We start from the raw sequence: 57,671 nt of genomic DNA on the forward strand, positions 1-57,671 counted from the left end.
CGCCGAACGCGAGGGGCTCGACCTCGACGCCGACCCGCGGCCGCGGATCGCCGTCGCCGCGTTCTGCGGGGTGATGCGGGTCACCGGGCGGCTCTGGGGGCAGGGCGAGGACGTCAGCGTGACCGCGATCCGGCAGATGACGGAGACCTACCTCGGCCAGATCGGCCCCGCCCTGGCCGAGGACTGGCGCCGCCCGGCGGCCGCCGACGGGGCCTGAGCGGCAGCGGCGGGGCGCCGCCGAGCCCCGGCACCGGAGGGCGGTCCGGAGCTTCCGCCGACGGGTTCCGGCCACCCCTCCGGCGACCCCAACGGCCCCTCTCGCAACGGAGCGTGACCGCGCGGGGCGCGGGGTACCCCGGTCGGCCGTGAGTCCGGTCACCCCTGACACCACTGGCTCCAGAGGTCTCCTAGTCTGGCTCCAGTGAACCTGCCCGGCCGCCCCGCCCACCCCGTCGCCGACGCCCCCGTGCGCCCGGCCGTCCTGCGCATGCTGCTCGCGCTCGGCGTCGTCTTCCTCATGCTGGCGACCACCGGCTGGACCGCCGTGCACCGCCCGGACACGGCGGTTCCGGTGCGGACCGCCGCGCTCGCCGCCTGGGCCACCGCGCGGGTCGAAGGCCGGCCGGTGCCGGCCGCCGACGCCCCCGTGCGGACGGTCGCCCGCTTCTTCGCCGGCCTCGACGCCGCCCAGCGGACCCGCCTCGCCGACGGCTACCCGCTCGTGGTCGGCAGCCTCGACGGGGTCCCCGCCGCGACCCGCTACCGGGCCAACCACAACGCGCTCACCCAGGCCGCGCGGCTGGAGGAGGCCCGGGGCAAGGACGTCGCCCTCACCCCGGCCGACCGGGCGGGCGCCATACGCCGGGCGCACCGCTTCGAGTCCCTTGCCGAGGACGGCCGGCAGATCCTCCTCTTCGACCCCTCCGGCGACGGCCTCGTCGCCGAGGTCTACGGCGACCTCGACACGGCCCGCCGGGTCTCGGTGATCGTCCCCGGGGTGGACACCGACGCCCTCACCTTCGAGCGCAGCCAGCGCCGGCTGACCGCCCCCGCCGGCATGGCGCAGTCCCTGTACGAGGCCGAGCGCGCGGCCGCGCCCGCGGCCCGTACGGCCGTCATCGCCTGGGCCGGCTACGTCGCCCCCGCCGGGGTCGGCGTGGACGCCGCGACCGGCCGGCTCGCGGTGCAGGGCGCCGCACGGCTGCAGTCCCTCGCCGCGGCCCTGCCCGGGGACGCGAGCGTGGCCCTGTTCTGCCACAGCTACGGCTCGGTGGTGTGCGGGGTCGCCGCCCACGCCCTGCCGCAGCGGGTGACCGACGTGGTGGTGGCGGGCAGCCCCGGCATGCGCGTCGGCAGCGCCGCGGAGCTGGACACCTCCGCGCGGGTGTGGGCCACGCGCGCCGAGGGCGACTGGATCGCCGACGTGCCGCACCTGGAGGTCGGCGGCGTCGGCCACGGGGCGGACCCGGTGTCGCCCGGGTTCGGCGCCCGGCTGCTGTCGGCCGACGGGGCCCACAGCCACACCGGCTATTTCGAGCCAGGCACCGCCTCGCTGGAGAACTTCGCCAAGATCGGAACCGGCGGTTTCGGTTCCGTCGCGTGCGCGAACGGCAGCACCGACTGCCGGGGCGGAATTTCCGGCACGGACGGTGACTGACGCTCCGCGAACCCGTAGCAAGTCGAAAAATCGGGCCGGATGACGAGGGGGACGCGCGGGGGCGCGTCCCTTTACCATGTGCCGCATGGGTGACGTACTGGCCGGAAATCATGCCGTCTGGGAGTTCGACGCCGACTCGGACTCGGTGCTCATCCGCTTCGCACGGGGGATACGGACTCCAAGACTCTGGCACGCGCTGGGCGAGCGCCGGATCCCCCTCGAAGCGCTGTCCGGGGTGACGGTGGGTACCGTCGCGGCCGGAGTCGGGCGCCGGGAGGCCGTGGTGCTGCGCGCCGTGCCGCGGCCCGGGGCCGATCCGCTGATGGAGGCTGCCGCCGGGCAGCTGAAGGAGTCCTGCGACCCGTACCGGCTGGTGGTGCCCGCCGACCGGGCGGACCAGGCCGCGGCCTTCGCGCAGGCGCTGCGCGAGCGGCTGGGCCCGGACGGGGTGCACGGTGTGGACGGCGTGCACGGTGTGGACGGCGGCGGGGCGGCGCCGGCGGAACGGTTCCTCGTCGCGGTTCCGCAGCCGCCGCTCACGCTCAAGGCGTATGACGCACGGGTGGCGTTCGACGGCTCGGCCCTGACCTTCCACTGGTCTCGGACGGGCGCCAGCAGCGCGAAGTGGCGGGCCGGGGACCAGAGGTTCGCGCTGGCCGCGCTGGCCGGAGTGGAGTGGGTCTCCCCCGACCGCCCGGGAGGCGGGTACCTGCGGCTGCTGCCGCGGGACCCCGCCGAGGGCCCCGCAGCCACGCCCGACCACGACCTCGCGGCGGCGGTGTTCGGCGTGGGCTACGGAGCGGTGCACGAGTCGCTGCCGTTCGCGGCGGCGGTGCTCGCCGCGCTGCGGGAGCGGACCCCGGTGGGGTCGGTGCCCCGGGCCCGGGTGTCGGGGGAACGGCTACGGCACCTGAGCGAGCTGCACAGCACGGGGCTGCTGACGGACGCGGAGTACGAAACCCTCCGCGCCCGCTTCACCGCCGGGGCGTAGCCGCCCCGGACCCGCGCAGCGGCCCCCCGCCCGGGTCAGGCTTCGCGGGCCGCCGACGTGAAGGTCATGTCCGGGTAGCGGGCGCCCGCCACCCGGGCCGCGAGGGGCTCCAGGAGGGCCAGGTCCGCCGCCGTCAGCGTGAGCCGGGTCGCGGCCGTGTTCTCCGCGAGCCGCTCCGGCTTGCGGGTCCCCGGGATCGGCACGACCGCCAGCCCGTGCACCGCCGCCCGCTGCTGCACCCACGCCAGCGCCACCTGCGCCGCCGTGACCCCGTGCGCGGCGGCGACCTCCCGGATGGGAGCCAGCAGGGCCGCGTTGGCCCGCGCGTTCTCCCCCGTGAAACGCGGCTGGCTGCGCCGGAAGTCACCGGCCGGCAGCTCGGCCGCCGCGTCCGCGAAGGCCCCCGTCAGGAACCCGCGGCCCAGGGGCGAGTACGGCACGAAGGCCACCCCCAGTTCCGCCGCCGCCCCGACCGCGCTGCGCTCCACGTCCCGGCTGAACAGCGACCACTCCGACTGCAGGGCCGCGATCGGGTGCACCGCGTACGCCTCGCGCAGCTCGGGGCCCGTGACCTCGCTGAGCCCCAGGTGGCGCACCTTGCCCTCCTGCACCAGCTCGGCCATCGCGCCCACCGATTCGGCGAAGGGCACGGCCGGGTCCCGCCGGTGCATGTAGTAGAGGTCGATGACGTCCACGCCGAGCCGCCGCAGGCTGCCCTCGACGGACTGCCGGACGTACGCGCGGTCGTTGCGCACGCCCCGGTAGGCCGGGTCGTCGCTCCGCTCGATGGCGAACTTCGTGGCCAGGGTGATCTCGTCCCGGTGGGCGGCCACGAAGGGTGCCAGGAACTCCTCGTTCGCGCCCCGCCCGTAGACGTCCGCCGTGTCGAAGAGGGTGACCCCGGCGGCCAGCGCCGCGTCCAGGGTCTCGCGGGCCGCCGTCTCGTCGGTGTCCCCGTAGAACTCGCTCATGCCCATGCAGCCGAGGCCCTGGATCCCGACGACCGGGCCGCCCTTGCCCAGCTCGGTGCGTGCGATGGTGGTCTGCTCCGTCATGACTGTGCCTTCCCCGTTCCCGCGTACAGTGCGATCTTGAAGTCCAGGACGTCCAGCGCGTCCGTCAGCTCCGCGACCCGCGCCAGCACCTCCCTGCGCGTCCGCTCCAGGAGCGCCCGGCGCTCGTCGACCGTGTGGTCCCCCTCGCGGACGAGTTCGGCGTACCGGACCATGTCCGCCACCGACATCCCGGTGGCCCGCAGCTTGCCCACGAAGGCCAGCCACTGGAGGTCCTTGTCGCTGAACCGCCGCTGCCCCGAATGGGAGCGGTCCACGTGCGGCATCAGGCCGATCCGCTCGTACCAGCGCAGCGTGTGCTGGGTCAGACCGGTCCGGGCCTCGACCTCGCTGATCGTGTACCGGGTCTCCGTCAGGTTCATGACCGCTACGCTAAAACCCTTGAGTGCACTCCAGGCAAGTGCGCCCAGTAGGCTCGGGCGCATGGAGAGCATGGAGGGCGTCAACCGCCTGGAGAGCCTGCGGGCCGTCGAGAACTGGCCGGTGCCGACCGCCGCGGCGGCCGTCGTGCGCGCCGACGGGAGCCTGGCCGGCTCCCACGGTCCGGTGGACCGGCGTTTCCCGCTGGCCTCGGTCACCAAGCCGCTCGCCGCGTACGCGGTCCTCGTCGCGTACGAGGAGGGGGCGGTCGAGCTGGACGAGCCCGCCGGCCCCGAGGGCTCGACGGTCCGTCACCTCCTCGCCCACACCAGCGGCCTGGCCTTCGACGAGCACCGCGCGACGGCCCCGCCCGGACAGCGCCGGCTGTACTCCAACGCCGGCTTCGAGGTGCTCGGCGACCACCTCGCGAAGGCCACCGGGATCCCCTTCGCCGACTACCTGCGCGAGGCCGTCTTCGAGCCGCTGGGCATGGACTCCTCGTCCCTGGAGGGCTCCCCCGCCAAGGACGGCGTCTCCACCGTCTCCGACCTGGTGCGCTTCGCCGCCGAACTCCAGGCGCCCCGGCTCCTGGACGTGCGCACGGTCGCCGACGCCACCGCGGTGGTCCACCCCGGGCTCAAGGGCGTCCTGCCGGGCTACGGGCACCAGTCGCCCAACGACTGGGGGCTCGGCCTGGAGATCCGCGACGGCAAGTCCCCGCACTGGACGGGGCTCACCTCCTCCCCGCGCACCTTCGGGCACTTCGGCCAGTCCGGCACCTTCCTGTGGGTGGACCCCGACGTCCGCGCCGCCTGCGTCGCGCTGACGGACCGCGCCTTCGGCCCCTGGGCCGTGGAGGCGTGGACCCCCTTCACCGACGCGGTCCTCGCGGAGCTCCGGTCACAGCACTAGGCGGGGAGTTCCCAGATCAGCAGCTCGCCCGGGGAGCCGGCCGTGACCTCCAGGCCCTTCTCGCCGGTGATCCGCGCCGAGTCCCCGGGCCCCAGCTCCGCCCCGTCGAGCCGCAGGTCCCCGTGCACCACGTGCAGGTAGACCCGCTCCGCGTCCGGCACGGGCAGCCGCTCGCCCGCGGCCGGCCGCCGCACGTGCAGCACCGCCCCGGCTGCCGGGACCTCGTACGGGGTGCCGTCCGCGAGGTGGCGCACGACCTCGTACGAGGGCTCGCCGCCGGCGGCCAGCGGCGCGAGCCACATCTGCACGAACCGCAGCGGCCGTTCGCCGTCGTTGCGCTCCACGTGCCGGGCCCCGGAGCCGGAGCCCAGCCGCTGGACGTCCCCGGGCCGCACGGCGGCGGTGTGGCCGGTGGTGCTGTCGCGGTGGGTGAGCTCGCCCTCCACCACCCAGGTCACGATCTCGGTGTGGCTGTGCGGGTGCTCGTCGAAGCCGGAGCCGGGGGCCAGCAGCTCCTCGTTGCAGGCGAGCACCGGGCCGAAGCGGATGTTGTCCGGGTCGTAGAAGGACCCGAAGGAGAAGGCGTGCCGGGTGGTGATCCCGGTGTCCGGATCCCCTCCCGCGTACCGGTCGGCGGCGCGGCGTACATCGATCATGGGAGCCACCGTAGCCGCCTCCCCGGGGCCCGGGCCCGGGACCCGGGTCCGCGCCGGGCCGTCGATAAGGCAGTCTTGTCCCGTGCCCCAACCCGAACGTGAGCATTCCCCCGAGACCCGGCCCGCGCATCCGGCCCATCCGCACGCGGCAACGCTGCGCCGGCTGGAGAAGTCCTCCGGCCGGCTCGCCGCCAACGCCATCGCGCGCATGGACGAGTCCCTGCCGTGGTACCGGGCGATGCCTCCGGAGAACCGGTCCTGGATCGGCCTGGTGGCCCAGGCCGGCATCGCCGCGTTCACCGAGTGGTTCCGGCACCCCGAGACCCCGCAGGCCATCTCCACCGACGTCTTCGGCACGGCCCCGCGGGAGCTGACCCGGGCGATCACCCTGCGCCAGACCGTGGAGATGGTCCGTACGACGATCGAGGTCATGGAGGCCGCGATCGACGAGGTGGCGGCCCCCGGCGACGAGTCGATCCTGCGCGAGGCGCTGCTGGTGTACGCCCGGGAGATCGCGTTCGCGACGGCCCAGGTGTACGCGCAGGCCGCCGAGGCGCGCGGGGCGTGGGACGCCCGGCTGGAATCCCTCGTCGTCAACGCGGTGCTGTCGGGCGAGGCGGACGAGGGCGCGCTGTCGCGGGCCGCGGCGCTGGGCTGGAACTCCCCGGAGCACGTGTGCGTGGTCCTGGGCACCGCTCCGGAGGGGGACAGCGAGCTGACGGTGGAGGCGATCCGCCGTGCGGCCCGCCACCACAAGCTCCAGGTGCTCACGGGGGTGCTGGGCGACCGGCTGGTGGTGATCGCGGGGGGCAGCGACAACCCGCTCCAGGTGGCGAAGTCCCTGATCGGGCCGTTCGCGGCCGGTCCGGTGGTGGCGGGGCCGGTGGTCCCGGACCTGCTGAACGCGACGAAGTCGGCGCAGGCGGCGGCCGCGGGGCTGAAGGCCTGCACGGCCTGGCAGGACGCTCCGCGTCCGGTGCTGGCGGACGATCTCCTGCCCGAGCGCGCGATCGCCTCGGATCCCTCGGCCAGGGAGCAGCTGGTGGAGGAGATCTACAGACCGCTGGAAGAAGCGGGCTCGGCGCTGCTGGAGACGCTGAGCGTCTACCTGGAGCAGGCGAGCAGCCTGGAGGGGGCCGCGCGGATGCTGTTCGTGCACCCCAACACGGTGCGCTACCGGCTCCGACGTGTGACCGACGTCACCGGCTGGTCACCCTCCGATGTCCGTTCGGCGTTCACGCTGCGGATCGCCCTGATCCTCGGGCGTCTGGCCGACGGAGATCAGCAGCCCTAAACTTTTGTTGGACATCAACAATTACCCCGACGGTTCTTCGTCCCTGTCCCCACGGGCGGCGGAGACCACCCACAAGAGAGAGTGTGAGGGTGCTCGTACTCGTCGCTCCCGGCCAAGGCGCTCAGACGCCCGGCTTCCTGACTCCCTGGCTCGAACTCCCCGGCGCCGCCGAACGCGTCGCGGGGTGGTCGGACGCCATCGGGCTGGACCTCGTCCACTACGGCACCAAGGCCGACGAGGACGAGATCCGCGACACGGCGGTGGCCCAGCCCCTGCTGGTCGCGGCCGGCCTGCTGTCCGCTTCCGCGCTGGACGCCTCGGCCTTCGGTGCCGTCGCCGGCCACAGCGTCGGTGAGATCACCGCGGCCGCGTTCGCCGGTGTGCTGGACGAGGGCGACGCGCTGTCGTTCGTCCGCACCCGCGGGCTGGCCATGGCCGAGGCCGCCGCCGTCACCGAGACGGGCATGGCCGCGGTCCTGGGCGGTGACCAGGACGTGGTCGTCGCGCACCTGCAGAACCTGGGCCTGACCCCGGCCAACATCAACGGTGCGGGCCAGATCGTGGCCGCCGGCACCGCGGAGCAGATCGCGGCCCTGGTCGCCGACAAGCCCGAGGGCTCGATGAAGGTCGTCGCCCTCAAGGTCGCGGGGGCCTTCCACACGCACCACATGGCGCCCGCCGTCGCCACGCTGGCGGAGACCGCCCAGGCCCTCGCCCCGGCCGACCCGGCGCTGAAGTACGTGTCCAACAAGGACGGACTCGTGGTCGAGTCGGGCGCCGACGTCGTCGCCCGCCTGGTCGGCCAGGTCGCGAACCCGGTGCGCTGGGACCTGTGCATGGGGACCTTCTCCAAGCTGGGCGTCACCGGGATCGTCGAGCTGAGCCCCGGCGGCACCCTGACGGGTCTGGCCAAGCGCGCGCTCAAGGGCGTGCCGAACGTGGCGCTGAAGACGCCGGACGACCTCGACAAGGCCGCGCAGCTCATCGCCGAGCTGACGGCCTGAGAGTAGGAGCCCACACAGCATGTCCAAGATCAAGCCGGCCAAGGGCTCCCCGTACGCCCGCATCCTCGGCGTCGGCGGCTACCGCCCGACCCGGGTGGTGCCCAACGAGGTCATCCTCGAGAAGATCGACTCCTCGGACGAGTGGATCCGCTCCCGCTCCGGCATCGCGACCCGGCACTGGGCCTCGCCCCAGGAGACCGTCGCCGCGATGTCGGTGGAGGCCTCCGGCAAGGCGCTCGCCGACGCCGGGGTCTCCCCCGAGCAGATCGGCGCGGTGATCGTCTCGACGGTCTCGCACTTCAAGCAGACCCCGGCCGTCGCGACCGAGATCGCGCACCGGATCGGCGCGGGCAAGCCCGCCGCCTTCGACATCTCCGCGGGCTGTGCCGGTTTCGGCTACGGCCTGACCCTCGCCAAGGGCATGGTGGTGGAAGGTTCCGCCGAGTACGTCCTGGTCATCGGGGTCGAGCGGCTGTCGGACCTGACGGACCTGGAGGACCGGGCGACGGCCTTCCTGTTCGGCGACGGCGCCGGCGCCGTGGTCGTCGGCCCCTCGGACGAGCCGGCCATCGGCCCCACGGTGTGGGGTTCGGAGGGCGACAAGTCCGAGACCATCAAGCAGACCGTGCCGTGGGACGAGTTCCGCAGCACGGACACCGCCCAGAAGTTCCCGGCCATCACCCAGGAGGGTCAGGCGGTCTTCCGCTGGGCCGTCTTCGAGATGGCCAAGGTGGCCCAGCAGGCGCTCGACGCCGCCGGGATCACCCCGGATGACCTGGACGTCTTCATTCCGCACCAGGCCAACATGCGGATCATCGACTCGATGGTGAAGACTCTCAAGCTGCCGGAGCACGTCACGGTCGCCCGTGACGTGGAAACCACCGGCAACACGTCGGCCGCCTCGATCCCGCTCGCCATGGAGCGGCTCCTGGCGACCGGAGCGGCGAAGAGCGGCGACACCGCGCTCGTCATCGGCTTCGGGGCGGGGCTCGTCTACGCCGCGACGGTCGTTACCCTCCCCTAGGGCCCGGATCACTTCCCGGACCTGAACCACCAGCTAGCTAGCTACAGAAGGAGCGCCACATGGCCGCCACGCAGGAAGAAATCGTCGAGGGTCTCGCGGAGATCGTCAACGAGATCGCGGGCATCCCGGTCGAGGACGTCGAGATCGGCAAGTCCTTCACCGACGACCTGGACGTCGACTCGCTGTCCATGGTCGAGGTCGTCGTCGCCGCCGAAGAGCGCTTCGACGTCAAGATCCCGGACGAGGACGTCAAGAACCTCAAGACGGTCGGCGACGCCGCTGACTACATCCTGAAGCACCAGGCCTGAGCCTGACGAGCGTTTGTCGCCACCCGGCGGTGGCGCCGTGACAATTCAGCACCCCCTGAGACGTGGAGAAAGAATTCCTGTGAGCCCGACCAATCGCACCGTGGTCGTCACCGGTATCGGCGCAACCACTCCGCTGGGTGGCGACAGCGCTTCGACCTGGGAAGGTCTGCTCGCCGGCCGGTCCGGCGTCTCGCCCCTGGAGGGCGAGCGCTTCGCCGAACTGCCGGTCCGTATCGCAGCCCAGGCCGCCGTGGACCCGAGCGAGGTACTCCCGCGCCCGCTGGCCCGCAAGCTCGACCGCTCGGCGCAGTTCGCCCTCATCGCCGCCCGTGAGGCCTGGGCCGACGCGGGTTACACCGCTCCGGCGGGCGAGGACGAGACGATCGTCCCCGAGCGTCTGGGCACCGTGATCGCCTCCGGTATCGGCGGTGTCACCACCCTGCTCGACCAGTACGACGTACTGAAGGAAAAGGGTGTGCGCCGGGTCTCCCCGCACACCGTCCCCATGCTCATGCCGAACGGCCCCTCGGCCAACGTCGGCCTGGAAGTCAACGCCCGCGCCGGTGTGCACACCCCCGTCAGCGCGTGCGCCTCGGGCGCGGAGGCCATCGGCTACGCCGTCGAGATGATCCGTACCGGCCGTGCCGACGTGGTCGTCGCCGGCGGCACCGAGGCGGCGATCCACCCGCTGCCGATCGCGGCGTTCGCCAACATGATGGCGATGTCCAAGAACAACGAGAGCCCGACCACGGCCTCCCGCCCCTACGACAAGGCCCGCGACGGCTTCGTCCTCGGCGAGGGCGCCGGCGTCGTGGTCCTGGAGTCCGCCGAGCACGCCGCCAAGCGCGGCGCCCGGGTCTACTGCGAGGTGCTGGGGCAGGGTCTGTCCGCGGACAGCCACCACATCGCGCAGCCGGAGCCGACGGGCCGCGGTGTCGCGGCCGCCCTGCGCAACCTGCTCGACAACACCGAGCTCGACCCGTCCGAGCTGGTCCACGTCAATGCGCACGCCACGTCCACCCCGCAGGGTGACACGGCCGAGCTGAAGGCGCTGCGCAAGGTCCTGGGCGACGACCTCGACCACGTCGCGATCTCCGCGACCAAGTCGATGACCGGTCACCTGCTGGGCGGCGCGGGCGGTATCGAGACCGTCGCGACCGTGCTGGCGCTGTACCACCGGATCGCCCCGCCGACGATCAACATCGACGACCTGGACGACGAGGCCGACGCGGACATCGTGCGCGGCGAGGCCCGCAAGCTGCCCGTCGACGGTCCGATCGCCGCGATCAACAACTCCTTCGGTTTCGGCGGCCACAACGTCTCCCTGGCGTTCCGCACGGTCTGAGGGTAGGGACCCGTACCACGAGGAAGGCCCCCTCCCGGCAGCAGTGCCGGGAGGGGGCCTTCCTCGTTCGCGTCCTCAGACCACCTGGTGGAGCCAGCGGACCGGGGCCCCCTCGCCGGCGTAGCGGAAGGGCTCCAGTTCGTCGTCCCAGGGCTTGCCGAGCAGCTTGGCGATCTCGGCCTCCAGGTCGGTCTCGCCGCGCGCGGAGCGGGCGAGGGCGGCGCGCAGCCGGTCCTCGGGGATCAGGATGTCGCCGTGCATGCCGGTGACGGCGTGGAAGATGCCGAGGTCCGGGGTGGAGCTGTAACGCTCGCCCTCGGCGGTCGGGCAGGGCTCGGCGGTCACCTCGAAGCGGAGCAGGTGCCAGCCGCGCAGGGCGGAGGCGAGCTTCGAGGCGGTTCCCGCCTCGGCCTGCCAGGAGAACTCGGCTCTCCAGGTGCCGGGGGAGGCGGGCTGCCGGATCCAGTCGAGGTTCACCCGCACCCCGAGCACGCCCGCAACAGCCCATTCCACATGCGGGCAGAGCGCGCGCGGTGCGGAATGCACGTACAGAACTCCACGTGTCGTCACCGGGACCTCCAGTGTGGGACGAGGTCGGGAATAAACTCCATAAAACGGACAGTATGTGACGTGATGTAATGTAACGGAAAATATTGGACATTGCGTAGCGGCACCTGCGGCCGAAACGCCACGGGAAAAAGCTACCGTGCGCCAGGGGTCATGGTGTGACGTACGGTCGCTCCGAAGCCCGTAAACACAGAGCATTCACTCAGCAGGACGCCCTCGGAAGGACGCGGGGCGACGAGGGAGGGACCACCCGATGCGCACCACCGCCGCGCGGCGCCGCGTTCGCCGGACCGTCACCGGCGCGGGCGTGGCGGCGGCCGTACTGGCCACGATGGTGACGGGGTGTGACGACGGCGGGCCGGCGGCGAAGGCGGGCGAGCGCGGGGCGCAGGCCAGGCCGCGCTGGAACCCGGCGCCGACGTCCGTGGCCGCCGTCGGGGACTCCATCACCCGCGGGTTCGACGCCTGTTCGGTACTGGCCGACTGCCCGGAGGTCTCCTGGGCCACCGGCAGCGACCCCGCCGTCAACTCCCTGGCCGCCCGGCTGCTGGGCGGGGCGGAGGTGCCCGCGCGCAGCTGGAACTACGCGGTGACGGGCTCGCGCATGGCGGACCTGCCCGGGCAGCTGGCCGAGGCGGCGGAGCACAAGCCGGGCCTGGTCACGGTGATGGTCGGCTCGAACGACGCCTGCCGGCCCACGGCTTCGTCGATGACCTCGGTGGCGGACTTCCGGGCCCAATTCGAACAGGCGTTGAAGGGGCTGCGGGCGGCCTCGCCGGACTCGCAGGTGTACGTGTCCTCCGTGCCCGACCTCCAACGGCTGTGGGAGCAGGGCAAGGACAGCCCGATGGTCCGGCAGATCTGGAAGCTGGGGATCTGCCAGTCGATGCTGGCCGAGCCCCTGGCCGCCGACGCCGGGGCGACGGCCCGGCGGGAGAAGGTACGGGCGCGCGTGGTCGAGTACAACGAGGTGCTGCGCCAGGTCTGCGCGCAGGACGCCCTGTGCCGCTACGACGGCGGGGCCGTCTTCCAGTACCCGTTCGGGGCGGAGCAGCTGAGCCACTGGGACTGGTTCCACCCCGGCCGGGACGGGCAGGCGCGGCTCGCGGAACTGGCCCACCGGCAGGTGACGGCGGCCGAGCCGCCGCGTTGACGGCGCGGGTACGGGAAGGGGCCGGGGGGCCGGGGGCGCCGCCCGGTGGTGGCGGGGGGTCAGGGGCCGCACCCGGCCCGGTGCTTACGCCGCGGCGGGGGTGATTTCCGGCCAATCCCCCGCCCCGGCGGGTCGCGGATGCGCCGCGGCTACAGGTCGAGGGTGGCCGTCAGCCGGGTGTCGGCGTGCGAACGGCTCGCGCGGACCTCGTAGGCGCCGCCGATCCGGCGCCAGCCGTTCGCCTCCTCGTCCCAGATCTCGAAGGTCCGGGCGGGCAGCTCGATCTCCACCTCGACGCTCTCCCCGGGCGCGGCGGAGACGGAGGCGAAGCCGGCCAGCCAGCTCGCCGGGCGCTCCACGGGGTCGCAGGCGGGGGCGAGGTAGACCTGGACGACCTCGCGGCCGGGCCGGGTGCCGGTGTTGGTGAGGCGGACCCGGACGGACTCGGCGGTGGCCTCCAGGGACTCGTAGGCCCAGTCGGTGTAGCCGAGCCCGTGCCCGAAGGGGTAGGCGGGGGTCACGCCGTGCGCCTCGTAGGCCCGGTAGCCGATGAACAGCCCCTCGCGGTACTCCAGGCGCCCCTCCTGCGGGACCACCTCGGTGACGGGCGCGTCGGCGAGGGTGGCGGGCCAGGTGGTGGGCAGGCGGCCGCCGGGCTCGGCGTCCCCGAGGAGCACGTCGGCCAGCGCGGCCCCGCCCTCCTGCCCGGGGAACCAGCTCAGCAGGACGGCGGCGACGTCCTCGCGCCAGGGCAGCTCCACGGGGGAGCCGGCGTTGACGACGACCACGGTGTGGGGGTTGGCGGCGGCGACGGCCCGCACGAGGTCGTCCTGGCGGCCCGGCAGGGCGAGGTCGCCGCGGTCGAAGCCCTCGGACTCCACCCGCTCGGTGGTGGCGACGACCACGACGGCGGTGTCGGCGGCGCGGGCGGCGCGTACGGCCTCGGCGATCAGCTCGTCGGCGTCGCGGCGCGGGCCGCGGTGCAGCAGGGAGAACATGACGGCCCTGAGCGGCATCGCGCCCATGTCGGGGACCTGGTAGGCCAGCGAGACCTCGACGGGCTCCCCGGCGGTCAGGACGGCCCGGGCGCGCTCGCTGGGGGCGCCGAAGAACGCCTCGAAGGGGTCGGCCTCCGCGCCCATCTCCTGGACGCCCTCCCACAGGGTCCGCCCGCCGACGGCCAGGCGGAAGGCGCCGAGCCCGCGGGTGCCGAAGACGTGCTCGCCGCTCTCGCGCGGGACGAACGTCCCGGTGACCTCGATGGAGGCCATCGTCTCGTACGAGACCCCCTCGGGCAGGTCCTCGCCGATCCACTGGACCTGCCCGGACGGCAGCCCGCCCTCGCCGAGGACCGCCCCGGAGGCGTCGCGGCAGACGGCACGGAGCTCGAACCCCTGCCCGGCGGGGGCGGGTTCCTCGCTCGGGTCGGCGCCGACGGCGTAGGTCAGGGCCCCCTCGGGCAGGGCGGCGGTGAGTCCGTCGAGCGGGGAGACCACCCGTTCGGGGAAGACGGTGGCGCTGCCGCCGCCCAGGACGCGGGCGTCGCGGGCGGCCGCGCCGATCAGGGCGACCGTGCGGCCCGGGGTGCGGTCCAGGGGCAGAGCGCCGCCCTCGTTGCGGACGAGGACGGCCCCGCGGGCGGCCAGCTCGCGGGCCAGGGCCTGCCCGTCGAGCGGCGCGGGGAGCTCGGTGACGGCGGCGGGGGCGCCCTCCAGCAGGCCCGCGCGGGCGGCGAGGCGCAGGACGTTGCGCACGGCCCCGTCGACGGCGGCCCCGTCGGCCTCCCCGGCGCGGACGGCGGCGGCGAGGGCGGGCCCGTAGACGGTCGTCGGGCCGGGCATGGCCACGTCGAGGCCGCCGTCGATGCAGCCGGTGGTGGAGCGGGCCGCCATCCAGTCGGAGACGTTGTAGCCGTCGAAGCCCCATTCGCCGCGCAGGATCCCGTTCACCAGCTGCGCGTGCTCGGTCATGGTGATCCCGTTGACCCGGTTGTAGGCGGTCATGACGCCCCAGGGACGGGCGCCGCGGACGATCGCCTCGAAGGGCGCCAGGTAGAGCTCGCGCAGCGGGCGCGGGGCGATGGCGCAGTCGACGGTGAAGCGCTCGGTCTCGGCGTCGTTGCCCGCGAAGTGCTTGACGGTGGTGCCGATGCCGCCGTCCTGGACCCCCTGGACGTAGCCGGTGCCGATGGCCCCGGTCAGGTACGGGTCCTCGGAGTAGCACTCGAAGTGGCGGCCGCCGAGCGGGGAGCGGTGCAGGTTGACGGTGGGTGCGAGGAGGACGTGGACACCCTTGCGGCGGGCCTCCTGGGCCAGCAGCCGGCCGGCCCGGCGGGCCAGGGCCGGGTCCCAGGAGGCGGCGAGGGCCGTCGGGGAGGGCAGGGCGATCGAGGGGTCGTCGGCGGTCCAGCGCACGCCGCGGACGCCGATGGGCCCGTCGGACATGACCAGGGAGCCCAGCCCGATCTCCGGGAGGGCGGGCAGGGACCACATGTCCTGGCCGGCCAGGAGCCGGGCCTTGGCGTCGAGGTCCAGCTTGTCCAGGGCGGCCTCGACGGCGTCTTCGCGCAGCTGCTCGCTCGCGCGCTCGTCGGGGACCTGATCGGCAGCGGTCACGGCCGTGCCTCCTCGCTGTGTGGGTGCGGTGCGGTGGGCCCATGGTGGACCCATTCCCTGTAACCCGGTAGGTCTTGTAATCTTTTCGTGACGTATCGATGGCGTACGGTCGTACGACTGCCGGGCAGGTCCGATCGGAAGGGGTGTGGCGGGCGATGGTCAGGGCGAAGAGCGAGGAGCGCCGCGGCGAGATCGTCCGCGCGGCGGTCGAGGTGATCGCGGAGCGCGGCTACCGGGGCGCCTCCCTGGGCTCCGTCGCCGAACGCGTGGGCCTGACCCAGCAGGGCCTGCTGCACTACTTCCCGACCAAGGAGGCCCTGCTCGTCGCGGTCCTGGAGGAACGCGACCGCTGGGACACCGGCGGCGGCACCCGCGCCTCGGCCGGCGCCTGGCGCCTGGACCTGCTGGCCTCGCTGGTCGAGTACAACGCCATGCGCCCGGGCATCGTGCAGACCTTCTCGGCCCTGCTCGGCGAGAGCGTCACCGACGGCCACCCCGCCCGCACCTTCTTCACCGAGCGCTACGCGCAGGTCCGCGGGGAGATGGCCGACCTGCTGCGGGCCGAGTTCGGCGAGCTCCTGCCCTCCGGCCTCACCCCGGAACAGGCCGCTCCACTGCTGACGGCGGTCATGGACGGCCTCCAGTACCAGTGGCTGCTGGCCCCGGAATCGGTGGACATGCCCGCCGCGTTCCGCTCCTTCCTGACCCTGCTGAGGGGCCCCGGCGCGTAGCACTCGACCGCCAACGGGCATCCTTTCCCCCGGACTTCGACCGGGGGGACACGACATGGAGCCGCAAGAGCGGGAGAAGAAGGTCACGTGGTCGGAGCTGTTCTTCGACCTGGTGCTGGTCTTCGCCGTGACACAGGTCTCGGCACTGCTCCACCACGACCACGGATGGGCCGGCACCGGCCGGGCCCTGATCGTGTTCGTACCCGTCTACTGGGTGTGGGTGGGCAACACCGTCCACGCCAACACCCACGACGCCGACCGGCCCGGCGAGCGGCTCGGCCTCTTCGCCGCCGGACTGTGCGGCCTGCTGATGGCCCTGGCCCTGCCCGACGCCTTCGGGGACCGCGGACCGCTCCTGGCCGGCGCCTACTTCGGCGCCCGCCTGGTGCTCGCCACCCTCGCGCACGGCCGCAGCCGCCGCCTGCGGCTCACCCCGGTGACCCTGTCCGTGCTGGTCAGCGGCCCGCTGCTGCTGGCCGGCTCCTTCCTCGACGGAACGGCCCGGACCGGGCTGTGGGCGCTGGCCGCCGCCGTGGACCTGGCCGCGCCCCGGCTGACCCGCCCCCACATGGTCCGGCTGGCCTTCGACTCGGGCCATCTCGCCGAGCGGTTCGGCCTGTTCGTGATGATCGCACTGGGCGAGTCCATCGTGGCCGTCGGCGCCCCGGTGGCCTCCGCCCCCGAGCTCGACACCGGCGCCCTGGCCGCCGTCGCCGTGGCCTTCGCCCTGGTCTGCGGCCTGTGGTGGGTGTACTTCCACCTCGCCGCCGACGCCGTCCGGCACGGCCTGGAGACCGCCGCCGTACGGGCCGACGTGGCCCGGCAGGTCCTCTCGTACGGGCACCTCTCCCTGATCGCCTCGGTCATCGCGGTCGCCGTCGGCATGGCCGAGGCCGTCGCCCACCCCGGGGCCCGGCTCCCGCTCGGTGTCGCCGCCCTCCTCTACGGGGGCTGCGCCCTCTTCCTCGCCACCTTCGGATACACCCGCTGGCACCTGTTCCGTTCCTGGTCGGTGACCCGGCTGACGGCCGCCGCGGCCGTCCTGCTCCTGCTGCCCGCGGCCCTGCTGCTGCCCTCGCTGGCGGCGCTCGCGCTGCTGACCGCGGTGGTGACCGGCCTCAACCTGGTGGAGCTGGCCCTCGTACGCCGCCGCGGAGAGCTTCCCGGCGCCACCTCCCCCTCCCTGGCATCCTGAACCCCATGAAGATCGCCGCCGCACAGCTGACCTGCATACCCGCCGACGTCACCGCCAACGCCGCGCAGGCCACCGCCCTCGCCGCACGGGCCCGGAACGAGGGCGCGGAGCTCGTGCTCTTCCCGGAACTGACGCTCACCGGCTACGAGATGCAAGCCATCGCCGAGGACCCCGCCCTGTGGCTGTCCGGTGCCGACGACCCCCGCCTGGACGGGCTGCGCTCGGCCGGCATCGCGGTCGCCGTCAACGCCTCCCTGCGCACGCCCGACCCGCTGCCGGCCCTCGCGACCCTGGTCTACGACGCGGACGGCACGCACCTCACCACCTACGCCAAGCAACACCTCTACCAGCACGAACAGGGCGCCTTCACCCCCGGCACCACGGACGGCCGCTTCGAACTCGGCGGCATCCGCTTCTCCCTGGGCGTCTGCTTCGACAACCACTTCCCCGACCTGCCCGCCCGGGGCGCGGCCGACGGCTGCCGCGTCCACCTCGCCAGCTCCCTCTACGGCACCGGCGACGGCATCACCGAACGCGCCACCGTCTACCCGGGCATGGCGAAGGAACACGGCCTCTACGTGGTCCTCGCCAACCACGTCGGCCCGGCGGGCCCCTGGACGGGCTGCGGCGGCGCGGCCGTCTGGGCCCCGGACGGCACCCCCCTCGCCGAGGCCGACGCCCACACCGCGACCGTGGCCACGGCGGACGTCCCGGCGGCCTAGAAGACTGATGAAGATGTTGGGTTCTGGCCCCGCCGCGTCAGCGGTGGGGCCAGACTCGTGTTGTGGTTCAAGGGGAGTGGGTCGGGGAGACGGTCGGACCTGATGTGTGGGCGACGTGCCGGGAGTTGATTCCGGCTGGGAGTGTGTTCGCGTTCCTGGCCGAGCACCGTGGCCGGTTGTTCCCCGCGGCGATGTTCGCGGACATGTATCCGTCGGCGAACGGGCGGCCGTCCATGCCGCCGCAGATTCTGGCCGCGGCGATCACATTGCAGGCCCTGCACGGCATGTCGGACTTCGAGACGGTCCAGGAACTGCGGTGTGACCTGCGGTGGAAGGCCGCGTGCGGGCTGGGACTGCATGACACCGCGTTCGACCCGTCGCTTCTGGCGTACTTCCGGCGCCGGCTGGCCCGCTCCACCAGCCCGAACCGGGCCTTCGAGGCCGTGCGGGAGGTCGTGAAGGCCACCGGTGTCCTCAGGGGCAAGCACCGGCGGGCACTGGACTCCACCGTGCTGGACGACGCGGTCGCCACCCAGGACACCGTCACCCAGATCATCGGCGCCATCCGGGTGGTGATCCGGGAAGTCCCCGGCGGCGCCGAGGCTGCCGCCGCGCAGTGCACCGCCCACGACTACACCGACCCGGGCAAACCCCGCATCACCTGGAACGATGCCCAGGCACGAGCCAACCTGGTCGACGCGCTCGTCGGCGACGCGGTCAGACTGCTCGGGCATCTGCCCGAGCAGGAACTGGGCGAGAAGGCAGCGAACGCGGTCGGCATCCTCGCGCTGGTCGCCGGGCAGGACGTGGAACCGGCCGAGGACTCCGACGGCCGTGACGGCCGCTGGCGCATCACCCAAGGGACCGCCCCGGACCGGATGATCTCCACCGTCGACCCCGAGTCCCGGCACATCCACAAGACCCGCTCCCATCAGCAGGACGGATACAAGGCCCACCTCGCCGTCGAGCCGGAGACCGGGTTATACACCGCCGTCGCCCTGCGGCCCGGGGCCGGGCCAGAGCACCACGAGGCAGCCGTCGGCCTTGAACTGCTGGCCGAGGAGGACACCCCGGTGGACGCCTTCGGTGACACCGCCTACTCCACCGGCGACGCCCGCCAGGCCCTCGAAGAGGCCGGACACCGGCTGTTCCTCAAACCCGCCCCGCTGCGGCCGGCCGTCCCAGACGGCTTCACCCTCGACGACTTCGCCATCGACACCTCGGCCGCCACCGTGACCTGCCCCCAAGGCCACACCGTCGGCCTGTCCGAGCCCGGCGGCCGCCACCACCAGCGCAGGGCCGTCTTCGGGAACGTGTGCACCCGATGCCCGCTGCGTGAGCAGTGCACCAAGGCCAAAGCCGGACGCGTCCTGACCATCCGCCCCCACCACGATCTCCAAGCCGCGGCCCGCCGCCAGGCCGCCACCGACCCCGCCTGGCAGGCCGACTACCGCCGCTGGCGGCCACCAGTCGAACGTGCCGTCGCCTGGCTCGTCCACCACGGCAACCGCCGACTCCGCTACCGGGGCACCATCAGCAACAACGCCTGGCTCCACACCCGAGCAGCCGCCCTCAACCTCCGCCGCCTGATCAACCTCGGACTCACTCACACAGGCGGCACCTGGCACCTCGCACCGGCCATCACATAACCAGAGGGGCCGCCCGGCCTACGGCCGGACGGCCCCTCAACAAGATCTTCATCAGTCTTCTAGGGCCTGTCCGGGCGGGGTCAGCCGAGCCGGCGGCCGAAGAAGTCCAGCATGCGTTCCGCCGCGACGCTCCAGTAGGGCCAGTTGTGGCCGCCCGGTTGCAGGACCGTCTCAGTGTCCGCCCCGCGGGCCGCGAAGGCGGTGCTCAGGTCCTCGGTCCCCGGCAGGTGGTTGGCGTCCTCGGTCCCGCAGCCGAGGTGGTAGCGGGCGCGGCGGAGGCGGTCGGGGGCGGTGCGGCGGATCATGTCGGCCAGGTCGTACTCCCGGAAGCGGGCCGTCAGGCGGGCCGAGCCCGCCAGATCACGGCCGAAGGCGTGGCCGAAGAAGCGGTTCCACTCCTTCATCGGGATCGCGCGGTAGCCCTCGTCGGTGAAGTGCGCCGTGCTCAGTCCGGCGGCGGCACCGAACAGGCCCGGGTAGCGCAGGGCGTACATCAGCGCGCCGTAGCCGCCCATGGAGAGCCCGGCGATGGCCCTCTTCTCCGGCCGGCCGCCCAGCCCGTGGGCCTGTTCGACGGCTGGGACGAACTCCTCGATGAACATGTCCTCGTAGCGCAGGGTGTCGCCGCCGGCTCCGGCGGCGTCGAGGTCGTTGATGTAGAACGTCTCGTCCTGGCCGCCGCCGGGCCGGCCGGGGTCGCGCCGGGCGTCGGGCATGGCGAGGGCGCATGCCGGGATCCGGCCCGCCGCGACGGCCCGTTCCAGGGTCGGCACGATGCCACCCTTGACGACCCAGTCGGTATGGCTCCCGCTCGTGCCGTGCAGGAGGAAGAGGACCGGGACCCCGGCGTCCGGCCCGCCCTCCCGGCGCACGGAGGCCGCCCGGGCGGGCAGGTAGAGGCTGTACGGGACGTCCCGCCCGAGCAGCCTGCTGCGTACGGTCAGGTCCGTGCGGAGCGAGCCGGCCCCGGAGGCGGACGGCCCCGGCGGTGTGGGGGAGGGCGCCGGTCCGGGTGCCCCGGGGCCGCCCCGCAGCAGGAAGGCCGCGGAGACGACGGCCGCGACCGATCCGCCGACCCCCGCCGTGAGCAGGGAACGGCGCGCGGGACGTTTCATCTTGGCTCCTCAGCCTCGGCACGGGATGTTCGTCTCGGCCGTGCGGGCGGAGGTGCCTCCGGCCCGTCCCGGGCGCTCTTTCCGACGCGTACGGGCGCCCACTGGCCCGCACACATGACACGCCCGGAATCCGCATCGAGGCGAGCAGCCACGCCGCCGGGGCGGCGGAACGGGGGACCTCCTGCCCGCGGATCGGGTCCTAGGCCGAATCGGGCAGCAGGTGCTTGGCGCCCCACTCCCCCAGGGATTCCAGGGCCCCGCTCAGCTCCTGGCCGAGCGGGGTCAGGGAGTACTCCACGCGCGGCGGGACCTCGTCGAAGACCTCGCGGTGGACGATGCCGTCCGCCTCCAGCTCTCTCAGCTGCGCCGCCAGGACCTTCTCCGAGACCCCGGGGACCAGCCGGCGCAGCTCACCGAACCGACGGCCCGGGCACTGCTCCAGCTCCCACAGGATCGAAACCTTCCACTTGCCGTCGATCACCGCCATCGCCGCGGCGATCCCACAGTGGTCCGCCCCCGGCCTGCGCACCGTCGCCATCCCGCCCACCCCTCCCACCTGCTCGCTCACCCCGGGGTAAGCACCCACTCCGAAGTGCGTACTTGAGCACCCGTCAGCCTGCCACCAGGCTAAACGGCATGACCGACAACGACGCCGAGCACCGCCCGCTCACCCTGCTCGGCCTCGGCGACATGGGCACCGCCCTCGCCCGGACCTGGCTCGCCGCCGGCCACCCCCTGACCGTCTGGAACCGCACCCCCGCCAAGGCCGCGCCCCTGGCCGCCGGGGGCGCGGCCGTCGCCGCCACCCCCGCCGGGGCCGTCGCCGCGAACACCCTGATCGTGCTCTGCCTGCTGGACGACGCGAGCATCGGCTCCGTGCTGGACGGGGTCGACCTGACCGGCAAGGACCTGGTCAACCTCACCACCGGCACCCCCGCCGAGGGCCGCGCCCGCGCCGCCTGGGCCGAGGAGCGCGGCGCCCGCTTCGTGGATGCCGGGATCATGGCCGTCCCGTCGATGATCGGCGCCCCGGAGACCGGCGGCTACGTCTTCTACAGCGGCTCCCGCGCCCTCTTCGACACCCACCGGTCGACCCTGGAGGTCCCGGCCGGCGCCCGCTTCGTCGGCGCGGACCCGGGCCACGCGGCCCTGCACGACGTGGCGCTGCTGAGCGCGATGTACGGGCTGTTCGCCGGGATCTCGCACGCCTACGCGCTGATCGAGGGCGAGGACATCGCACCGAAGGACCTGGCACCGCTGCTGTCGGAGTGGCTGGGCGCGATGGGCTTCTTCGTCGGGAACGCCGCCGAGCGGCTGACCTCCCGCGACTTCACCACCGGAGTGGTGTCCGGCCTCGCCATGCAGGTCCAGGCGAGCGGCACGCTGCTGCGCACCGCCGCCGACCAGGGGGTCAGCGCCGAGCTGATCGAGCCGTACCTGCACCTGATGCGCGAACGCCTGGACGCCGACCCGGCCGCCCACGCGGCGGAGGACACGGTCGGCGCCATCACCCTTCTGCGCCGCACCGCCGCCCCCGGGCGCTGAGCCGCCCGGGGCCCGGCCTCAGGAGGAGGAACGCGGGTCCTGCTCGGAGACAGGGGGGTAGCCGTACGGCTGCCCGTACGGGGGCGCCTGACCCGGAGCCTGCTGTCCGTAGCCCAGCCCGGGAGCCGGTGCGTAGCCCTGGCCGCCGTAGCCCTGCCCGGGAGCCGGTGCGTAGCCCTGGCCGCCGTAGCCCTGCCCGGGAGCCGGTGCGTAGCCCTGGCCGCCGTAGCCCTGCCCGGGGCCGCCGTAGGGGCCCGCCGGGGCGGGGCCGCCGTAGGGCCCGGTCGCGCCGTAGGGGCCCGCCTGGCCGGGAGCCGCGTACGGGCCCGCCTCCGCCGGGGCGGCGTCACCCTCCCCGCCCTCGGAGGCCTCGTCGTCCCCGACCAGGTCCCGCGCCAGCAGGGTCGCCCCCGCCACCGCGCCCGGCATCAGGAAGACCGCGACCAGCGGGACCAGGAACAGCAGCACCAGCGGCACCCCGAAGCCGAGCGCCGCCGCACGCCGCCCCCGCAGCAGGGTGAGCTGCTCGTCCAGGTCCACCCGGCGCCGCTGGAGGGCGACGGAGGTGAGCTCCTGGGTGAGGAAGAAGCCGGAGACGCAGAAGCCGATCGCCGGGACCACCGTCTGCCCGACCACCGGGATGAACCCGAGGGCGAAGAGCAGGATCCCGTACAGCAGCACCCGAACCAGCAGCCGCAGGCTGTCCCGGGCGGAGATCCACAGGTCCTCCCAGAACGAACGCCCCGACTCCGGGACCTCACCCCCCTCGGTGCGGTCGACCTGCTCCGAGAGGGACTCGTAGAAGGGCTGGCCGACCAGCAGGGTCACGGCGGTGAAGGTGATCACCGAGAGGAAGAGGCCGAGGGAGACGACCACGGCGGTCAGGAACCCGCGGAAGAGCCCGAGCCAGGGCGAGGACCAGTCCGAGGCGAAGGGCGTCGCCCAGACGGTGAAGTCGTCGGCCCCGTAGAAGAGGCCGGTCAGCGCGGCGCCGTAGAGCACCAGGGTGACCAGGCCGGGCAGCAGGCCGAAGCCCAGCCAGCGGCCGTTGCCGAACACCCATCTCTGTCCGGCCCACAGGTACCGGAAACCCCCCGCAAGATCACGCATGCGGCCAGTTTACGGCGAAGGCCGCACCCCCCCGAGGGGGTGCGGCCTTCGTGGAGCTGCGGCGCGGGACGTCAGGCGACGTTCAGCTCGACCGTGATGTTGCCGCGGGTCGCCTTGGAGTAGGGGCAGATCTGGTCGGCCTTCTCGACCAGGTCCTTCGCCACGGCGGCGTCCACGTTCGGGATCGAGGCGGTGAGCTTGACGATGATGCCGAAGCCCTCGTCGTTCTTGCCGATGCCGACCTCGGCGGTCACGGTGGAGCCGCTGACGTCGACGTTCTCGTTGCGGGCCGCGACGCTGAGGGCGCCCTGGAAGCAGGCGCTGTAGCCGGCGGCGAACAGCTGCTCCGGGTTGGTGCCGGCGCCGCTGCCGCCGAGCTCCTTCGGCGGGTTCACGACGACGTCGAGGCGGCCGTCGTTGGTGGCGACGCGGCCGTCACGGCCGTTCTCGGCGGTGGCGACGGCCGTGTACGCGACGTCGGACTGCGTGATGGACATGAAAGTGGATCCTCCAGATAGTCGCCGCGACTCGCGCCCACGATCGCGACGGTATGGAGGGAGCCTAACGGGTGAACGTAACGATCATCTTTCCGGTGTTAGCCCCGCGCAGCATTCCGAGGAAGGCGTCGGTCGCGTTCTCCACGCCCTCGACGACCGTCTCGTCGTAGCGGAGCTCGCCGGAGGCCAGCCAGCCGGCCACGTCCTTGACGAACTGCGGCTGGAGGGCGGCGTGGTCGCCGACCAGGACGCCCTGGAGGCGCAGGCGCTTGCCGATGACCAGGGTGAGGTTGCGCGGACCGGGGGTGGGCTCGGTGTCGTTGTAGCCGGCGATCGCGCCGCACAGGGTGGCGCGGCCGTGCGGGTTCATCTCGGCGATGGCGGCTTCCAGGTGGTCGCCGCCGACGTTGTCGAAGTAGACGTCGATGCCCTCGGGAGCGGCTTCCTTCAGCTGCTTCGCGACGGGGCCGTTCTTGTAGTTGAAGGCGGCGTCGAAGCCGTACTTCTCGGTGAGGAGCGTCACCTTCTCGTCCGAGCCGGCGGAGCCGATCACCCGGGAGGCGCCCTTGATCTTCGCGAACTGGCCGACGAGGCTGCCGACCGCGCCCGCCGCGCCGGAGACGAAGACGGAGTCGCCCTCCTTGAAGGAGGCGACCTCGAAGAGGCCCGCGTAGGCGGTCAGGCCCGGCATGCCGAGGACGCCGAGGTAGGCGGAGAGCGGGGCGAGGGAGGCGTCGACCTTGGTGGCGTGCTTCGCGTCGAGTTCGGCGTACTCGCGCCAGCCCAGCATGTGCAGGACGTGGTCGCCGACGGCGAAGCCCTCGGCGTTGGAGGCGACGACCTCGCCGACCGCGCCGCCCTGCATCGGCTCGTCCAGCTGGAAGGGCGGGATGTAGGACTTGGTCTCGTTCATCCGGCCGCGCATGTAGGGGTCCACGGACATGTGGAGGTTGCGGACCAGGATCCGGCCGGCGCCGGGCTCGGCGGAGACGGGCACCTCACGGAGGGCGAAGTCCTCGGCCACGGGCCAGCCCTGCGGACGGCGGACGAGGTGCCACTCGCGGCTGACGGCGGGGATCTGAGACATGAGGGACTCCAGGAAGTGGGAGGGGAGGCGGGCGGGAAGCGGAATGCTTCACGTCCTGAAACAACCATGCTCCTGGATATTTCATGTTGTCAAGCAAATGGGTACGCTGGTGCCATGTCCAGTCGTCGCGCAGACCCAGTGACCGTCGAGGTCGTCGAGCTCATCGGCGACGTCGTGGCCCGCTACCACATGGAGTACGAGGAGGCGGCCGCCCGCCACCAGCTCACCGGCGCCCAGGCGAAGGTCCTGACGCTGCTGTCGCTGGAGCCGCTGCCCATGCGCCGCATCGCGCAGAAGCTGCGCTGCGAGCCCTCCAACGTCACCGGCATCATCGACCGGCTCGAAACCCGCGGCCTGGTCGAACGCCGCCCGGACCCGGCCGACCGCCGGGTGAAGCTGGCCGCTCCCACCGAGGAGGGGGCCGAGACGGCGGAGCGGCTGCGCGAGTCGCTGGACTTCGCGCGCGAACCGCTGGCCGGGCTCTCCGCTCAGGAGCGCACGGCGCTGCGGGACCTGCTCAGGCGGATGCTGGGCTGAGGCGCGGGGCAGGCCGGAGCGGACCGCTCAGCAGAAGATCCACAACACGCACGTGTCGGTCGGCTGGGGCTTCGGCTTGGGGGTGGGCCTGGCCGTGGGCGGCTGCGCCGTGCCGGAAGCACGGGGCGACGGCGTACCGGGTGGCGTCGTCTTTACGGATTCCTCTCCGCCGGAACCTTTCTGCGAGGGGCTCCCCGTCGGGGCGGAGGCGCTCCCGCTCGGGCTCGCCTGCGCCGACCCGCTCGGGCTCCCGCTGGGCCGGGCCGTCTTCGCCGCCCCGCCCGCGCCCTTCGGCAGGGCGGACGGCGCGGCCGGAGCCGCACTGGGCAGGGCGTCGGGCTGCGCGGGGCCGCTGTCGGTGAGCTCCACCCGGTCGGCCCGGTTCACGCCCCCGTCGTCGCCCGCGATCCGGGCCACGGCGATCGAGCCACCGGTCGCGAGCAACAGCCCCAGACCGACGGCCATGGTGGTCCGCCCCCGCCTGCGGCGGGAGGCCGCGCGTTTGCGCGTACCGGCGCGGCCCTCGTGGGGGGCGGTCAGCACGACGAGGGAGTCCGCGAACACCTCGGCCAGCGCCGGCTGCGGCTCCGGGCCCGGATGCGCCCCGGCGGGGGCGGCGGGGGCGGCGGCCACCAGATACTCGGCCGGGGTCCCGCAGCCGGCGCACGCGAGCGCTCCGTTGAGGTGCCTCTGACAGTCGGGGCAGAAGTAGTTCATGGCGCCCGCAGGCTATGCCGTCCCCGGCAACATAAGTATTCCGGGAGCGTGAGGATTATGTGTGGAATCGTGGCCTCCATGACCGCGACCCCGCATCCGGCCCGTCCGGGAGCCTTCGGGCCGGGCGCCTTCCAGCTGGTGCTGCTGCGCAGGATGGCGGACTTCCAGCCCGGCCTCGCGGAGGCGGCCCGGCTGCGGCTGGGGGCCACCCTCGCCGAGCAGCGGGAGGCCAACCGGCGCTGGCAGGCGATGGTCCGCTCCCCCAGGACGCGCGGGGCGCTGGCCCGCTACCGGTCGGTGCTCGGCCCGCCGGAGTCGGCCGAGCGGCGCCGGATCGGGGACCTGGAGTGCGAGGCGCTGCTGTGGCCGGTGCCGCTCTGGCCGGAGCTGCGCTTCGAGGTGCTGGCCGCGCCGGACGGGGCGGTGTGGAACGAGTGGCTGGTGCGGGCCCCGGGCGCGCGGGGGCCCGTGCTGGAGACGGAGGCGGACCTGCGGCCCTGGTCGGCGACGGTGGACGAGGTGGCCCGGGCCTTCGCACCGGCCCGGCCGATGGAGGGCACCGCGCCGACGCGCTGGCGGCTGGCGTTCAGCGCGTCGGGGCGGGCCCTGGTGGCGGAGTTCACGTACGGCCTGCTCCAGCGGGTGCAGGCGGAGGGGGAAGCGGGGGAAGCGGGGGGTCCGGCTCGCCCGGGTCCCGGCTTCAGGACCTGAGGAAGGCGCGGACCCCTGCCGAGGTGACGTCGTCGCCGAGCAGGTCGTTGTGCTTGAGGCAGCCGACCTGGGTGTTCAGGGCCCCGGCGAGCGGGACGCTGCTGTCGGGGTTGACCACCTCGTCGCAGTCCGACCAGAAGGTCGCGTACTTCACCGCGCCCGGGGTCTCGTCGCCGGAGGCGAGGTTCTTCACCACGTAGGAACCCGGGGTCATGTCGCGGCAGGCCTGGTCCCACAGGGCGCAGGCCCAGGCGGTGGAGGTGCCGTGGTTGGGGCCGGCCAGCGAGACCCAGTGGTCCACGGTTGCGGCGCCGCCGCCGTACTTGACGTACCAGCGGCTGACGAGCGAGCCGAAGGAGTGGCCCACTAGGTCCACCCGGGCGGCGCCGGTCTGCCGGCGGACGTCGTCCACGTAGGCGGCGAGTCGGCCGGAGAGCACCTCGTTGACGGACTGGTGGGTGTCGTAGCCGAACGAGAACAGCTCGGAGTCCGCGTACCCGTCGGCCCGCAGGTCCTCGCGCAGGGAACCCCAGACGCCGGGGTCGGCGTTGTATCCGTGGACGAAGACCACCGGATTGCGGCCGGCGGCCGGGGCGGCGGCCTGTGCTGCGGCCGGTCCGGCGGCCTGCCCTGCGGCCTGTGCTGCGGCCGGTCCGGTGGCCGGTCCGGCGGCCGGTCCGGCGGCCTGCCCTGCCGGCGGCCCGGCGACCGCGGCGTGGGCTGGGATGGGCGCGAACAGGGTCAGGCAGAGGGCCAGGAGCGCCAGGCATTTCTGGCGGGGCGTCAGCATCGGGTCCCCTTTACCTTGTTACGCACGGGTAGCGCGGATGGTGCGCGCATGGTGGTGCCTGTCGGTACAGAAATCCACCCCCGTGCAGCACGCCCGCCCCGCACGACACGCCCCGGCCGGAGCATTCCAGCGGGCGATATGACCCATTGACCCGAGAAGATATGAATTGCGACCGGCGTCCGCCGGTCCCCTTCTGTACCAAGCGCTCTCGGGAGGACCTGCCGTGACCGTCAGTCTTGAGCAGTTGCGCCGCTGCCACGTCGCCGTCGACCTGGGAGCCGCGAGGACCCGCGTCTACGTGAAGGGTGCCGGACTGGTCGTCGACGAGCCCAGCGTCGCCGCGGTCAACACCCGCACCGGCGCCCTCATCGCCGTCGGCACCTTCGCCGAACGGATGACGGGCCGCACGCCCGACTACATCCGCGTCGTCCGCCCCGTCTCCGGCGGCACCGTCGTCGACATCGAGATGGCCCAGCGGATGCTGCGTCACCTGCTCGGCGAGAAGCTGCGCCGCGCACTGCGCCGCAAGCCCCGGCTGCGCGCCGCCTGCTGCACCCCGCACGACGCCGACCCGCTGGCCCAGCGCGCGGCCGTGGAGACGATGGTCGGGCTGGGGGCGCGGCGCGTCGAACTGGTCGACACCCTGATCGCGGCGGCCGTCGGCTGCGGCCTTCCCGTGGAGCAGCCGACCGCGACGATGATCATGGTGTGCGGGGCGGCGGCCACCCAGGTGGCGGTGCTCTCCCTCGGCTCGATCGTCACCGCCGAACGGATCCCCGTCGGCGGCGAGGCCATCGACCACGCGGTGGTCCAGCACCTGCGCCACGCCCACGAGCTGATGCTGCCGAGCCAGGCCGTCCGCCCCCTCCAGCTGGCCCTGAGCGGCAACGGCATCACCCCGGACGGCCCCGCCTCCACGCTGATCCACGGCCGCGACGTGGCCACTGGACTGGCCCGCTCCGTCCACGTGGACACCGCCGCCGTGCGGAACGCCATCCACACCCCGCTGACGGCCGTCCTGGACGGCATCGGCAAGGTGCTGCGCGACTGCCCGCCGGACCTGGTCGCGGACCTGACGGACCGGGGGATCATGATGGTGGGAGGCAGCGCCCTGCTGCCGGGGCTGGACCAGATGCTGCGGGACTCCACCGGAATGCCCGTGGCCATCGCGGAACGGCCGGACGTGTGCGCCGTACTGGGTCTCGGCGCGATGCTCGAAGGGAAGATCGCCCCGATGGTCCTCAACCCGCTGGCCGAATGACGCGCAGGCCGGCCGACACCGGGCCGGGTGCGCAGCCGGGGCCCGGGGCCGAGGCCGAGGCCGGGGCCGGGGCCGGGGCCGAGTCCGGGGCCGAGTCCGGGGCCGAGCCCGGGGCGGGCGGGCTGGTGGCCGGCGGGGCGCCGTCCAGCCTGCCGGTGCTGCTGGACGCCGTCCTCAGCGTCGGCTCGGAGCTGGAGCTCCAGGCCACCCTCCAGCACGTCGTGGACTCCGCCGCCGACCTGTGCGGAGCCCGCTACGGCGCGCTCGGGGTCGTCGACCCCGAGCGCGGCCGGCTGACCCAGCTGTTCACCGCCGGGATGAGCGAGGCCGAACGGGCTGCGATCCCCCGACTGCCCGACGGCCGCAGCGGCGTGCTCGGCGTCCTGATCGCCGACCCCCGGCCGCTACGGCTGGACGACCTCACCAAGGACCCCCGCTCGGCCGGCTTCCCGCCCGGGCACCCGCCCATGCGCAGCTTCCTGGGCGTGCCGATCCGGGTCCACACCGAGGTCTTCGGCAACCTCTACCTCACCGAGAAGCGCGGCGGCGCCCCCTTCACGGACGAGGACCTCGCGCTGATGCGGGTGCTGGCCTCGCAGGCCGGGATAGCGATCGGCAACGCCCGCCTGTACGAGACCGCCCGCCGCCGGGAGCGCTGGATCGAGGGCGCGGCCGCCGTGACCACCACCCTGCTGGCGGGGCGGCCGGCGGCCGACGCCCTGATGTGCGTGGCCGAACGGGCCCGGCTGCTCGCGGACGCGGCGGCCGGCGTGGTGCTCCAGCCGACGCCGGAGGGCGGCATGGAGATCGTGGCCGCCTCCACGCACGGCGACCCCGGCGACCTGGTCGGCACGACCATCGCCCCGGGTTCTCCGGTGCTGGTGCAACTGCTGGGCGGTGAACCCGTCTTCATAGAGGACTCGGCGACCGACCCCCGGATGACCACGCACGTGCGCAAGCGCTTCGGACCGAGCATGATGCTCCCGCTCCAGAGCGGTGGCCAGCTGATCGGCACCCTCGCCCTGCCCAGGGCGCGGGGCGGACGCCCGTACGACGCCGTGGACCGGCTCCTGGCCTCCCAGTTCGCCTCCCAGGCGGCCCTGGCGCTGGTCCTGGCCGACGCACAGCACGACCGCGAGCAGCTCGCCGTGTACGAGGACCGCGACCGGATCGCGCGCGACCTGCACGACCTGGTCGTACAGCGGCTGTTCGCGACGGAGATGATGCTGGAGAGCACCCGGCGGCGCTCCTCGAACGCCCCCTCGGGCGACGAGGCGGACGTCGGCGACGAGCTGAGCCGGGCGGTGGACGAGCTGGACTCCACCATCCAGGAGGTCCGCACGGCCATCTTCGCCCTCCAGCAACCCCCGACGGACGCCCCGACGACCTTCCGCGGCCGAGTGCTGCGCGAAACCGGCGGAGCCGCCGTCCTGCTCGGCTTCCAGCCGTCGGTGCACTTCGCGGGCGCGGTGGACGCCCTGCTCCCGGACCGCGTGACGGACGCCCTCCTCGCCACCCTCCGCAGCGCCCTGGCGGCGGCCCACCGCCGCAGCGGGGTCACGGCGATCGACGTCGAGGTCGACGCCACCCCCTCCCGGGTCCGCCTTACGGTCTCGGACGACGGCCACACGGAGGCGGGGGCCCGCGGGACGACGGTGACGTGGGAGTCGGGCCTGTAGCCGGCGGCGGGGGCCCGCCATCTCCCCCTCGACGGGCCGGGGCCGGGCGGCGCCTGCCCACCCGCCTCACGGCGGACCCCGCGCGGGCCGGAACGGGCCGGCGGACCGGTACGGGGGAGGGACGGGGTTCCCGCTCGGCGGTCTCAGGGAAGGGTTGGGGCTTTCCCGTCAGTCCCACTGTCCTTCCGGTTCGGGCCGCCCTGTCAAGGGCGCTCCCTTCGGTCGCGTCGCTTCGCGATCGCCTACGGCGACCCTTGACAGCACGACCCGCCCCGGAAAGACAAGGACTGCCGGGAAACCCCCAAAAGGACGGCACGGTCCATCGATGGACATACGCGGGATCAGCGACCAGGCGGGGAGGCCGGGGGCCGCCTCGCCAAGCATCCGGGCCGACCTCCATGCCATCCGGGGCCGCGATCCGCGACAGATCGCTACGCGCTCCTCCCGTCTCAGCGTCTACCAGCCGCCTGGGTCCGCTGCCCGCACCAAAAGCCGACGGAATCGGCATCCGGGGCCAGTGGGCGCGACAAATCGCTACGCGCTCCTCGAATTTCGGCGTCCGGCGGCCATCTTGGGCTGATACCCGCACCAGATGACGAACAGACCGGCCTGCGGACCACCCGGGCGCGACAGATCGCTACGCGCTCCTCGAGTTTCGGCGTCCGGATGCCGTCTTGGGCTGATATCGGCCCCACGGAACAACTGGGCGATTATCCGGGGTGGGCGGATTCAGCCGGGAGGGCTGCTGGCCTGCTCTTCGAGTCGGGCGGTGCCGACGCGGATGAGGGCTCTACCTGTTCTGCTCGGCTGCGCCGCCCGTATTCGACGTGGCCCATGTGATCGAGGACGCCCAGGCGCGTGGCTGGGACGTCTGCCTCGGTCTCAGCCCGACGGCCGCCGAATGGCTGGAGGACAGCCTGGCCGGGCTCGAAGCACTCACGGGCCACCCCGTCCGCTACCGCTACAAGCGCCCGGGCCAGCCCGACGTCTGGCCACCGGCAGACGCCGTCCTCGTGGCCCCGGCCACCACGAACACGATCAACCGCTGGGCCCTGGGCATCACCGACAGCTTCGTCGTCGGCTTCGTCGCCGAAGCCCTCGGCAAGAACATTCCCCTCACGCTGATGCCCTGCGTCAACGCCGCCTACGCCCAACACCCGCAGCTCCCCCTGTCCCTGGAAACGCTACGGACAGCCGGTGTGCACGTCCTGTTCGGCGAGAACGGCTTCCAGCCGAACCCTCCGGGGGAAAAGCGACCGTACCCGTGGGACCTGGCCCTTGACGCCCTCAGCCGATGAAGCCGGACGGTCCATTGGGCGCGTCTGTGAAGCACAGCGACCCAAGACGGCCGCCGGACGCTGAATTCCGAGAAGCGCGTAGCGATCTGACGCGCCCACGGCTCCGGATGGGGCTCTGATTGGCATTTCGTGCGGGTATCCGCCCAAGTCGGGTGGCGGACGCCGGAATTCGAGGAGCGCGTAGCGATCTGCCGCGCCCCTCGGCCCCGGATGCCGATTCCGTCGTCCTTTCCTGCGGGCAGCGGCCCCAGGCGGCTGGTAGACGCTGAGACGGGAGGAGCGCGTAGCGATCTGTCGCGTGGGGGCGGTCCCGATGGCGAGGGATGTCGGCCCGGCTGCCCGGTCCGGCGGCCCCCGGTCTGCCCGGCTGGTCGCTGATCCCGGCGATTGTCCTTCTCCGGTCCGTCCCGTTCCTTTGGGGGTTTCCCGGCAGTCTTCGGCTTTTCGTGGCGGGACGCCCTGTCAAGGGTCGCCGCAGGCGATCGCGAAGCGACGCGACGAAGGAGCGCCCTTGACAGGGCGGCCCGACGCGGAAGGACGATGAGACTGACGGGAAACGCCCAACCCTTCCCTGAGACCGCCCAGCTGGAACCCGGTCATCCCCCGTACCGGTCCGCTGCCCCGTTCCGCCCCGCTCGGATCCCGCCGCGAGGCGGGTGGGCAGCCGCCGGCCCGCCCCCTACCCCTCGCGGGGGCGATGGCGGGCCCCCGCCACGACCCCCCGGCCCCCGCCCCCACCGCCTACGCTGGCCCCGTGACGACCCGTCTCTCGGCCCGTGCCGCCATTGCCGCCCTGACCGACCCCGGGAGCTTCGAGGAGCTGCCCGCGCCCCGGGCGGAGTATCCCGACGATGACGGGCCGCTCGGCTGGGAGGGGTACGACGCCTCGCGGGCCCGGGCCACCGCGCGGACCGGGGAGCGGGAGTCCGTGGTGACCGGTACCGCCCGGGTCGGCGGGTGCGAAGCGGTCGTCGTCTCCTTCGAGTTCGGGTTCCTCGGCGGCAGCCTCGGCCGCCGTACCGGTGACCGGCTGGAGGCCGCGTACGCGCACGCCCGCGAGCGCAGGCTGCCGCTGGTCTCCCTGATCGCCACCGGCGGCTCCCGGATGCAGGAGGGCATGCTCGCGCTGGCGCAGCTCCAGCGGGTGGCCCGCCAGTGCGTGCTGACCCGGGCCGCCGGGCTCCCGCAGATCGCGGTGCTGCGCGATCCCACCACCGGTGGCGGGTGGGCCACGCTCGGGGCGGGGGCCGACGTGGTGCTGGCGCTGCCCGGGGCGCAGGTCGGCTTCGCGGGGTCCCGTGTGCGGCCGGCCGACGCCGATCCGGCGGCCTACACCGCCGAGGGGCAGTACGGCGCCGGGCACGTCGACGCCGTCGTCCCCGCGGCGGAGCTGCCCGGGGCGGTCGGGGACTGGCTGCGGGTGCTGGCCGCGCCCCGGGCCGCCGGGCCGGTCGAGCCCCCGGCAGCGCTGGGCGGCGTCACGCCCCCGCTGACCGGCTGGGACGCCGTCCGGCAGGCCCGGCACCCCGAGCGGCCCCGCGCGCAGGCGTACCTGGACGCGTACTTCGGGCTGCGGCTGCCGTTGCGCGGGGACCGGGCCGGGGCCTTCGACGCCGGGATGCTGTGCGGGTTCGGGCTGCGGGAGGGCCGGGCCGTGGCGTACGCCGCCCAGTGCGGCACCGCCACCCGCCCGGCGGGCTACCGTACGGCCGCCCGCGTGATCCGGCTCGCGGACCGGTTGGGCATCCCGGTGCTCACCCTGGTCGACACCCCGGGCGCGGCCAACGACGCCGCAGCCGAGCACGCCGGCGCCGGCCCGGCCATCGCGGACTGCTTCGCGGCGGTCGCGGCGGCCACCGTCCCGGTGACGACCCTGCTGATCGGCGAGGGCGGCTCGGGCGGGGCGCTCGCCCTGGCGGCGCCGGGGAACACCTGGGTGACCCCGGACAGCTACTTCTCGGTGATCGCCCCCGAGCTGGCGGCGGCCATCCTCAAGCGCCCCGCCGAGGAGGCCCCCGCCACGGCGGACCAGCTGCGCATCCGCCCCCAGGACCTGGTCGACCTCGGCGTGGCCCGGGGCATCGTCGGCCCCAAGGGCGGCGCGTAGGCCGGACCGCGGGGCCTGGGAGACTGACGCCATGGCACATGATCAGGCCGCTGCCGCCAGGATGTCCGACCTCTTCGACCCCGCCCCGGGCCGATGGGGCCTGCGCGGCGATCCCCATGTCTGGCAGGCGCTCCGCGACGCCTGTCCGGTACGGACGTCCCGCCGTCGGCGGAGGCGGTCGCCGGCCTCCTGCGGGCGACGTTCGAAGAGCTCGTGGAGGTCGACCTCTACGGCGACCCGGCGCCGCACGTGTACCGGGAGCGGTACGCCCACGGCGGGATGTCCGGCGGCATGGTCCACCTCGACACGTGGCGGCAGAGGCTGCTCCCGCTGCTCGTGGAGCGTGCCGGCAGGCCGCGGGACCCCCGGACACTGCCGGCCCGCTGACGGCGGGGCCCCCGCCCCGCCCCCTACGCCTGCGGCGACCGCGAGTCGTACCGGGCGAAGGACCGCCACCGTGCGGCCAGCAGCCCCAGGACCACCACGCACGCCAGCCCGCCGCCCGTGACGGCGACCGCCGGGGAGGTCAGGTCGGCGACGGTGCCGGCCAGGAAGTCCCCGAGCCTGGGTCCGCCCGCGACGACCACGATGTACACGCCCTGGAGCCGGCCCCGCATCCCGTCCGGGGTCGCGGCCTGCATCATCGTGGAGCGGAACACCATCGAAATGGTGTCGGCGCATCCGGCCAGCGCCAGGAAGAACAGCCCCAGCCACAGGTTCCGGGTCAGCCCGAACACGGCGATGGCCAGCCCCCACGCCGCGACGGACAGCAGGATCGCCAGACCGTGCCGCCGGATCCGCCCCTGCCAGCCGGAGAACACCCCGCCGAGCAGCGCGCCCACGGCGGGGGCGGCGACCAGCAGGCCGACGGTCTTGGCGTCGCCCCCGTACCAGAGGACGGCGATGGCCGGGAACAGGGCCTTCGGCTGGGCGAAGATCATCGCGGCCATGTCGGAGAAGAAGTTCATCCGGATGTTGGGCCGGGTCCCGAGGAAGCGCAGCCCGTCCAGCACCGAGGCCCGCCCCTTGCGGCCCTCCGGCAGGCCCTCGGGCAGCATCGCGGGCAGCCGCCACATGGCGTACAGGGCGGCGATGAAGGTGACGGCGTCGATCAGGTAGGCCGCCTGGTAGCCCCACCAGCCGACGATCAGGCCGCCCAGCACCGGGCCCAGCATGGTCCCGGAGGTCATGGTGACGGAGCTGAGCGCGTTCGCGGCGGGCAGCTGCTCGGGCGGCAGCAGCTTGGGGATCATGGCCGAACGGGCCGGCCCGTTCAGCGCCCCGCAGACCGACTGGAGGGCGACGACCGTGTAGAGCAGCCAGACCTGGTGGTAGCCGAGCAGTGCCGCGGCGGCCAGGCCGGAGGACAGGACGGTGAGCCCGGTCTGGCTGCGCAGGCCGAGCTTGCGCCGGTCCACGGAGTCGGCGATGGCGCCGCCGTACAGGCCGAAGACGACCAGCGGGACGAGCGAGAAGAGACCGACGAGGCCGACGGAGAAGCTGGAGCCGGTGATCTCGTAGACCTGGAGCGAGATCGCCAGGGCGGTCATGGCCTGGCCCATCCAGGAGATGGTGCCGCCCACCCACAGCCGTCTGTAGTGGGCGGAGGTGCGCAGCGGGGTCAGGTCGGCGAAGATGCGTCGCTTCGGTCGGGGCGGTGAGGCAATACCAGTCACACGGGATGGTAACCAGCGCGGTCTAGGGCGCCTCTGGAGCCGGGGACGCGTTCGTGCGGGCATCACACACGCGCAACGTGCGACCCACCCGGACCGGGGGTTTCAGGGCGGGATCGGTCTTGCCGCTAACTCGCCATTATCACCCGACATTTGACCGGATCGGCGTTGCCTCCTGCCCGCCTGTTCGGCTCATGATGAAAGACTCGTATGTCCAGGGAGGCGTAGTGATCGATCCTGGCAACAGCACCACGAGCACCAGTGACACCGGCCCCGCGGGCCACGGCCTGCGCGCCGCGAGCGGTGTCACCACCCCCCTCACGGTCGGGGTCGAGGAGGAGTTCCTGCTCGTCGACGACCGCACGTTGCGGGTGGTCCCGGCCGCGCCGCGCGTCCTGGCCACCGCCGGCGGGCTGCCCCAGCAGCTGCACCCCGAGGGGACCCGGTACCAGGTGGAGATCTCCACCCCGGTCGCCGACTCGGCGATCACCCTGCGCGAGGAGCTCGCCGCCCTGCGGCGGACCCTCGCGGCGGCGGCCCGCGAGCACGGCTGCCGGCTGCTGGCCGCCCCCTCGCCCGTCGTGGCCGTCGAAGGACCGCTGCACCTGACCGACGACGAGCCGCGCCAGCGCGAGCAGCACCGCCGGTTCGGCGCGCTGACCGACACCCTGGTCAGCTGCGGCCGCCACATCCACATCGGCACCCTCGACGTGGACACGGCGGTGGCGGTGTCCAACCGGGTCCGCCCCTGGCTGCCCACGCTGATCGCGCTGGCGGCCAACTCCCCCTTCTGGGGCGGCCGCGACACCGGCCACTCCAGCTGGCGGGCGATGGCCTGGTCGGGCTGGCCCTCGGCGGGCCTGCCCCCGCACTTCCCGTCCACGGCCCACTTCCGGCGCTCGGTGCAGACCCTGCTCGGCTCCGGGGCGGCCCTGGACACCAAGATGGTCTACTGGGACCTCCGCCCTTCCGGGAACTGGCCCACGCTCGAGATCCGGGCGCCCGACATGTCCCCGGACATCGACACGGCCGTGCTCCAGGCCGAGCTGGGCCGCGCCCTGGTCTCCTCGGCGCTGCGCGACATCGCGGAGCAGCGGCCCGACCGTCCGCTACGGGACGACGTGCTGCGGCTCGCGCGGTGGCGGGCGGCGCACGACGGCCTGGAGGGCTTCGGCCTGGACCCGTACACGGGTGCCGAGCTCCCGGCGGCCGACCTGGCGGAGGCCCTGCTCGACCTGGTCGCCCCGGACCTGGCCGCCGCCGGCGACCTGGACCACGCGGCACGGACCCTGGGCGGGCTGCTGCGCGACGGCTCGGGCGCGGCCCGGCAGCGGGCGGCCTTCGCGCGCCGCCAGGACCTGACGGACGTGCTGCGCCACCTGGTGGAGGAGACCGAGAAGGCCTGACCGGCCCCAGCCGGGGATCCGGGGCCGCAGGTGCCGGCGCGCGCCTGCGGCCCCTTGGAACGGGCGCGAACGCCCCCGGCCACTTCGCGTGGGACCTGGGGCAGTCACACCCGCCTCACACCCTCATGACTGCGCGGCGGTGCACGTGTGGAATCCGCGCTGGTACCAGAGGAGGGGATCGCCCAGGTCGGCCGGATCCCCGGACCCGGCCTCCACCACCGCCCCGACCAGCAGGTCGTGGTCACCCACCGGGATGACGTCGGTCGTGACGCACCGGTAGCGGGCATGCGCATCCGGCAGGCACGGCAGCTCCGAACCCGGCCAAGGCCTGAAGTCACCAGCCGCAAAACGGTCCACGCCGTGAGTGGCAAACCGGGTGGCCACCTCGCGGTGCCGGCTGCCGAGGACGTTCACCACGAACTCGGGTGCCGCGATCAGCGCCTCGTGGCAGCTCGACGTCCGCGAGATACCCACCGTCAGCAGGGGCGGCTCCAGGGAGGCCGAGCTCACCGAGCTGGCGGTGAACCCCCACGGGCGGCCCGTCTCGTCCCGCACCGTGACGATGGTGATCGGCGCCGCCAGCTGGGACATGGCCTCCCGGAACGCGGGCCCGTCGAGCAACGGGCCCGCGTACGAGGTCACCGCCTGCGCAGTCACGACCGTCCCGCGGCTGCCGCCTGGGCCGCCTCCTTGGCCTGAGCGGCGAAGTCGTCCTTACGTTCGGCGACCCACCGCTGCGAGGCGCGCAGACCCTCGAGAGAACCGTTGAAGTGCGGTACGACGTAGCGGGCCAGCAGTTCGAAGCTGTGCTTGACCTGCTCCCGGGTGGCCCAGTCATGGGTGTTGACCAGAAGGGTGCCGAAGCCGCCGCTCTCGTCCAGCAGCCGCTGGATGGCCTCGATGGCGTCCTCGACCGTGCCGATGATCACGGTCTGCTGCTCGGCGCACTCGTCGATCTCCCGGCCTTCCTGAAGGGTGGCAGGAGCCCCGAAGGTGTCCCGCACGTACTCCCGGTACCAGCGGCTCATCCCAGGCCTCACCTGGGCAAAGGCCTCCTCGCGGGTCTCGGCGAGGTGGATGCAGATGGCGACGCGCCACTTCGAGCGGTCCACCGTCTTGCCATTCTTGGCGGCCTCGTCCTCAGCCGCCTCCCACAGGTTGGCCAGGGGCAGGTCGGGCATTCCGGGCCGGCCGGCGAACGTGAGGGAGCCGAGGCCGTGCTGCCCCGCGAGGCGCATGCCCCGCTCGGAGCCGGCGCTCGCCACGCACATGTCGAAGCAGGGCTTGGTGTAAGGGCGGAGCTGGAGCATCGCGTCGCGCAGTTCGAACCAGTCGGTCTTGCGGGTGACCGGCTCCATTCCGGTCAGCAGGGGGACCAGGGCGTCGACGGCCTCGGCCATCATGCGGCGCTGGTCACCCACCGAGATACCGAGCATGTGGGCGTCGGCGGGTGCGACACCCGCACCCATGCCGAAGATCACCCGGCCGCGGCTCTGGTGGTCGAGCTGCACCATCCGCTCCGCGACCGTGAGCGGGTGGTGGTACGGAAGGCTGACCACACCGGTGCCCAGCTTGATGGTCCGCGTGCGCTCGGCGGCCGCAGCCAGGAACAGCTCCGGAGAAGCGATCTGCGACCAGCCTCCGGAGTGGTGCTCACCCACCCAGACCTCGTCGAGACCGAGCACGTCCAGCCACTCGATCAGGTCGAGGTTGCGCCAGAAGACCGTGGTGGGCTCCTCGCCGAGGCCGTGGAAAGGGGCCATGAACGCGCCGAATTTGAGACTCATGGTGTCGTCTTCCTTCGTGTGTGCCGGGCGTGTTGTCGCCGGGTGTTCTTCGTGGTCGGGGTTCATCGGGTGGGGACGGATGGCGGCTTCTCCTCCAGGGCGGTGCGCAGTTCGGCGGCCAGGGTGGCCAAGTGGGGGCGGCGCATCGCGGTGTAGTGGTCGCCCGGGACGTCGCGGATCACTGATCCTGCACCCGGGCACAGGGCCAGCCACTGCCCGGCGGTCTCGGTGGAGGCGCCGCCGTCGGCTGCTCTGAGGAACACGACCCGGCCTTCGTAGGGACGCGGCTCGTGCGTCACCAGCGCGCGGGAGTTGGCGCAGAACCGGCTGACGATCCCGCCGAGGGTGCGGACGTCGATGTCCGGGGGCAGCACGCCGGCGCGTACCGCCTCCGTGTGCAGGGCCTCCAGCGGCGAGCGTCCCCCGTCGCCGCGGAACAGGTCCCCGTCCGGTGTCCAGTCCTGGTCGGCGAGGCCTGCCAGGTCGCGGGCGAACCACGCGAGGAGTGCGGACTCCTCCACGAGCGTGTCGTGCGGGCCGGGCGGCTCCAGCAGGTCGATCACCGCCACGAGTTCGACGTCCCGTCCGGCCTCGGTCAGCAGCCGGGCCAGCTCCAGGGCGATGACACCGCCCATGGACCAGCCGCCCAGGCGCAGAGGCCCTTCGGGCGCCGCACCGGTGACGGACCGGGCGTAATGGACCGCCAGTTCCTGGATGCTCTCCAGCGGCACACCATCGTCGGTGTCGGGCACCTGGAGGCCGTAGAAGGGCTGGTCGGAGTCAAGGAGCGAGGCCAGTTCGGCGTAGCACAGGACGTCGCCGCCGACCGGGTGGACGAAGAACAGCGGCGGTCGGCCGCCTTCGGGCCGGATCGGTACGAGGGCGGAGCGCCGGGTGTCGGCGTCCCCGTCACGCAGGGCTTCCGCGAGCTGCTCGATCGTGGGGTGGGCGAAGAGCGTGGACAGGGGCAGCGCATGGCCGAACACGTCATGGATGCGCGCCATCACGCGCACGGCGAGCAGGGAGTCGCCGCCGAGGTCGAAGAAGTTCGCGGTCACGCCGATGGGCCGCGTCTCGAAGAACTCCTCCCAGATCGCTGCGAGCCTCCTCTCCGTCCCGTTGCGCGGCACCACCGCTCCGGGCCCGTCCGTGAGGCCCTCGTCGGGTGCGGGCAGCGCGGCCCGGTCCACCTTGCCGTTGGCACTGAGCGGCAGCTCGTCGAGGACGAGGATGCGCTGCGGGACAAGGTAGTCGGGCAGTTCCCGCCGCAGGGCGTCCTCCAGGCCGGCGGCTTCCAGCGTGTGGCCGTCGTCGGCCACGGCGTAACCGATCAGGCGCTTGCCCTCGTGGCGTGCGCCGAGGGCGGTGACGGCAGCAGCCCGGACGCCGGGCCTCCGCAGCAGAGCGGCCTCGATCTCGCCCAGCTCGATCCGGTAGCCCTGGACCTTGACCTGGAAGTCCTCGCGGCCCAGGAACTCGATCGTGCCGTCGGGCAGGTAGCGTCCGAGGTCGCCGGTGCGGTACAGCCGCTCTCCGGTCGCAGGGTGGCGCACGAACGCGGCCCGGGTCTTCGCATCGTCACCCAGGTAGCCGCGGGCGAGCCCGGTGCCGGCGATGTACAGCTGGCCCGGTACCCAGGCCGGGCAGGGCTGGAAGGCCTCGTTCAGGACGTGGAAGCGCTGGTTGAGCATGGGCGTGCCGTACGGGATGCTCGGCCAGGCCGGATCGACCTCGCCGATCGGATAGAGGATCGACCAGATGGAGGCCTCGGTGGCCCCGCCGAGGCTCCAGATCGCGGCGTCCGGGGCGATCCGGCGGATCCGGTCGGGCAGGGTGACCGGGATCCAGTCGCCGCTCATCATGACGGTCCGCAGCGGTACGTCGGCGGCGGACGCGAGCACGTGCTCGGTGAACATCTCCATCAGCGTGGGCACGGTGTTCCACACGGTGACGTGGTGCTCGGCGACCAGCTCCGCCCAGCGTGCGGGCTCCCGGTGGGCAGAGGGCTCGGGCAGGACGACCACGCCGCCCGCGCCGAGGAGCCCGAACACGTCGTACACCGACAGGTCGAAGTTGAGCGCCGACAGGGCGAGCACCCGGTCGTCGGCAGTGACGCCGAAGCGGTCGTTGACGTCGCGGACGGTGTTCAGGGCGCTGCCATGCTCGATCATCACGCCCTTGGGCTGACCCGTTGACCCGGACGTGTAGATCACATACGCCAGTTCGTCCGGCGTGGTGCCCGCCGGGGGAAGTGGTTCGGTTCCGTGAGCATCCGCGTCGGGCCCGTCGACACTGAGGACGGCCATGCCCTCGGGCCAGGCGGTCACCTCGTGCACCCGCGACTGGGTCAGCACCAGGGAAACTCCGGCCCCGGCGAGGAGCAGCCGGAGCCGCTCCGCGGGCACGCCCGCGTCGATGGGTACGTAAGCGGCACCGGACTTGAGGACGCCGAAGCAGGCCGCGATCTGCTCCCATCCCTTCTCCATCACGATCGCTACGAGCGTCCCGGACCCGGCGCCCCGCTCGCGCAGCCAGCGGTCGAGCCGGTTGGACAGGCCGTCCAGTTCACCGTAGGTGAGGGTGCGTCCGGGTGCGATGACCGCCGGCCGATCGGGCTGCTCTCCCGCGCGGGCGACGAAGCCGTCATGGAGCAGGCCTTCGGGTACCGGGGCGGCTGTGGCGTTGACCGCCTCCCGCGTGCGCAGGTCGGTCTCGGGGGCGAGGACGGGTGAGGGACGGCCCCACGCGTTCTCGTCGTCGCACAGCTCGTTCAGCACGCCGACGTATGCGGTGAACATGGCGTCGGCCATCCCGGGCGGGAAGAGTTCGTCCACGGAGTCCCAGTTGACGGTGAGGCCGCCCGCGTCCTCCAGAACCTGGTGGTCCAGCCATACCTGGGGGGTGCGCACCGAGCTCCACCGCTCTTCGCCGCTCTCCCCCATCGAGACGATGGGGTGGGACAGGCTGGTGGCGGCGCCGGGGTTCTCCTTCGCCCCGAAATTGACGGTGCTGGCGAAGACGATGGGCATGGTGGCGGGGGCGGAGTTGCGCTGGGACCGGTTCAGCTCGCGGAGCACCCGCACACCGCTGACCTGACTGTTCTCCAGGTCGCTCCAGAGCTGCTTCTGCAGTCTTCCGGCCCGGACGCGGAAGCCGTCGGTCGCCGTGCTGTCCACTTCCAGGAGGGTGGTGGCGGTGAAGTTGCCGACGATTCCGGCGACCTGCGGATGGAGGGGCTGGCGGTTGAAGAACAGGATGTTCAACGTGAACCGGCTGGACTTGCTCCATGCCGCGATGACCTGCGCATAGGCCGTGCACACGGCGGCCGAGGGGGTGACCCCGGCTGCGGCGGCGCGTTCCTTGAACCGGGTCCATGCCTCCGCGTCGAGACGTGCCGCACGGTGGGTGAACTCCGGGCGCGCCAGCGACGCGGGGTTCTTCGCGAGCGGCAGTTCTGGGGCGGGCGGCAACGTCTTGATGCGGTCGCGCCAGTAATCGAGCGCTCGGCGGAACCGGGGGGTGTCCTCCAGCTCGCGGCTGGCGAGGACGTAGTCCCGGAAGGTGACGGGCAGTTCGGCCAGTTCGGCTCCGTCGCCGTGGTAGGCCCGCGCCCACTCGTCGAACACGACGCCGGTGCTCCACGCGTCCATGACCAGGGCGTCCATGCCGAGGTGCAAGCGGGTGGTGTGCTCGTCGAGCAGGGTGGCTCTGATGTCGAACATCGGCCAGCTGGCCGCGTCCAGCACCTGGTGCTTCATCTCCTCGTGCACGGCGTCGAGATGGGAGCGGCGCGCTTCCTCGCCGCGACCGCGCAGGTCGACGCTGCGTATGTCGTACGCCGGCACGTGGGGCAGTACCCGCTGGAGGCCGTCGGGGGTGACCACCGCGCGCAGCATGTCGTGGCGGGCGACCACGGTGTTCCACGCTTCGGCGACGCGCGACAGGTCGACGCCGACGAGGTCGACCTCCAGATAGAAGTAGGTGGAGATACGGCCGAGCGGCAGGGCGTCGGAGCGGCCGACGAGGTATGCCTGCTGGAGGTCGGTCAGGCCGAAGGGGTCATGGCGGCCGACGGGGTCGTGCACGAGGAGCGGTAGGGGCTCCTCCTTCTCGGGCAGCGGTGCCTGGGCGGTCTCGGCCGCCGACGGCGTGTCCCCTGGAGCGGGGGCGGTCAGGTCCAGCATCGGCAGGATGTGCTCCCCCAGCCCTGCGATGCTGCTGCCGTCGAGGAAGGCCACCAGCGGAAGGGTGACACCCAGCTCGGCCGAGAGCGCGTCCTTGAGTTCGAGGGCCATCAGCGAGTCCAGGCCCAGGTTCTGCAGCGGTTCGTAGGGGTCGAGCGCGGTGGCATCGGTGCGCAGAGCCCTGGCCACGGCCCTCAGCAGCAGGGCGCGGAGTGCGGCGGGACGCTCCACGGCGCCGGCCCGGTCGATCTCATCGAGGCCGGAGGTCGCGGCGGGCAACGGGGCCGCGACCGGCAGGGCGGCGGCGACGGGCAGTGCAGCGGCGACGGGCTCCGCCCCGCGCGCCCTCGCGGAGTCTCGCAGCACGGTGGAGCGCACGGCGCGCTTGGCGTAGACCCCGGTCGCCTCGACCACGCTTCCGCCGTCGGCGTCCGTGACCCGTACGTCGGCGATGAGCATGGCGGAGGGATCAGAGGCGGGTGAAAGGGTTGCGTGGCAGTACAGCGGTCCCGGCCCTGTCTGCTCGTGGAAGACGAAGCGGTCGATGCCGACCAGGGCGTACACGGCATCGGCGGGGCTGTCGGCGGGCAGGCAGGCGAACAGCGTCTGGAACAGCGCGTCCGTCAGGCCGGGGTGCAGCAGGTAGCGGTCGGTCTCGCCCGCCTCCGGCAGCCTCATGCGCGCCACGGCCTCGCCGTCGGCGCTCCACACCCGGTCGATCCACTGGGCGGCCGGCCCCAGGTAGAGCTTGCGCCGCCACAGCCGCTGGTAGAAGTCGCGACCCGACAGCTCGGTGCCGAGCCGGCGGCGGGTTTCCTCCTCGTGTGCGGTGGCGGAGCGGGGCGCGGCCAGAGCCGGTTCGCGACGCACCGTGCCACGGGAGTGCAACACCCATTCCCCGGTCTCGTCACCCCCCGGTGCGGCGGCGAAGTAGCGGAAGGCCGCGCCCTCTCCCGCGTCGGGATCGAGAACGAGCTGGACGGGGCGGGGCACGCCCGGGTCCAGGACGAGGCTCTGGAGGACGAGCAGCCCCTCGACCACCAGGGCGCCGGGGCCTCGCAGCTGCCGGGCGGCCGTGAAGACGGAGTCGAGGTAGACGCCGACGTTGACGACGGGCAGGCCGTCCATCACACAGTCGCCCAGACAGCCGTGCTGGTCGGGGTCGAGCAGCGACGCGTACTGGATGGTGTCGAGCGGTGAGGGGACCCGACGGCCCAGCAGACTTCCGTCGGCGGGGAGGGCCCGGGCCCCGTGAGCCGGCGGGGCGGCAGGAGCGGCCGGCGGCAGGGCACTCGGGCGGAACCAGTGGCGCTCGCGCTGGAAGGGGTAGAACGGCACGTCCGCGCGGCGGCGTCCGCGTCCCTCTTCGTACCCCGGCCAGTTGATGGCGAAGCCCTCGGCGTAGAGGCCGCCCAGGCTCTCCAGGAGGACGGCCGTGTCGTCCTGCCCACGCCTCAGCGACGGCAGGAACCGGGCGGCTGGTGTCTCGTCCCCGGACGTGGACCCGGCGGCCGGGGCGAACCGCTTCGCCATGCCCAGCAGGGTGGGGGCCGGCCCCATCTCGAGGAACGTCCGGTGGCCCTGCTCGTACAGGGCCGTCATCCCGTCGTGGAAGCGAACCGTCCGGCGGGCGTGCTCGCGCAGGTAGCGGGCGGTCACCGGCTCGGTCAGGATCGCGCCGGTGACATTGGAGATCACGGGGATGCGGGGTGCCGCGAACGTGACGCGGGCGGCCTCCTCCTCGAATGCGTCGAGCATCGGGTCCATCAGCGGGGAGTGGAAGGCCCGGGTGGTGGCCACCGGCTTGTTGCGCACGCTCTGCCGTCCCAGAGCCGCGACCAGCTCCTCGACCGCCTCCCGGGCGCCGGAGACGACCACGCTCTCGGGCCCGTTCACGGCAGCGAGCGACACCCGTCCTCCGCATGCGGCCAACGCTCCGGCGACGCGTTCCTCGGAAGCGAAGACGGCGGCCATGGCAGCCGGATCGGCGAGCTCCTGCATGAGCCGGCCCCTCACGGCGGCGAGCCTCAGTCCGTCCTCCGGCGTAAGCACGCCGGCCACGCACAGGGCCACCAGCTCGCCCACGCTGTGCCCCAGCACGGCGGCGGGCTCGACGCCCCAGGAGCGCCACAGCTCGGCCAGCGCGTACTCGACGGCGAACAGCGCGGGCTGGGTGTAGCGGGTCTCGTGGATCAGCCCCTCGTCGCCGGGTGCGGGATCGAGGATCTCGGTGAGGGGGCGGCCCAGCAGCGGGCGCAGTACCTCGTCGCAGGCGTTGATCCGGTCACGGAAAACGGGTTCGGTGGCGTAGAGGCCGCGGGCCATCCCGGGGTACTGGGCGCCCTGTCCGGTGAACAGGAACACCGCCTCCGGGCGGGCTCCGGTCCTCGCGTGCCCGATGTTCACCCCGGGCGGCGCCACCGCGCCATCCGTTGCCGCGAGGGTTTCGGCGATGCGTTCGCGCAGCTGGGCGGGAGTCGCTCCGGTCACCGCCAGACGGTGGGGGAAGTGGAAGCGGCCGGTGGCGGCACTGAAGCAGATGTCGGCCAGTTCGCCGTCCGGGGCTGCGGCAAGCCTGTCCAGGTAGCGGGCGGCGAGCGCGGTGAGCGCGGCAGGGGTCTTCGCCGACAGCGCCAGTAGGTGAACGGGTCGTTCCGAGGCGGCCGACGGCGTCCGAGGGGCGTCCGGGGCCTGCTCCAGCAGGACGTGGGCGTTGGTGCCGCTCGCCCCGAATGAGCTGACCCCGGCGAGCCGCGGCTCGTCGTGTGCGGGCCAGGCTGTGGGCTCCGTCGGAACGGCCACCTCCAGGTCCTCGATGCCGATCTCCGGGTTGATCTCGGTCAGGTGCAGATGGGGCGGGATCTCCCCCTGCCGCATGGCCAGGACCGTTTTGATCAGTCCGGCGATGCCCGCTGCCGGCTCCAGGTGCCCCACGTTGGTCTTGACGGAGCCGACCAGCAGCGCCCCGCGGCCGTCCCGCTCGCCCAGCACGGCGGCGAGGGAGCGCAGCTCGATGGGGTCGCCGAGGGGAGTTCCGGTGCCGTGCGCCTCGACGTAGTCCACGCGCGACGGGGGAAGGCCCGCAGCGGAGAGTGCCCGGCGGACGACGTCCTGCTGGGCCGCCGGGTTGGGCACCGTGAGCCCGCTGCTGCGCCCGTCGTGGTTGACGGCGGAGCCGCGGATCACTGCGAGCACCCGGTCGCCGGCCGCGAGGGCGTCGGAGAGGCGCTTGAGCACGATCACGCCGCAGCCCTCGCCGCGGGCGTAACCGTCCGCTGCCTTGTCGAAGGTCTTGCACGCTCCGTCGGGGGACAGCGCGTGCGTCTTGCCGAGGACGACGAACGACTCGGGCGACAGCAGCACGTTGACGCCGCCGGCCAGCGCCGTCGTGCAGTCCCCGGCCCGCAGGCTCTGGCAGGCGAGGTGCACGCCGACCAGCGACGACGAGCAAGAGGTGTCCACGGACAGGCTGGGGCCGGTCAGGCCGAGCCAGTACGAGAGCCGTCCGGCGCCGAAAGTGGAGGCGTTGCTGGTGGCGTAGTAGGCCTCCAGATCGGCCGGGGAGACCTGCTGGATCTGCACCTGGGCGTAATCGTGGTTGGTGACGCCGAGGAAGACTCCGGTGCGGGTGCCGGTGAGCCGCTCGTTGGCGATGCCGGCGTCCTCCAGGGCCTCCCAGCCGACCTCGAGGAGGAGCCGCTGCTGTGGGTCGAGTGACTCCGCCTCGCGGCGGGAGATCCCGAAGAACGCGGCGTCGAACCCGTCGATGTCGTCCAGGAACCCGCCCTTGCGGGTGTACGACGTTCCGGGGGTCTCACCCGTAGCGTCGTAATAGCGATCCACGTCCCAGCGCGAGGCGGGCACGTCGGTGATGCCGTCACCGCCGCGTCGCAGGAACTCCCAGAAGGAAGCGGGGGTTTCGACACCGCCGGGCATCCGGCAGGCCATGCCCACGATGGCGATCGGCTCGCTGCCGGTGCGCCGGGCCGATTCCAGCTCGGCACGCAGCCGGCGTATCTGAAGAACGCTCTGCGCGAGGACCTGACGCTGGTCGTGGTCGGTGGTCTCGGTCATTCGGAACTCCCTGCGGCACGGTCTGCAGCGCGGATCTCGTCGGCGAGGATGGCCAGGAGCTCCTGCTCGGTCAGGCCTTCCACATCGTGGTCGTGGGCGTTGTCGGCGGGTGCGGCGTACGGGGCGGCTTCGGTGTCGTACGGGGTAGGCGGGACCTCGGCGGCAGGCGTTTCGTCCAGGTCCGGGCCGACGAGGGCCGTGAGGTGGGTGGAGAGCCCCTCCACGGTGGGGTGCTCGAACATCACGGCCGTCGTCAGTGCCAGGCCGAGGGCGTTCTCCAGCCGTTTGCGGACCTGGGTGGCCAGGAGCGAGTCCATGCCCATCTGGAAGAAGCCGGTCTGCGGGTCGATGCGCGAGACGTGGAAGCCGAGCACGTCGGCGACGGTTCCCACGACGAGGCGGTAGACGTCGGCGGGCGCGGTCACGGGCTCCGGAGCACGGTCCGCCGGACCGGACACGGGTACCGGCTCGGGCTCCGGTCGCGGCTCGGCTGCCCGCGCGGAGCCGGGCTCGGTGCCGGGTTCAGCGGGTGTACGGAACCAGAAGCTCTCGTGCTGCCAGGCGTAGGCGGGCAGCGGCACCGCCGGTGCGGGGCCGTCGAACAGATGGTCCAGCGGTACGGCGAGTCCGTTCGCGTGGAGGGCGCCGAGGCCCTCCAGCAGGGCTTGTGCCTCCGGCTCTGCACGCCTCATGGAAGGCAGGGCCAGGCCTTCGCGTCCCGACCGCTCCAGGGCCTGCTCGACAGCGGACAGCAGCAACGGGTGCGGGCTCAGCTCGACGAACACGCCATTGTCCTGCTCCACGAGGTCCTGCATCCCCTGCCAGAACAGCACGGGCTCGCGGAGGTTGCGGTACCAGTACGCGGCGTCGAACTCCGACCCGTCCGTCAGCTTCCCGGCGACGGTGGAGAAGATGGGGACGGCCGACGGCTTCGGTGCCAGTCCGGCCAGCCCCTCCAGCAGGTCCTCCCGCAGCCGGTCCACCTGCGGGCCGTGCCCGGCCACGGTGTTCTTCATCGACCGGCAGAAGACATTGCGTTCGCGCAGCGTCGTCGCGAGCGTCTCCAGCGTCTCGGTGTCACCGGACAGCACCGTCGAGGTGGGGCTGTTGGACACGGCCACCGCCACGCGTTCGCGACAGCCGTCAAGGAGCGCGTCGGCCTCGTCCATCGGCAGGCCCACCACCAGCAGGCTGCCGGAGCCGTGCAGCCGGCCGAGCAGTCCGCTGCGCACGTGGATCACTCGGGCCGCATCCTCCAGCGTGAGGGCTCCCGCGACATGCGCGGCGGCGATCTCACCGGTGCTGTGACCGACGACGACGTCCGGTTCGACGCCGAAGGAGCGCCAGCGCGCGGCGAGGGCGACGGCGACGGTGAACAGGGCGGGTTGGATGATCTCCAGGTCCGTGGTCAGCGTGTCGGTGTCGGTCCGGTGGATCTCATCGATGACGGACCGCCCCAGGAGCCGCCGGAAGGTCTCGTCGCACTCCTCTGCGGCGGAGCGGAAGACGGCGCAGTCACGCATCAGCTCACGTCCCATGCCGAGGCGCTGGGAGCCGTGCCCGGCGAAGACGAAGGCGGTTCCGCGGCCGAGGGGACGGGTCGTGCGTCCGATGACGCCCCCGGTGAACTCATTGCCGTCGAGCCAGGCGGTGAGCCGGTCGGCGGCCTGTGCGTGGGAGTCGGCGACGACTACGCAGCGGTGCGGGTGCTGCGTCCTGCGCACGGCGGCGGCGTGGGCCAGGGCGGGGAACGGCACGGTCTGCCCCGCCGGTGAGCGCAGGTGCTCGCGGTAGGCGGCGGCCATCGGCGCGAGCGCGTCGGCGGTGCGCGCGGTGATCGTCAGCAGGCGCAGACCGCCTTGGCTTCCGCTGCCGGGCTCTGCATCGTGGCCTGCGGCCACGGCCGCGGGCGCGGGCCCGAGGACGACATGCGCGTTGGTGCCCCCGGCGCCGAAGGCGCTCACTGCGGCGTGCCGCCGGTCGTCGGACACCTTCCACGGCTGCGGCTCGGTCGGGACGAACAGCCGGCTGCCGTCGAGGGAGATGTGCGGGTTGAGCGCTTCGAGGTGCAGGTTGGGCGCGATGGCACGGTGGTGGATGCTCAGGGCGGCCTTCAGGAGGCCTGCGATGCCGGAACCCGCCTCCAGATGACCGATGTTGGTCTTCACGGAACCGAGGGCGCAGGCGTCCTGGCCCTCGACGCCCTCACCACTGCCCCCGGCACCCGGCCGGCCGTAGACCTCGTTGAGCGCCTCGACCTCGATCGGGTCCCCGAGCGCCGTTCCCGTCCCGTGCGCTTCGAGGAGCGTGACCTGGGAGGGCTCAAGGCGGGCGGCGCGCAGAGCAGAGGATATGACCTCGCGCTGGGAGACGCCGTTGGGGGCGGTCAGTCCGTTGGTCAGCCCGTCCTGGTTGACGGCGGAGCCTCGGACGACGGCCCAGATCCTGTCCCCCGCCGCGAGCGCGTCGGACAGCCGCTTGAGGACAACGACCCCGACGCCTTCGCCGCGCACGTAGCCGTCGGCGCGGGAGTCGAAGGTCTTGCAGCGGCCGTCCGGGGCGAGCGCGCCGATCTTGGCGAAGCCCACCATCGGCATCGGCGACAGGACCAGGTTCAGCCCGCCGACCACGGCGGTCTCGCACTCCTGGCCACGCAGGCTCTGCGCGGCCAGGTGCAGGGCCACCAGGGAGGACGAGCAGGCCGTGTCCACGACGAGGCTGGGACCCCGCAGGTCGAAGAGGTACGACAGACGGTTGGGTATCAGGGAGTTCGCCCCGCCCGCAGAGGTGTACGTGTCGATCCCCTGGGGCCGCTGGAACTGCATCTGGAGGTAGTCGGAGGAGTTGGCCCCGACGAACACGCCGGTGTTGCTGCCCTGGACGGCCTCACGCGTCAGCCCTGCGTCCTCCCACGCCTCCCAGGCGACCTCCAGGAAGATCCGCTGCTGCGGGTCCATCTGGGCGGCCTCGCGCGGGGATATTCCGAAGAAGTACGGGTCGAAGCGGTCCACGCCGTCAATGAAGCCCCCGTGCCGCGCGTACATCCGCCCGGGGGCGTCCGGGTCGGGATCGTAGTACGCGGCCTGGTCCCAACGGGTGGGCGGAACCTCGGTGATGGCGTCCGTTCCGCTCTCCAGGAGCCGCCACAGAGCGTCGGGGGAGTTCGCGCCGCCCGGGAACCGGCACCCCATGCCGATGATCGCGATGCCCTCACGCTTGGCGTTCTCCAGCGAGTCGACCTTCCTGCGCAGGTCACGGACTGCTGCGAGGGCCCTGGTCAGCGTGGACCCGGCGGCAGCCGCGGGGTCCGGTGTGCTGGGGCTGCTCATGTCAGAGGTTCTCCATCCGTCGGGTGAGCTCGTCGAGCTCGCGCTGCAGAAGTTCTTCGGCGGAGGCGCCGTCCTGGCTGCTGGCCGCCTCGCGCGCCTCCGGCACCGGATCCGACCCCGGCTCCGGCTCCGGCTCCGGCCCTGGATCGGCACGATCCTCGACGAGGGGAAGCGCCATGTTCCGGGCGAGGAACGGCGCCATCTCGCGCACGGTGGGGTAGTTCCAGATCAAGGTGGCCGACAGCCGTACGCCCAGCTCGCGCTCCAGGCGGTTGCGCAGCTCCAGGGACATCACCGAGTCGATGCCGATGGAACGCAGCGGAACGTCGACGTCCACACGGGAGACCGACAGCCTGACGACGTGGGAGACGCTTTCCCGGATCACCGCCTCAAGGGCCGCGAGACGCTCCGGGCCGGCGGGCACGGACAGCAGGGAGGCCCGGACCCGGCTCGCGGAGGCGTGCTCAACGGATGGGCCGGCGCCCGCTTCCGGGGCGTCGGCCGGGGCAGCGGCCTCGGCGGCCCCCAGTCCGAGGGGCAGCCGGTCCCGTCCGACCACGCTCAGGCCGGTCACCTCCACGAGGAGGCGGCCGTCCGGTCCGAACACGGTCACGTCGACCTCGTGGCGCCGCGTTTCCTCGTCCCAGGCGCGCACCACCGCGTGCGCCCAGGCGTCGGGGCCCGGCCGGGAGTGCACGACCACGCCTCGTATGCCCGTGCTCAGGAGCGGGTGCTCCTCCCCCGCGCCCCACTTGGGGCCGAGCACCGGGGCCACCGCCGACTGCAGAGCCGCGTCCAGGAACCGGGGATGCACCTCGTGTCCGGCACCGGCGCCCCGGACGATGTCATCGGACAGGCGGAGCCGGGCCAGCGCCTCGCCCAGGCCTTCCTCGCCGCGCCAGATCCGCTCGATTCCCTGATAGGCCGGACCGTAGGAGGCGCCGCGCCCCGTCAGCAGCGCGTAGTACTCCTCACCGTCGATGGCCTCGCCCATACGGTCTGCGAGGACCGCTGGATCGCAGGGTGCCGCGGGCCGGTCCGCCTCGTCGGCCGGGACCACGACGGCGTCGGCGACCCGGACCATCCCGGACCCTCCGTCGTTCCGGGCGAAGATCTGCAGCGAGGAACGGCCCTCCTCCTCGACCAGAACGGCCTGCACGGACCGGGCCGCGCTGTCGGGCACCACGAGCGGTGCATGGAACGCCAGGTCCCGGACGGCGAACGCCGCCGCCTCCCCCGTGCCGGCCACTTCGAGGGCCGCCGAGAGCGCCATGTCGACGTAGGCCGCGCCCGGCGCCACGGCGGCACGTCCGATGCGGTGGTCACCGACGGATACGGTGGCGGCGTCGAACTCCCGTTGCCAGTAGTGCGTGCCGGGCTCCACGGCAGAGTCGAGGCGCGCCCCCAGCAGGGTGTGTTCGCCCGGGGCTGTCCGCGTGGTGGTCGCCACGGTGACCGCGCCGACGGTCCCGGGGTGCCAGTACCGCTCCCGCTGCCAGGGGTAGGTGGGCAGCTTGAAGGTGCGCTCGCCGAGCGTGAGCCCGGCGCTGTCGGTGATGGACGCACCGAGGGTGAACAGCTTGCCCAGCGAAGCGAGCAGGGTGGTGCGTTCGGGTTCGTGCCGGCGCATCGACGGGACGACGCCCGCTGTCGCGCCCACGTGCACCACGACCTGCTCCAGGGCAGGCAGCAGCACCGGGTGCGGACTCATCTCGAGGAAGGCCCGTACACCGTCGCCGAGCAGGCGGACGGCCTGGTCGGAAAAGAGGACCGGGCGCCGCAGGTTGTCCACCCAGTAGGCCGGCTCCAGGCCGGTGCCGTCGACGATGTCGCCGGTGACGGTGGAGTAGATGGGCACGCTCGCGCGCCCCGGGGTGATGCCCTCGAGTGCCCGGAGCAGATCCTCGCGCAGAGGATCCATCTGCGGGCTGTGCGATGCCACGTCCACCTTCACCCAGCGGCAGAAGACGTCCGTCGCCTCCAGGTTCTCCTTGACACGCTCCAGAGTGGGGCGGTCACCGGACAGGACGACGGACCTCGGGCTGTTGTTCACAGCGATCGACACCAGGTGTTCGTGGCCCTCCACAGCCTGCCGGGCCTCGTCGAAGGTCAGTTCGGCGGCCAGCATCGCCCCCTGGCCGCTGGTCCTGCGCAGCAGCTTGCTGCGCAGGCAGATCACCCTGGCCGCGTCGTCCAGCGACAGCGCGCCCGCGACGTACGACGCCGCGATCTCGCCCATGCTGTGTCCGATCACGGCGTCCGGCTCGATGCCCCACGAGCGCCACAGGGCGGCGAGGCCTACCGCGACGGCGAAGAGCACGGGCTGGACCACGTCGACCCGATCGAGGTGTGAGGACTCCTCACCGGCCGTGAGCTCGTCGAGGATCGACCAGTCGACGTAGGTGCGTGCGGCCGCGTCGCAGGCTCGTACCGCTTCCGCGAACACCGGCTCCCGGAGCAGGAGTTCCTGCCCCATGCCGAGCCATTGGGAACCCTGCCCGGGAAAGACGAAGGCGATCTTCGGCGGGGTGTCCACCGCCTGGTCCGAGGCCTGGAGGCCGGCGTCGGGGTCTGCGGCGCTGTGGCCGGCCAGCGCCTCGCGCAGTTCTGCCGGGGTGCGCACGACGGCGGCCAGCCGGTACGGCTGGGCGGTGCGCAGGGTGGCTTCGCGGACCAGGTCGGGGAGCCGGGCCGGCTCGTCGCCGTCCCGCGGCTCAAGGGCTGACGCCACTCGGCCCGCCAGCTCCCGCAGGGCCCGGGGGGTCTTCGCGGACAGCGGGAAGAGGTGGCTGTCCGTCTCCTCGGCCGGCTGCGGGGCCGCGGCAGGGCGGAGGGCGGCCGGTGCACCCTCCAGAACCACGTGGACATTGGTACCGCCCCAGCCGAACGCGCTGACGCCGGCCAGGGCAGGCCTGTCGGCGGGCCACGGTTCGAGCCGCTCGACCACGCACAGCCCCAGGTCGTCGAAGGCGATGTGGGGATTGGGTGTCTCGAAGTGGAGGCTCGGCGGGACCGCGCGGTGGCGCAGGGACAAGGCGGCCTTGATGAGGCCGGCGACGCCGGCCGCTGCCTCCAGGTGGCCGATGTTGGACTTGACCGATCCGATGAGCAGCGGTTCCCCGGGCGGGCGGCCCTGGGTAACGACGGCTCCCAGCGCGACGGCCTCGATGGGGTCGCCCAGGTGGGTGCCGGTGCCGTGTGCTTCCACGTAGTGCACGTCGCGCGGGTCCACGCCGGCACGGCGGTAGGCCTCGCGCAGCACCTCCTCCTGCGCCTCCGGGCTGGGCGCGGTCAGCCCGTTGCTGAGGCCGTCGTTGTTGGCGGCGCTGCCCCGGATCACGCAGTAGACGTCGTCGCCGGCGGCGAGCGCGCGGGACAGCGGCTTCAGTACGACGACGCCGCAGCCCTCACCGCGCCCGAACCCGTCGGCCCGTGCATCGAACGCCTTGCACAGGCCGTCCGGCGAGAGCCCGCCGAAGCTGGTCAGCGACAGCATGTTCGCGGGATTGAGCATGAGGTTCACTCCGCCGGCGAGGGCGGTGTCGGACTCGCCGGACCACAGGCTCTGGCAGGCCAGGTGGACGGCCAGGAGAGAGGAGGAGCAGGCGCTGTCGACGACCATGCTGGGCCCGCGGAGGCCGAGGGCGTAGGACAGGCGGTTGGCGACCATGTTGAGCGCACGGCCGGTCGCGGAGTGCGGGGACGGGGCGCCGGGAGCCAGCTCGGCGTAGTCGTGCCACACAGCGCTGGCGAACACGCCGGTACGGCTGCCCGTGAGCTTCTCGTTCGCGAGGCCGGCGTCCTCCAGCGCCTCCCAGGCGACCTCCATGAAGATCCGCTGCTGCGGGTCCATCTCCTGTGCCTCACGCGGGGAAATGCCGAAGAACAGCGGGTCGAACTCGTCCACCGGTGTGTCGAGCATCCCGGCTCGGGTGGGCACGGTCCCTCCGAACCCGGCGGGACCAGCAGGGGCGTGGGCACTGTAGGCGGGGTCCCAGCGCTCGGCAGGTACGGGCCGGACGGCGTCGGTGCCCTCACGCAGCAAGCGCCAGAACTGCTCAGGGCCTTCGGCCTGAGGGAACCGGCAGCCGATGCCGACGACGGCGAGGGGCTCGTGGCCTTCGCCCACGGCCGCGGCCGCGACCGGGGCGGCGGCGGGCTCGCTCACAGCCGGCACCGCGGCGTCGCCCAGGCCGCCGCGGCCGGCGGGACCGGCGGCCGCGGCGGGACCGGCCTCCTGGCCGGACTGCTCTGCCGTCGGGGCCGGAGCGGAAGCCTCGTCGCCGGGGTCCGGCAGCAGTCCGGTGAGCAGGCGCCGAGCGACGGCTGTCGGCGTCGGATTCTCGAACAGCAGCGTGGCCGGCAGTCGCAGGCCCGTGGCGGCGCTCAGCCGGTTGCGCAGCTCCACCGCGGCCAGGGAGTCGAAGCCCAGGTCCTTGAACGTCCGGGCGGCGCCCACCTCCTGCGCCCCGGAATGCCCGAGCACCACGGCGGCGTGGCCGCACACGAGGTCGAGCAGGTGGCGGTGCCTCTCGGACGCGGTCAGCCCTGCCAGCCGGCCGGCCAGGCCGGACGTACCGACGCCGGCACCCGTCTCCGGCGCGTGTTCCGTGGTCGCGGCACGGCGCCGTACGCGAGTACGGACGAGCCCCCGCAGCATCGGCGGTATCGCGTACGGGCCGTCGCCCGGATGCGGATCGGACAGGGTGAGGCGCACGGGGACGTAGGCCGCCCGGTCGCCCCTCAGCGCGGTGTCGAACAGGGTGAGTGCCTCGTCGGTGGCCAGGGGCAGGCTCCCGGAACGGGCGAGCCTGGCTATGTCCGCTGCCGTCAGGTGACCCGTCATCGCGCCGGCCTGGGCCCAGTAGCCCCAGGCCAGGCTGGTCGCGGGCAGGCCTCGTGCGTGGCGGTGTTCGGCGAGGGCGTCGAGGAACGCATTGCCGGCGGCGTAGTTGGCCTGGCCCGGAGTGCCCAGGATGCCCGCGGCGGAGGAGAACAGCACGAACGCCCGCAGATCGAGGTGCTCCGTCAGACGGTGCAGCTGCCAGGCGGCGTCCACCTTGGGCCTCATCACGCGGTGCAGCCGGCCGGGGGTCAGGTTGCCGACGGTGGCGTCGTCGAGGACGCCGGCGGCGTGGATGACGGCGGTCAGGGGGTGTTCGGCGGGCACGCCCGCCACGAGGGCGGCGAGCGCCTGGCGGTCGGTGATGTCGCAGGCCACGATGGTCACCGTCGCGCCGAGGCCGGTCAACTCCTCGTGGAGCTCCTGCGCTCCCTCGGCGTCGGCGCCGCGGCGGCCGACGAGCAGCAGGTGCTTCACTCCGTGCTCGGTGACCAGATGGCGGGCCGTCAGTGAGCCGAGCGCGCCGGTGCCGCCGGTGATCAGCACGGTGCCGTCCGGATCGGGCGCGGCGGGCAGGGTGAGCACCACCTTGCCGACGTGCCGGGCGCGGCTGACGTGGCGCAGGGCACGCGGCGCCTGGCGCAGGTCCCACGCCGTCACGGGCAACGGCTTGAGGGCGCAGGTCGCGAACAGTGCCATCAGCTCGGCCAGCATCTCCTGGATGGAGTCCGGGTTGAGGGCCAGCAGGTCGAACGGCGTGTAGGTGATGCCGGGGCGGGTCTCGGCGAGCTGTGCGGGGTCGCGCAGGTCGGTCTTGCCCATCTCCACGAACCGGCCGCCGTCGGCCAGCAGCCGCAGGGAAGCGTCTGTGTACTTGCCGGCCAAGGAGTTGAGGACCACGTCCACACCGCGGCCTCCGGTCGCCCGGCGGACGGCGTCCTCGAAGCCGAGGTCGCGGGACGACGCAAGGTGCTCGTCGTCCAGACCCAGCATCCTGAGGGTTTCCCACTTGGCGGGGCTGGCCGTCGCGAAGACCTCGGCGCCCCGGTAACGGGCGAGCTGGAGTGCGGCCATGCCGACGCCTCCGGCGGCGGAGTGCAGCAGCAGGGTGTCTCCCCGCCCGAGTGCGGCCAGTCGTACCAGACCGTAGTAGGCGGTCAGGAAAACGGCGGGGACGCTGGCGGCGCGGGCGAACGTCCACCCGCCGGGGAAACGGGTGAGGAGCCGGTGGTCGGCGATCGCGTAGGGGCCGACGCCCTCGGTGAACAGGCCGGTCACCCGATCGCCGGGGACCAGGCCCGGTACGCCGGGGCCGACCTCCTCGACGATGCCGGCGGCCTCCCCGCCCAGGTGTGCTTCGCCGGGGTACATGTCCAGGGCGATCATCGCGTCCCGGAAGTTGACTCCGACCGCTCGTACGGCCACCCGGACCTGTCCGGCCCCCAGCGGGCGGCGGATCTCCGGGGCTTCGGACAGGGCGAGCCCGTCGAGGCTGCCAGGCGCCGCGACGTCTAGCCGCCAGGTGCCGTCCCCGGCCGGCGGGACGAGGCCCGGGCCGGAGGAGGCCGGGACGAGCCGCGGGGCGAGCAGGGTGCCCTCGCGCAGGGCGATCTGGGATTCGCCGAGGGCCACAGCCGCGGCGAGGGCCGCCGTCGGCAGCACCTCCGGCGTCGTCGACGCGGAAGCGTCCTTGCGCTCGCGGGCCAGGCCCCGGCGCGGGGCGGGCGCGGGGTCCAGGTCGAGCAGGAGGATCCGGCCCGGCTGCTCGGACTGGACGCTGCGTACCAGTCCCCACGCGGCGGCACCGGGCAGGTCGTGGACGCCGTCGTCCGTACCGGTGGCCACCGCGCCGCGGGTGAGCACGGCCAGGCGGCTGTCGGCGAACGCGGGCTCGGCGAGCCACTCCTGGATCAGACCCAGCAGTTCCCCGGCCACCCGGTGGGCCCGGGCGGCCTCGCAGCTTTCCTCGTGGGGGGCCGTGCAGGAGACCAGGAGCACCTCCGGGACGGGGGTGCCGGCGGTGACCGCCGCCCGCAACGTCGCCAGGTCCGGATGGGCGGGCAGGCCGTGTGTCCCGGGGGCGGCGGGTTCTCGCACACCGCGGGTGAGGAGTGCGGCCGAAAGGGGTGCCGCGTCCCGCGGGAGCGGCACGCTGCTCCAGTCGAGGCGGAAGAGCATGTCCTGGCCCGGGTTGCGGACGGGGGCGAGTTCGCCCGCGCTGCCCGCGCGCAGGCTCAGCGAGGCGGCCGTGGCCACCAGGGCCCCGGCCGGGTCGACCGCGATGAGGCCGATCTCACCGGCACCGCGCCGGATGATGCGCACGCGCAGCCGGGTGGCGCCGACGGCGTGCAGGTGAAGGTCCGACCAGGAGAACGGCAGCAAGGGGCCGTCCGACGCGCCGGGTTCCGTGTCCGGCGCGACCAGCAGCGGGTGCAGGGCGGCGTCGAGCAGCGCCGGGTGGATGCCGTATCCGGCGGCGTCCGCGGGGCCGTCGCCCGTGCCGGGCAGGGCCACGTCGGCGAAGAGGTCGTCCCCGTCCCGCCAGAGGGCGCGCAGTCCCTGGAACGCGGGCCCGTACCCGTATCCAAGGGCTGCCAGCCGCTCGTACGCTCCGGTCAGGTCGACCTCCCGCGCGTCGGCGGGCGGCCAGGTTTCCGCCGGGGTC

General features: G+C 73.2%; 40 protein-coding genes and 1 pseudogene (2 of these 41 only partly in view). 23 read left to right on the forward strand and 18 right to left on the reverse strand.

Annotation, left to right across the window (positions count from 1 at the left end; translation table 11 throughout):
- From BX286_RS12525 to BX286_RS12535, 3 genes are all read left to right on the forward strand, one after another.
- On the forward strand, positions 1–217 hold the end of the coding sequence (locus BX286_RS12525) for a TetR family transcriptional regulator (RefSeq protein WP_079426615.1). The gene continues 452 nt to the left of window position 1, outside the view; the window shows 217 of its 669 coding nt (coding positions 453–669); its start codon lies beyond the left edge, outside the window; the stop codon is at positions 215–217.
- Between the two features lie 270 nt (positions 218–487).
- Positions 488–1,657 carry an alpha/beta hydrolase gene (locus BX286_RS12530; protein WP_100864255.1) on the forward strand — a complete coding sequence of 390 codons (1,170 nt, stop codon included), beginning with the start codon at positions 488–490 and terminating at the stop codon, positions 1,655–1,657.
- 85 nt (positions 1,658–1,742) lie between these two features.
- On the forward strand, positions 1,743–2,648 hold the full coding sequence (locus BX286_RS12535) for a DUF4429 domain-containing protein (protein WP_079426617.1): 906 nt from the start codon (positions 1,743–1,745) through the stop codon (positions 2,646–2,648).
- A gap of 35 nt (positions 2,649–2,683) precedes the next feature.
- On the opposite strand, the gene BX286_RS12540 is transcribed toward BX286_RS12535, so the two are convergent.
- Together BX286_RS12540 and BX286_RS12545 are read right to left on the reverse strand one after the other, a co-directional pair.
- Entirely contained in the window at positions 2,684–3,703 is a 1,020-nt protein-coding gene (locus tag BX286_RS12540; RefSeq protein ID WP_079426619.1) for an aldo/keto reductase, read from the reverse strand.
- Positions 3,700–4,083, reverse strand: a complete 384-nt coding sequence (locus BX286_RS12545; RefSeq protein ID WP_079426620.1) for a MerR family transcriptional regulator — start codon at positions 4,081–4,083, stop codon at positions 3,700–3,702. The genes BX286_RS12540 and BX286_RS12545 overlap by 4 nt, the downstream gene beginning before the upstream one ends.
- An 88-nt stretch (positions 4,084–4,171) precedes the next feature.
- Between BX286_RS12545 and BX286_RS12550 the strand changes: the two genes are divergently transcribed.
- Positions 4,172–4,993, forward strand: a complete 822-nt coding sequence (locus BX286_RS12550) for a serine hydrolase (RefSeq protein ID WP_079431703.1) — start codon at positions 4,172–4,174, stop codon at positions 4,991–4,993.
- Here the strand turns inward: BX286_RS12550 and BX286_RS12555 are convergent.
- A complete protein-coding gene (locus tag BX286_RS12555) occupies positions 4,990–5,649 on the reverse strand; it encodes a pirin family protein (RefSeq protein WP_079426622.1) in 660 nt (219 codons plus the stop codon). The genes BX286_RS12550 and BX286_RS12555 overlap by 4 nt on opposite strands.
- 82 nt (positions 5,650–5,731) lie before the next feature.
- On the opposite strand from BX286_RS12555, the gene BX286_RS12560 reads away from it, so the two are divergent.
- From BX286_RS12560 to fabF, 5 genes are all read left to right on the forward strand, one after another.
- On the forward strand, positions 5,732–6,943 hold the full coding sequence (locus tag BX286_RS12560; protein WP_079426624.1) for a CdaR family transcriptional regulator: 1,212 nt from the start codon (positions 5,732–5,734) through the stop codon (positions 6,941–6,943).
- A gap of 89 nt (positions 6,944–7,032) precedes the next feature.
- Positions 7,033–7,947 carry an ACP S-malonyltransferase gene (locus tag BX286_RS12565; RefSeq protein ID WP_079426625.1) on the forward strand — a complete coding sequence of 305 codons (915 nt, stop codon included), beginning with the start codon at positions 7,033–7,035 and terminating at the stop codon, positions 7,945–7,947.
- A 19-nt stretch (positions 7,948–7,966) separates the two neighbouring features.
- Positions 7,967–8,971, forward strand: a complete 1,005-nt coding sequence (locus BX286_RS12570) for a ketoacyl-ACP synthase III (RefSeq protein ID WP_079426627.1) — start codon at positions 7,967–7,969, stop codon at positions 8,969–8,971.
- Between the two features lie 59 nt (positions 8,972–9,030).
- Positions 9,031–9,279, forward strand: coding sequence for an acyl carrier protein (locus tag BX286_RS12575; protein ID WP_030227178.1), 249 nt, complete (start codon positions 9,031–9,033; stop codon positions 9,277–9,279).
- A 79-nt stretch (positions 9,280–9,358) separates the two neighbouring features.
- Entirely contained in the window at positions 9,359–10,624 is a 1,266-nt protein-coding gene (gene fabF, locus BX286_RS12580) for a beta-ketoacyl-ACP synthase II (protein WP_079426629.1), read from the forward strand.
- A gap of 75 nt (positions 10,625–10,699) precedes the next feature.
- Here the strand turns inward: fabF and BX286_RS12585 are convergent, their stop codons facing one another.
- The gene (locus tag BX286_RS12585; protein WP_079426631.1) at positions 10,700–11,194 is read right to left on the reverse strand and encodes a DUF3145 domain-containing protein; all 495 of its coding nucleotides are present in this window, start codon (positions 11,192–11,194) and stop codon (positions 10,700–10,702) included.
- Between the two features lie 250 nt (positions 11,195–11,444).
- On the opposite strand from BX286_RS12585, the gene BX286_RS12590 reads away from it, so the two are divergent.
- On the forward strand, positions 11,445–12,344 hold the full coding sequence (locus BX286_RS12590) for an SGNH/GDSL hydrolase family protein (protein ID WP_079426633.1): 900 nt from the start codon (positions 11,445–11,447) through the stop codon (positions 12,342–12,344).
- A gap of 149 nt (positions 12,345–12,493) precedes the next feature.
- Here the strand turns inward: BX286_RS12590 and BX286_RS12595 are convergent, their stop codons facing one another.
- Complete coding sequence (locus BX286_RS12595) at positions 12,494–15,013, reverse strand: beta-glucosidase (protein WP_121014984.1); 2,520 nt, start codon at positions 15,011–15,013, stop codon at positions 12,494–12,496.
- 101 nt (positions 15,014–15,114) lie between these two features.
- On the opposite strand from BX286_RS12595, the gene BX286_RS12600 reads away from it, so the two are divergent.
- The 4 genes from BX286_RS12600 to BX286_RS12615 all read left to right on the forward strand — a co-directional run bounded on the left by BX286_RS12600 (position 15,115) and on the right by BX286_RS12615 (position 19,256).
- On the forward strand, positions 15,115–15,690 hold the full coding sequence (locus tag BX286_RS12600) for a TetR/AcrR family transcriptional regulator (RefSeq protein WP_121014985.1): 576 nt from the start codon (positions 15,115–15,117) through the stop codon (positions 15,688–15,690).
- Between the two features lie 55 nt (positions 15,691–15,745).
- On the forward strand, positions 15,746–16,885 hold the full coding sequence (locus BX286_RS12605; protein WP_121014986.1) for a low temperature requirement protein A: 1,140 nt from the start codon (positions 15,746–15,748) through the stop codon (positions 16,883–16,885).
- 5 nt (positions 16,886–16,890) lie between these two features.
- Complete coding sequence (locus BX286_RS12610) at positions 16,891–17,607, forward strand: carbon-nitrogen hydrolase family protein (RefSeq protein WP_121014987.1); 717 nt, start codon at positions 16,891–16,893, stop codon at positions 17,605–17,607.
- 104 nt (positions 17,608–17,711) lie between these two features.
- Complete coding sequence (locus tag BX286_RS12615) at positions 17,712–19,256, forward strand: IS1182 family transposase (protein WP_079423731.1); 1,545 nt, start codon at positions 17,712–17,714, stop codon at positions 19,254–19,256.
- Positions 19,257–19,336: 80 nt separating this feature from the next.
- Here BX286_RS12615 and BX286_RS12620 read toward each other — a convergent pair whose 3' ends face one another.
- Positions 19,337–20,371 (reverse strand): alpha/beta hydrolase family protein, encoded by a 1,035-nt coding sequence (locus BX286_RS12620; RefSeq protein WP_079426644.1) that lies wholly within the window; start codon positions 20,369–20,371, stop codon positions 19,337–19,339.
- Positions 20,372–20,570: 199 nt separating this feature from the next.
- Positions 20,571–20,909, reverse strand: a complete 339-nt coding sequence (locus tag BX286_RS12625) for a helix-turn-helix domain-containing protein (RefSeq protein ID WP_079431704.1) — start codon at positions 20,907–20,909, stop codon at positions 20,571–20,573.
- 98 nt (positions 20,910–21,007) lie between these two features.
- Between BX286_RS12625 and BX286_RS12630 the strand changes: the two genes are divergently transcribed.
- A complete protein-coding gene (locus BX286_RS12630) occupies positions 21,008–21,916 on the forward strand; it encodes an NAD(P)-dependent oxidoreductase (RefSeq protein WP_121014988.1) in 909 nt (302 codons plus the stop codon).
- Between the two features lie 318 nt (positions 21,917–22,234).
- Here BX286_RS12630 and BX286_RS12635 read toward each other — a convergent pair.
- The 3 genes and pseudogenes from BX286_RS12635 to BX286_RS12645 form a co-directional block, all read right to left on the reverse strand.
- Positions 22,235–23,026: pseudogene (locus BX286_RS12635) on the reverse strand (EI24 domain-containing protein); the annotation flags it as partial.
- Between the two features lie 71 nt (positions 23,027–23,097).
- Entirely contained in the window at positions 23,098–23,523 is a 426-nt protein-coding gene (locus BX286_RS12640; protein WP_079426650.1) for an organic hydroperoxide resistance protein, read from the reverse strand.
- Between the two features lie 64 nt (positions 23,524–23,587).
- Positions 23,588–24,610 (reverse strand): NADP-dependent oxidoreductase, encoded by a 1,023-nt coding sequence (locus tag BX286_RS12645; protein WP_100863694.1) that lies wholly within the window; start codon positions 24,608–24,610, stop codon positions 23,588–23,590.
- A gap of 114 nt (positions 24,611–24,724) precedes the next feature.
- Between BX286_RS12645 and BX286_RS12650 the strand changes: the two genes are divergently transcribed.
- Positions 24,725–25,147: a MarR family winged helix-turn-helix transcriptional regulator gene (locus BX286_RS12650; RefSeq protein ID WP_079426654.1), complete on the forward strand. Its 423-nt coding sequence runs from the start codon at positions 24,725–24,727 to the stop codon at positions 25,145–25,147.
- A 27-nt stretch (positions 25,148–25,174) separates the two neighbouring features.
- On the opposite strand, the gene BX286_RS12655 is transcribed toward BX286_RS12650, so the two are convergent.
- A complete protein-coding gene (locus tag BX286_RS12655; RefSeq protein ID WP_121014990.1) occupies positions 25,175–25,864 on the reverse strand; it encodes a hypothetical protein in 690 nt (229 codons plus the stop codon).
- A gap of 78 nt (positions 25,865–25,942) precedes the next feature.
- Here BX286_RS12655 and BX286_RS12660 point away from each other — a divergent pair, with 78 nt between their 5' ends.
- Positions 25,943–26,575 (forward strand): hypothetical protein, encoded by a 633-nt coding sequence (locus BX286_RS12660; RefSeq protein WP_121014991.1) that lies wholly within the window; start codon positions 25,943–25,945, stop codon positions 26,573–26,575.
- Here the strand turns inward: BX286_RS12660 and BX286_RS12665 are convergent.
- A complete protein-coding gene (locus BX286_RS12665) occupies positions 26,565–27,365 on the reverse strand; it encodes a triacylglycerol lipase (protein WP_261993407.1) in 801 nt (266 codons plus the stop codon). The genes BX286_RS12660 and BX286_RS12665 overlap by 11 nt on opposite strands.
- Before the next feature lie 223 nt (positions 27,366–27,588).
- Between BX286_RS12665 and BX286_RS12670 the strand changes: the two genes are divergently transcribed.
- The 5 genes from BX286_RS12670 (at position 27,589) to BX286_RS36545 (ending at position 34,097) form a co-directional block, all read left to right on the forward strand.
- Complete coding sequence (locus BX286_RS12670; RefSeq protein ID WP_079426662.1) at positions 27,589–28,626, forward strand: rod shape-determining protein; 1,038 nt, start codon at positions 27,589–27,591, stop codon at positions 28,624–28,626.
- Complete coding sequence (locus BX286_RS12675; protein ID WP_261993408.1) at positions 28,623–30,305, forward strand: GAF domain-containing protein; 1,683 nt, start codon at positions 28,623–28,625, stop codon at positions 30,303–30,305. Before BX286_RS12670 ends, BX286_RS12675 begins: the two co-directional genes overlap by 4 nt.
- 794 nt (positions 30,306–31,099) lie before the next feature.
- Positions 31,100–31,603: a flavoprotein gene (locus tag BX286_RS12685; protein ID WP_079426664.1), complete on the forward strand. Its 504-nt coding sequence runs from the start codon at positions 31,100–31,102 to the stop codon at positions 31,601–31,603.
- 754 nt (positions 31,604–32,357) lie between these two features.
- On the forward strand, positions 32,358–33,710 hold the full coding sequence (locus BX286_RS12690; protein WP_079426666.1) for a carboxyl transferase domain-containing protein: 1,353 nt from the start codon (positions 32,358–32,360) through the stop codon (positions 33,708–33,710).
- Between the two features lie 213 nt (positions 33,711–33,923).
- Positions 33,924–34,097, forward strand: coding sequence for a hypothetical protein (locus BX286_RS36545; protein ID WP_187344132.1), 174 nt, complete (start codon positions 33,924–33,926; stop codon positions 34,095–34,097).
- A gap of 23 nt (positions 34,098–34,120) precedes the next feature.
- Here the strand turns inward: BX286_RS36545 and BX286_RS12695 are convergent, their stop codons facing one another.
- Positions 34,121–35,386, reverse strand: a complete 1,266-nt coding sequence (locus tag BX286_RS12695) for an MFS transporter (RefSeq protein WP_079426674.1) — start codon at positions 35,384–35,386, stop codon at positions 34,121–34,123.
- 224 nt (positions 35,387–35,610) lie between these two features.
- On the opposite strand from BX286_RS12695, the gene BX286_RS12700 reads away from it, so the two are divergent.
- Entirely contained in the window at positions 35,611–36,789 is a 1,179-nt protein-coding gene (locus BX286_RS12700; RefSeq protein WP_185117273.1) for a glutamate--cysteine ligase, read from the forward strand.
- Between the two features lie 123 nt (positions 36,790–36,912).
- On the opposite strand, the gene BX286_RS12705 is transcribed toward BX286_RS12700, so the two are convergent.
- From BX286_RS12705 to BX286_RS12725, 5 genes are all read right to left on the reverse strand, one after another.
- Positions 36,913–37,446, reverse strand: a complete 534-nt coding sequence (locus tag BX286_RS12705) for a flavin reductase family protein (RefSeq protein ID WP_315974713.1) — start codon at positions 37,444–37,446, stop codon at positions 36,913–36,915.
- On the reverse strand, positions 37,443–38,576 hold the full coding sequence (locus tag BX286_RS12710; RefSeq protein ID WP_079426679.1) for an LLM class flavin-dependent oxidoreductase: 1,134 nt from the start codon (positions 38,574–38,576) through the stop codon (positions 37,443–37,445). Before BX286_RS12710 ends, BX286_RS12705 begins: the two co-directional genes overlap by 4 nt.
- A 62-nt stretch (positions 38,577–38,638) precedes the next feature.
- Positions 38,639–46,834 (reverse strand): non-ribosomal peptide synthetase/type I polyketide synthase, encoded by an 8,196-nt coding sequence (locus BX286_RS12715; protein WP_121014993.1) that lies wholly within the window; start codon positions 46,832–46,834, stop codon positions 38,639–38,641.
- A complete protein-coding gene (locus tag BX286_RS12720; RefSeq protein ID WP_121014994.1) occupies positions 46,831–50,163 on the reverse strand; it encodes a type I polyketide synthase in 3,333 nt (1,110 codons plus the stop codon). Before BX286_RS12720 ends, BX286_RS12715 begins: the two co-directional genes overlap by 4 nt.
- 1 nt (position 50,164) lies before the next feature.
- A protein-coding gene (locus tag BX286_RS12725) for a type I polyketide synthase (RefSeq protein WP_121014995.1) crosses the window boundary here: on the reverse strand, positions 50,165–57,671 show its 3' portion. 6,293 nt of this gene lie beyond the right edge of the window; only the last 7,507 of its 13,800 coding nucleotides appear in the window; its start codon lies off the right edge, out of view; its stop codon occupies positions 50,165–50,167.

The sequence above is a fragment of the Streptomyces sp. 3211.6 genome (assembly GCF_003634815.1).
GTDB lineage: Bacteria > Actinomycetota > Actinomycetes > Streptomycetales > Streptomycetaceae > Streptomyces > Streptomyces katrae_A.

Bases quoted from the DNA above. Each gene is read 5' to 3' on its own strand.
- BX286_RS12720 (WP_121014994.1), bottom strand. From the start codon at position 50,163: ATGAGCAGCCCCAGCACACCGGACCCCGCGGCTGCCGCCGGGTCCACG.
- BX286_RS12645 (WP_100863694.1), bottom strand. From the start codon at position 24,610: ATGTCTCAGATCCCCGCCGTCAGCCGCGAGTGGCACCTCGTCCGCCGT.
- BX286_RS12610 (WP_121014987.1), top strand. From the start codon at position 16,891: ATGAAGATCGCCGCCGCACAGCTGACCTGCATACCCGCCGACGTCACC.
- BX286_RS12570 (WP_079426627.1), top strand. From the start codon at position 7,967: ATGTCCAAGATCAAGCCGGCCAAGGGCTCCCCGTACGCCCGCATCCTC.
- BX286_RS12595 (WP_121014984.1), bottom strand. From the start codon at position 15,013: ATGGGTCCACCATGGGCCCACCGCACCGCACCCACACAGCGAGGAGGC.
- BX286_RS12660 (WP_121014991.1), top strand. From the start codon at position 25,943: ATGACCGCGACCCCGCATCCGGCCCGTCCGGGAGCCTTCGGGCCGGGC.
- BX286_RS12555 (WP_079426622.1), bottom strand. From the start codon at position 5,649: ATGATCGATGTACGCCGCGCCGCCGACCGGTACGCGGGAGGGGATCCG.
- BX286_RS12535 (WP_079426617.1), top strand. From the start codon at position 1,743: ATGGGTGACGTACTGGCCGGAAATCATGCCGTCTGGGAGTTCGACGCC.
- BX286_RS12715 (WP_121014993.1), bottom strand. From the start codon at position 46,834: ATGACCGAGACCACCGACCACGACCAGCGTCAGGTCCTCGCGCAGAGC.
- BX286_RS12650 (WP_079426654.1), top strand. From the start codon at position 24,725: ATGTCCAGTCGTCGCGCAGACCCAGTGACCGTCGAGGTCGTCGAGCTC.
- BX286_RS12620 (WP_079426644.1), bottom strand. From the start codon at position 20,371: ATGAAACGTCCCGCGCGCCGTTCCCTGCTCACGGCGGGGGTCGGCGGA.
- BX286_RS12675 (WP_261993408.1), top strand. From the start codon at position 28,623: ATGACGCGCAGGCCGGCCGACACCGGGCCGGGTGCGCAGCCGGGGCCC.
- BX286_RS12655 (WP_121014990.1), bottom strand. From the start codon at position 25,864: ATGAACTACTTCTGCCCCGACTGTCAGAGGCACCTCAACGGAGCGCTC.
- BX286_RS12575 (WP_030227178.1), top strand. From the start codon at position 9,031: ATGGCCGCCACGCAGGAAGAAATCGTCGAGGGTCTCGCGGAGATCGTC.
- BX286_RS12530 (WP_100864255.1), top strand. From the start codon at position 488: ATGCTGCTCGCGCTCGGCGTCGTCTTCCTCATGCTGGCGACCACCGGC.
- BX286_RS12540 (WP_079426619.1), bottom strand. From the start codon at position 3,703: ATGACGGAGCAGACCACCATCGCACGCACCGAGCTGGGCAAGGGCGGC.
- BX286_RS12630 (WP_121014988.1), top strand. From the start codon at position 21,008: ATGACCGACAACGACGCCGAGCACCGCCCGCTCACCCTGCTCGGCCTC.
- BX286_RS12665 (WP_261993407.1), bottom strand. From the start codon at position 27,365: ATGCTGACGCCCCGCCAGAAATGCCTGGCGCTCCTGGCCCTCTGCCTG.
- BX286_RS12590 (WP_079426633.1), top strand. From the start codon at position 11,445: ATGCGCACCACCGCCGCGCGGCGCCGCGTTCGCCGGACCGTCACCGGC.
- BX286_RS12545 (WP_079426620.1), bottom strand. From the start codon at position 4,083: ATGAACCTGACGGAGACCCGGTACACGATCAGCGAGGTCGAGGCCCGG.
- BX286_RS12625 (WP_079431704.1), bottom strand. From the start codon at position 20,909: ATGGCGACGGTGCGCAGGCCGGGGGCGGACCACTGTGGGATCGCCGCG.
- BX286_RS12640 (WP_079426650.1), bottom strand. From the start codon at position 23,523: ATGTCCATCACGCAGTCCGACGTCGCGTACACGGCCGTCGCCACCGCC.
- BX286_RS12600 (WP_121014985.1), top strand. From the start codon at position 15,115: ATGGTCAGGGCGAAGAGCGAGGAGCGCCGCGGCGAGATCGTCCGCGCG.
- BX286_RS12605 (WP_121014986.1), top strand. From the start codon at position 15,746: ATGGAGCCGCAAGAGCGGGAGAAGAAGGTCACGTGGTCGGAGCTGTTC.
- BX286_RS12710 (WP_079426679.1), bottom strand. From the start codon at position 38,576: ATGAGTCTCAAATTCGGCGCGTTCATGGCCCCTTTCCACGGCCTCGGC.